The following is a 54,648-nucleotide window of genomic DNA, read 5'->3' as shown; positions in this document are numbered from 1 at the left end:
ATCAATTCCCCGGCGGTCCTATCAAGGGCACCTTTACGGCGCGCTATGGCCCAGACAGTGTTTTCCTCGACAGCTTTAGTTTGGACGCTGAAGGACCCGGGCAATTGCCCGAAATGCTGAGCGAAGCGGTTGATCGAATCGATCGTATCTATGAACAAGCGCTGGTCGATGGGAAACTAATGCCCGATCCCACCTTGCGGGTCGGCGGTTCGGGACAGGTGGACCCGGCGATTGCAAGGCTTATCCAGATTGGGCGAGCGATCGAAGCGCGCAACCGGGCGGAGGCTAACGCCGCTGCGACCACCGCCGCTCCAGATGCGGCCTTGCCGGGCACTGAAACGCCGGCGCCTGTGGCCGTAAATAGCTATGTCATTCAGTTCGCAACACCTGATCCGGCAACTTTCGACGCGAGTCTCTCGACAGTTCGCCAGGTCGCGGGCGTCCGCGGTGTTTCCGTGACCAGCACGGCAATGGGTGGCACGTCGGTGATGCAAGTGGGCTATGCGGGCGAGCTTTCTGCGCTTGCTGCGGAGCTTCGCGGACGTGGCTTTACCGTACGCGAAGGCGCGAATGCGCTCGCAATCAGCCGTTAGAGGCTGTGGGCGCGTATGCCAGAGACAAAAGAGCTTCCTTCTCAAATTGCCCTCCCGCTCTCGATTTCGGGAAGTGGTCAGTCTCAGCGCATTGTGGTTGGGAATGCGAATGCCAGCGTTATCGATGCGCTGCGTGCGCCTGAGGCCTGGCCATTTCGCACCGCTGTGCTGACCGGTCCTGCGCGTTCAGGAAAGTCGCTCTTAGGCCGCTGGGCACATTCACAGGGGATCGAAGTGATCGATGGTGCAGATGCCATGGATGAGGCGGAAGTGTTCCACCGGTGGAATTCGGTACAGGACGGTGGCTCCAATGCGGGCACTCCCCTTTTGCTGATCGCGGATAAAACGCCTTGGGAGGTTTCCCTGCCAGACTTGAAGTCGCGGCTTGGCGGATCGTTGCAACTGGCGATCGGTGAACCTGACGACGATATGGCAGCCCAATTGATCGAAGCTCATGCAGAGGCGCGTGCTCTCTCCTTGGCGGATGGCGCAGCTGAGTATCTTGTTACGCGTACAAGGCGGAGTTTTGTGGATATTGAGACACTTGTTGCGACGATCGATCGTATCAGTCTTGAACGCGCTGCCCCAGCCACCATGTCTGTCTGGCGCGCTGCGCTAGAAGCTATGCATGGTCCGCCCCAAGCAAAACTGCTTTAGGCAAATTTGCAATTGCGCCCGTTTGGTGGGAGAATCTGCTCATGTTCACAAAGCTCAAAGCCTATTTGGACTCAGTGAAAGCCCGCGATCCCGCGCCGCGCTCGCGCTGGGAGGTCATGCTTTATCCCGGTGTTTTGGCACTTGGGCTGCACCGAGTGGCGCATTGGTTGTTCAACGCAAAGCTGTTTTTCTTGGCGCGCTTTGTAAATCATTTCAGTCGTTTGCTGACTGCGATTGATATTCACCCCGGTGCTAAGATCGGGAAGAATTTCTTTATCGACCATGGCTTTACCGTCATCGGTGAAACCGCAGAGATCGGCGACAATGTCACGATCTACCAATGTGTAACCTTGGGCGGGACCAATCCCACCAATGGCAAGGGAGGGAAGCGTCATCCCACTGTCTGCGACAATGTGATTATTGGTTCAGGCGCGCAGGTTATTGGTCCCATCACAGTGGGGGAGCGTGCGCGGATCGGTGCCAATGCGGTGGTGATGGAGGAAGTGCCTGCGGGTGCCACAATGGTGGCGATCAAGGCGCGCTCAACTCTTGTCCCCGCAGAAGAATGGATGAAGGAGTTTATCCCTTATGGCACGCCTTTGGCGATGCAATGCGAAGATGAAGAGGGCAATAAGGTCGACTGCATTGAGAAGCTTCAGGGTGAGCTTGCCGAAATGAAGCAAGAAATTGCCTCTCTGAAAGCGGCCAGTGTCCCGGCAGAACCAGACACGATCCAAGCCAGCTTTGACCTTGGCAAGAGAAGCGGGACCGCTGATTGATGTCGGCAGGTTTGGGACCCGGTGGCACGGGAGAGATTGTCGCCTTTCCCGGCAAGACCGCGGCCAGCCCGGTTGGCTTTGATCGCGAGGAGCTAACGCGCATTCTCGACCTTTATGGCCGCATGGTCGCAGGCGGACAATGGCGCGATTATGCGATGGATTTTGACCGCCATGCCGCGACCTTTTCGGCCTTTCGTCGCGCTGCTGAACGGCCCAATGCGCGGATTGAGAAACGCCCGACTCTTCGCAATAAGCAAGGCATGTACACGCTGTTCGGTGAGCACGACCAAGTGTTAAAGCGGGGTAGCGAGCTGTCGAATGTCCTTGCGCCGATGGAACGGCGGCTTGTGAAGGTGGTCGAGGATTAGGCCGACCAGCCCACTTCTCATGGGAAAAGGGCCCCCCGCACGTTTCTGTACGAGGGCCCACTTTATAAGTTTGACAGCAGGATCAGCCGCGGGCGCTGCTCGGGCCGGTGCCGGTAACCTTTTGCATCGCTTTGAGGATCGCGCCTGACTGCTCAGAGCCCGATTGTGGTGCGATGAGGTTTGAGAAGTCGCTGATATCGCTCCAGCGGTCTGCGAAACCTTCGACAGTGCGCTCACCATCGGGCAGCCAAACGGCATCGTTCATCACAACCCATGAAGAGTGGAAGCCACCTGCGCCAGCGCCGACGATGGCGTTGGTTGGGGCGTCTTCGCTGACGAGGAAAAGAGCGGCAGGAACAACGTTCACCGGATCGAACAGTTTGAAGGCTTCTTCTGGGAAGAGGTCTTCGGTCATTCGCGTACCAGCAACAGGTGAAAGCGAGTTCACGCGGATGTTGTACTTCGCGCCTTCCAGCTGAAGCGTCTTCGTCAGGCCAGCAAGGCCGAGCTTGGCCGCGCCGTAGTTGGCTTGACCAAAGTTGCCGAAGAGGCCGGTTGATGATGCGGTCATCAGGATGCGACCATAACCTTGCTCACGGAAGGTTTCCCAGCATGCCTTGGTGACGAAAGCCGAACCTGTAAGGTGAACTTTGAGGACGAACTCGAAATCGTCCGGGGTCATTTTCGCGAAAGTCTTGTCGCGAAGAACGCCTGCATTGTTGATGAGGATGTCGACACGGCCCCATTTTGCTTTGGTATCCGCGACCATCTTTTCCATCTGGTCATACTCGGTGACCGAGCCGCCATTGGACATGGCTTCGCCGCCCATGGCTTCGATCTCTTCGACGACTTTAAGAGCCATGTCAGAGTGGCCAGTGCCGTCGCGCGAACCGCCGAGATCGTTGACAACAACCTTTGCGCCACGGCGTGCAAGCTCAAGCGCGTATTCGCGGCCCAGACCGCCCCCGGCACCGGTGACGATGGCTATTTTGTCTTTGAAGTCGATGCTCATGGGGAGTTGTCCTTTCCTTGGGGGGTCTTGTTATCGCTTTTACGAGTGCGAGGCGGCTTTACGCCCGCGTAAACTCAAAAGTGAGCGCTGCGTGGCAGGATTCTCGCTGCGTTGCAACAGGACGTTTGGCCTGGGCAAGCTGTCGTAGCGTCAGAAGGGCAGATTAGCGCGTTTCAAGCGCCTGAATGAGCTGATCCAGCGAATCAATGACCGCATCAGCGCCCAACTCATGCGGAGGTCTGTCGCAATAGCCATAGGCCGCGCCCACCACTGGCATTCTCGCAGCTTTTGCTGCCTTGACGTCATAGGTCGAGTCGCCGACGAAGGCGAAGGCACCGCCGCCGCACCTTTCGCGGGCTTCAAAGAGGGGTTCGGGATGCGGCTTGGCGAGGAATTGTCCATCGGGCCCCTTGCCCATCGTATTACCGCCGATGATGGCCTCGAACGGTTCGATGAAGTCGAGCTGGGTCAGGATAGACCGGGCAAACTCTTCAAACTTGTTGGTGACCACAGCCACGCGCACGCCGCGTTCCTTCAGTTCGGCGATCACGTCACGTGCATGTGGGTAGGGGTGGGAGTAGACTGCATTGTGCTCCGAATAATAGGCTAGCATCTTCTTGTAGAGCACTCTGAACTCATCTTCGGGAAGGTCGCCCTGCAACTCAACCGCACGCGCCAGCATGAGCTTGGCCCCGCCACCGATGAGGTCCTTGGAGCTATTAACCGCGACCGTCTCAAACCCGCCCAGTGTGAGCGCGTGATTGACCGCCTCGCCCAGATCGCGGTGCGTATCGAGAAGTGTGCCATCGAGGTCAAAACCCACGGCTTTGAAAGGAAAATCGGTCATAGAGCCCCCCGCGTGAAGGAACTGACTTCAATCTGCAAGCAATTGCTGGCAAGCGGTCCCCCAAGTGCCGCACAACGTGCTATAAGGTTTACGTAATGAAAGACTTTGCCGCCATCGTCCTTGCCGCGGGCAAGGGTACACGTATGAAGAGCGATCTGCACAAGGTGCTCCACCCGATTGCGGGTAAGCCCATGCTGATGCACTTGCTCGACACGTTTGTTCTATTGGGCATCAATCGAATTGTAGTGGTTTCCGGTGATCGGCGTGAGCAATTGGACAAGGCGCTTGAAGGACGAGACATTGCGACAGCCTTGCAGGACCCGCAGCTGGGCACGGCGCACGCTGCGCTTCAGGCGAAGGAGGCTCTAGAAGGCTTTTCCGGCAATATCATGGTCTGCTTCGGCGATGTTCCGATGGTTCGGAGTGAGACCGTCCAACACCTCAATGACGCGTTGGCGGAGGGTGCCAAAGTCGCGGTGCTCGGCTTTAGACCTGCCGATGCGCTCGCTTATGGTCGGATTATCGCCGATGATAACGGCACTGTGCGCAAGATGGTCGAGTTCAAAGACGCGACTGAGCGCGAAAAGAAGACACGCCTTTGCAATTCGGGCCTGATCGTAGCGCATTCGGACGATATGTGGCCGTTGCTGGAGGCGGTTGATAACGACAATGCGCAAGGCGAGTATTACCTCCCTGATGTCGCCACCGGAGCGATTGCACTCGGTGACAAGGTTGTGGTGATTGAATGCGAGCCCGATGAAGTCGCCGGGATCAACAGCCGCGCTGAGCTGGCAGAAGCTGAACAGCGCTGGCAGGCGGCTCGGCGTTTGCAGGCGATGGCTGATGGTGCGACGTTGAAGGCGCCTGACTCCGTGTTTTTCAGCCACGACACCAAGCTTGGACGTGACGTGACCATTGATCCGCATGTGGTCTTTGGCCCCGGTGTCACCGTTGCGGACGACGTTCATATCAAGGCCTACACGCACCTTGAAGGCGCGACCCTCGCAACTGGCGCTCAAGCGGGCCCATTTGCGCGCCTGCGCCCGGGCGCCGTGATGGAAGAGAACAGCTTTGTCGGCAATTTCGTCGAGATGAAGAAGGCAACCCTTGGCACAGGCGCAAAGGCCAGCCACCTATCCTACATCGGCGATGCAACCGTCGGCAAAGATGCCAATATCGGTGCAGGAACCATCACCTGCAATTACGACGGTTATTTCAAATATCAGACCGTGATCGGGGAGCGTGCATTTATCGGGTCGAACTCCGCACTCATCGCTCCCGTCACCATTGGCGATGATGCAATCGTGGCCGCTGGAAGTGCAGTTAGTCGCGATGTGGGCGCGGGCGACCTGCGCATGGTGCGCGCTGAACAGCTGGTGAAACAAGGCTGGGCTGACCGCTTCCACGACACGATGAAAAAGAAGAAGGCAGCGGCCAAGAAAGATAGGGCAAAGAAGAGGAAGTGAGGATGACACCAATCCTGTTCACTGCCACCACCCAGCCGGATAAGGCCCGGCAATTCTATACCGAGGTCATGGGTTTTACTCTCATCGACGACAGCCCTTTCTCGCTCGAATTCGATGCCGCAGGTACAATGCTGCGCGTCCAAAAGGTTCAGGAGTTGCACCCGCATCCCTTCACAGCAATCGGCTGGAAGGTCGACGATATTGCAGCCGAGCGCGACCGCCTTGCTTCGAGAGGCGCGACATCTTTAAGCTTTGAATTCATGGAGCAGGATGAACGCGATATCTGGAAGGCTCCTGACGGTGCAAAGGTGTGCTGGTTCAAGGACCCGGATGGGAACACGCTTTCTCTAACCGAGTGGCCGGCTTGAGCGACGATCCCGGCAGGTGCTGGCTGTGCGGGCGCCCTTTCGAGACTCTGATTGAGTGGCACCACCCTGTTCCCAAATCGAAGAAGGGCCGCGCGACGGTTCCGGTCCACCCGATCTGTCATAAGACGATCCATGCCAATTTCACCAATGCTGAGCTCGCCCGTATCGGTGATGATCCAGACGCGATCCGGGGAAAGCCAGCGATCGCCAAATTCGTCAAATGGGTGCAGCGAAAAGAGCCCGATTTCTACGCGCCGACACGGCGGTGAATGTGGGCAATCCGGGAACCAAACTGACGCGTAACTGCTGATAGCAATAGTGCTATCAAAGGAAAGCGTCATGGGTATAGGAAAATGGGTTGCAGCAGGGGCTGGCTTGGTCGCCGCTGGAGGTGCAGTCGCCTATGCGCAATACCGCGATATTGAGAAACCCGCCTACGAAGTCGTCATGGCTGATGAAGCCTTTGAACTTCGCCAATACGGCACCATGATCGTTGCCGAAGTGACCCACACCGGGTCGCGCCGAGGCACGAGTGGCAAAAGCTTTCGCCGCCTTGCCGCATACATCTTTGGTGATGATCGTCCCGACGGAGGCGAGCCAATTGCCATGACATCGCCAGTAATCTCAGAGCGTGTAAATCAGAATGAGGCTATCGCAATGACCTCTCCGGTCATGTCCGAAGAGCTGGGGGATGGTGAGTGGCGCATGCGATTTGTGATGCCGTCGAAGTACACCATGGAAACGCTGCCCACACCACCTTCAGCCGTTACGCTCACCGAAGTGCCTGGTCGGCGCATGGCGGCAGTGCAGTTCAGTGGCAATGCGCCCGAAGGTGACCTTGCCGAGATGGAAGCCCAGCTAAACAACTGGGTCGAGGATCAAGGGCTAACGCCCGTGGGTTCGATAGAATATGCCTTTTACGATGCGCCAATGGTTCCAGGACCACTGAGGCGCAACGAAGTGATGGTCGAGGTCGCCGCCCAATAGCACACCAGCGGGGGGGTATAGCTGGGGTACCGAAGACGCGTGCAGGCGACGACCTCTGGTGCTCAAACGCTTTCCAGTTCGGATGTCCGCATATCGGAACTTCCGCGGGAGAAATCGCGCTCCCATTCTTCAAACTCGCTGCGGCTCAAAAGATACCGTTCGCGAGCTTCGTGAAAGCTGATCGCTTGCTCATGCACAGCACGGACCACGCCGGCCTTGCGAGCGCGGGACCAATGCGCGCGGTGATTTTTGGGCAGGCCATATTGCTTGATCGCTTGGGCGATAGACATGTCGCTGGGGTATGCCATTTCATTAACTCCTTTGTGTCGCCCCTGATGAGACTAGAATTGGAGTTTGGCTTTAACCACGACCTACCAAACAAGGTTAATTTGGCGTTGATGAAGCGCCCCGTTGCTTCCGTGGGACGAACGGAGCCCAAAGTGTCGGCTTTATTTACAACAGCAAGAAAAAGGGCGACTTCCCATGAAGAAAGCCGCCCGTTTCCATTTTCGAATCTCAAGCTTTCGCTGATACTTATTCGTCCATTAACTGCTGCATCAGATAGATGTATTGCAGCGCTTGAAGCTTGGCGCGCTGTTCGTTGTCGACACCGCCGGAGTGGCCACCGGTCATATCTTCAAAGTAGTAGTAGGGGTGACCCTGTTCCTTAAGGCGCGCGGCCCCTTTGCGGGCATGCGCCGGATGGGTGCGGTCATCCGCCGTTGATGCCCAAAGGAAGGGGGTGGGGTAGTCCACGCCCTCTTTGATCATCTGATAAGGCGAATAGCCTTCGATCCATGCGCGTTGCTCTGGAATGCGCGGGTCGCCATATTCGCCGATCCATGACGCACCGCGCCCGATGACGTGATAGCGTAGCATGTCGAACAGCGGGATTTGTACAATCGCTGCCCCAAACAGGTCTGGGCGCTGGGTGAACGCCGTGCCGACAAGCAGGCCACCTTGTGAACCACCTTGGATGCCAAGGTGCTCGGGAGCGGTGAAGCCACGGTCCACCAAATCCTGACCTACGGCGATAAAGTCATCCCAGGTGCGCTGCTTGTTCTCACGGATAGCAGTCTGGTGCCAACCTGGACCAAATTCGCCGCCGCCGCGGAGGTTTGCGAGCACATAAGCGCCGCCGCGCTCGAGCCACATCTTGCCGGTAGAGCCAAGATAGGCGGGCAGGCGCGGAATCTGGAAGCCTCCATAGCCCGTCATTAAAACGGCTGTCTCGCCATTCAACTCCATTCCGGCAGGCTTGACGATGAAATAGGGGATCTTGGTGCCATCGGCGCTCGTGGCCGAGAATTGCTCAACTTCCATACCCGTCGGGTCGAAGCGTGCCGGCGAAGTCTTGAGCGGCTGAGGAGCGCCAGAACCATCGGTGTAGTAGAGCGTCGTCGGATTGAGGAAGTCGGTGACGGTGAACATGATCTGCTCGCTCTCATTCGAGCTTGCCGCAATGCCCACCGTTGCGTTGTCGGGCAGCGCCACCTCTTCGCTGACCCAGGCGCCGTCCTCGAAGTTGAACTTCAGCACCTTGCCGATCACGTTATCGAGGAGACCAACATAGAGTGCGCCTGCTGTAATCGCGCCGCCACGCTTGGTCTGGCGCTCACCAGGGGCCCAGACAAGCGTCTTGGTCGCCGCGTTGGGGTCAACCTTGAACTCTTCAAGATCAACCGCGATCAGGCTGTCCGCAGGAAAGGTTTGACCGTCGACTTCCCAATCAACATCGGTCGAGAACAGCATGTGCCCATCGACAATGCCATAGGGCGAGGCTTTCTTGGGAATATCGAGCTTGACCCAGTCGAACGCTGGATTGAGCCAGTAATACTCGCTCTCATGGAAGCTTACGCCGCGGAAAGCCGTGGTTGCGTGGATTTCGCCGCTTGCGTCGCGCACGAGGTTGGCACCGGCCCACACATCGCTCGCTTCGCCGCGGTAAAGCTCATTAGCATCGGCAATGTCTGTCCCACGCTTCCATACGCGGGTGGTGAAGGGATATTCACTGTCAGTCAGCGTGCCTTCGCCAAAATCGCGGCCGACAAAAAGTGTGTCTTCATCGAGCCATTGCACGCCGCCCTGGCTTTTTTCGGAAAGCTCAAAGCCGCCTTCAACGAACTCTTTGGTCGTCATGTTGAACTCGCGCATGATGGTGGCGTCTTCACCACCATCGCTGAGTGCAATCATGCACATTTCCATCTTGGGCGGGAGGCATGTTGAGCCTTTGTAGACCCATTCCTTACCTTCCGCTGCGGCCAAAGCATCCACGTCGAGCACGGTTTCCCATTCAGGGTTTTCGCTCTGATAGCTTTCAACGGAGGTACGGCGCAGGAGACCCTTGGGGTTCTCTTTGTCCTGCCAGAAGTTGTAGAGTCCGTCCGGGCGGAAGCTTACGAAGGGAATGCGGTCTTCGCTGTCAAAAATGGCGAGCGCTTCGGCCTTGAGTGTTTCGAACCGAGGGTCTTCTTCCAGTTCCCCGAGCGTGCGTTCGTTCTCGGCAGTGACCCAAGCGAGCGCTTCATCGCTACGGGCCTCTTCGAGCCAAATATAGGGATCTTCGTCGGGGCCGGGCACACCATCGGAGGATTGGCCTTGAGCATTTGCTGATGTCACTGCGCCGATTGTCATAACAGCGGCCATTGCGAGAGTTGATACAAGTTTCAAACCTTCTCTCCTTGAGGGATTTCAGAAGGACGGTGTGCCGTGTTGTCACGACCTTGTGAAGGGGGAAAAGCAGCTTTCGACACCGGGGAAGAAGGTGTAATAGTCGCGGTATTCCTGAGGTAGGGCGTAAGCCGCAAACGCGCCTCCGTAGCCGAGCACAAATATCACACCCACAATCGGACCAAGTGCGAATGCAGGACCATGCCAGCGCTGCGGCCTGCGAAAGTGTAGCGCTGCCAGAATGTGGCTCACCAAGGCTATCACCGCAAGCGTGTAATATACGGCGAAACCGTATCTGATCGGATCAATGATGAGTGTGCCGCCTGCCCAATAGAAATTGGTATCAAGGCCTACATACAGGCGGGTGATCAGCGCCGCAGCGGTATGCTGGACGATGAAGTAGGCAAGGTAGCACGCGCTCACAAACTGCACCCAATGCCAGCGGTCTTTGATTTTGCGGTTCCGGATCGCGGCGAGGAGTCTGAAGCCGAGTACAATTTGCAGGGCAAGGCCGGCCACCAAAGCCATCTCAATCAGAGGAAACTGATAAAGCAGGCGAGCCCAGCCCAAAGCCTCGGTGTGCACCTCCACTCCGCCAAGCGAGGAGAAATGCATCGTGAAATGCACCGCGATAAAGATCAACAGAAAGATCGCCACCCGCCCGTGTGCTTGCTTGGCTTGCCTTGCGCTGAGGCTCATGTCACTGCTCTCAAATCGGATATTTGATATCCGGATAAAATATATCCGATTAAGGAGTCAAGCATGAAATTGGGCAAAGGGGTGGAGTGGTGCACGCATATTTGCGGGATGCTTGCGCTTGTGCCTGAAGGCAAGGGGCTGAGTACCGACGCCTTGGCGGACTTCTTCGAGGTGCCTTCGGCTTACCTTGCCAAGCAAATGCAGTTGATGCGCCGTGCTGGAATCGTGGAAAGTGTCCGGGGGAAGGGGGGCGGCTATCGGCTCGCGCTCAGTGTGGATGCGATCACCTTGCTCGACATAGTGCAAGCAATTGAAGGCCCTAGTCCAGCCTTCCGTTGCACGGAAATCCGTCAAAACGGGCCATGTGGGTTAAAGCGCAAGGACTGCAAAAACCCCTGCGAAATCGCCAGCGCCTTTGCCGAGGCAGAAGAAGTTTACCGTGAAGCCCTGCGCGCCAAGACCATTGCCGTAATCAACGCAGAGGCCGCCGCAAATGGATCACCAGAGCACTTTATGGAAGTCGCCCAATGGGTGCAAAAGCAGGTGAGCTAAAACGAAAAAGGGCGACCCGTAAGGCCGCCCTCTTAATCTTTGTCGAGTGGTTAAGCAATTTAAGCCTCAACATGCTCCGCAAGGACAGTGATGCCGTTCTCGCTTACCTCGGCAAAACCGCCTTTGACGTTGATCAGCTCAGGCTCACCGCCCGCTGACTTGAATACTTGAACCGCGCCATCGTCGATTGTGCTCATGAAAGGCGCGTGGCCTTCGAGAACGCCGAATTCGCCCTCTGATCCGGGAACCACAACCATGTGGACTTCCTCAGAGCGGACCTGTTTGGCAGGGGTTACGAGTTCAAAATGGAGTGCCATTTGCTCTTATCCATCAACGCTGGCGTCAAAGTGACGCGTAGCTTTTTCAAATTTGTCACGGCAGCCGGGATTGCAAAACCCCACAACTTTGCCGTGATACACCGTTAGGCTGTCTGCCGAGACCGGATCGCCCGACCAAGGACAGGTCTCATTGACGCAGTCCTTGATGTCGAGCGTACCAGTCATCCGCGTTTAGCCTTCCTCAGCGAGCTTGGCGGCTTTCTCAACCACCATGTCGATGCCGCCAACCATGTAGAAGGCTGCTTCTGGAAGGTGATCGTATTCACCGTCCACAACCGCCTTGAACGAGGCCACCGTGTCTTCGACCTGTACGAACAGACCTGGGATGTTGGTGAAGACCTCTGCCACGTGGAATGGCTGGCTCAAGAACTTCTGGATCTTACGAGCGCGCGCAACGGTGAGCTTATCTTCTTCTGAAAGCTCGTCCATGCCCAGAATGGCGATGATGTCTTGCAGCGACTTGTACTTCTGCAGCGTCTCTTGAACGCGGCGAGCAGTGTCATAGTGCTCTTGGCCAACAACCGATGGTTCAAGAACGCGGCTGGTTGAATCGAGCGGGTCAACAGCTGGGTAAATACCAAGCTCAGAGATCGCGCGGTTCAGCGTGGTGGTCGCATCCAAGTGAGCAAACGATGTTGCAGGCGCAGGGTCGGTCAAGTCATCTGCGGGGACGTAGATGGCTTGCACCGAAGTGATCGAACCTTTGTTGGTCGAGGTAATACGCTCTTGCAGGTTACCCATGTCGGTCGACAGAGTTGGCTGATAGCCCACCGCCGAAGGAATACGGCCAAGAAGCGCGGACACTTCGGACCCTGCTTGCGTAAAGCGGAAGATGTTGTCGACGAAGAACAGAACGTCCTGACCTTCCACATCGCGGAAATATTCCGCCATGGTGAGGCCGGAAAGCGCCACACGGGCACGCGCGCCGGGAGGCTCGTTCATTTGACCAAAGACGAGGGCCACTTTTGAACCCTCTGGCGTTGCAACGCCGTTATCGTCTTTCTTGATCACCTCTGCGTCGAGGAATTCGTGGTAGAGATCGTTACCTTCGCGCGTACGCTCACCAACGCCGGCAAACACAGACACACCGCCGTGGCCTTTTGCGATGTTGTTGATGAGTTCCTGAATTAGAACCGTTTTACCAACGCCGGCACCGCCGAACAGACCAATCTTACCGCCTTTTGCGTAAGGCGCGAGAAGGTCGATCACTTTAATGCCGGTCACAAGAATAGCCGCTTCGGTGGACTGGTCCACAAAGGCAGGTGCTTCTGCGTGGATAGGCATGGCTTTGTCAGCGCCAACCGGGCCAAGCTCGTCAATTGGCTCACCAACGACGTTCATGATGCGGCCGAGTGTTTTCGGGCCAACAGGCACAGAAATCTGCGCGCCGGTGTTGATCACTTCAGCGCCGCGAACGAGACCTTCGGTTGCGTCCATAGCGATGGTGCGAACGGTGTTCTCACCAAGGTGCTGTGCAACTTCGAGAACGAGCGTTTTTCCGTCGTTCTTGGTTTCAAGCGCGGTGAGAATTGCGGGCAGTTCGCCGGGGAACTGCACGTCAACAACAGCGCCAATAATCTGACTGATCGTGCCATTGGTCGTTTGGTTAAGTGCGGGTGCGGTAGCCATGGTGTTTCCTTAGCCTTCGTTTACAGCGCTTCTGCGCCAGCAATAATTTCAATAAGTTCAGTCGTAATCGCGGCCTGACGGCTGCGGTTGTACTGGATGGTCAGCTTGTTGATGAGGTCGCCTGCGTTGCGGGTCGCATTGTCCATCGCGGTCATCGAAGCGCCTTGCTCTGATGCCTCACGCTCAAGCAGCGCGCCGAAAACTTGCGTCTTCACATAACGCGGCAGGAGAGCTTCGAGGATTTCCTCTTCGCCCGGCTCATATTCAACCACGGCGCCGCCGTCATCCGAAACCTCAGGTGAGGGGACAGGGATCAACTGATTGACCGTTGGGTTTTGCACCAGAGCCGACTGGAAAGTCGGGTAGATCAGGTGAGCAACGTCAAATTTGCCGTCTTCAAACATTTGGATGAGTTCAGCAGAAATCGCGTCGGCCTCTTCAAAGCCCGGCGTTTTCACCGCGCTGGTGTCAAAGCCGCCAGTGATCGCTTTTTCAAACTCGCGCTTGAGAGGCGCACGGCCCTTCTTGCCGACGAGGTAAAACTCGACCTGCTTGCCTTGGGCTTGAAGCTCCTGCGCCTTGGCTTTGGCAGCCTTGACGATGTTTGAGTTCAAACCGCCGCACAGGCCTTTGTCGGTGTTGACCACAACCAGAAGGTTGCGCTGGTCGCTACCGGAACCTGCGAGAAGCTTTGGCGCGCTGTCGCCGGACACTTTGCCAGCGAGCGAGGCCATAACGGCGCTCAAACGCACAGCATAAGGCCGTCCGGCTTCAGCAGAGGCCTGAGCACGGCGCAGCTTAGCCGCTGCGACCATCTGCTTGGCCTTGGTGATCTTCTGGGTCGACTTAACCGACCCGATCCGATCTTTTAGTTCCTTAAGACTTGGCATTGTGCCTCAATCTTCTCCAATTCGTCATCCCGGCGAAGGCCGGGATCCATTGCAACGGTTGTAACTGGACCCCGGCCTGCGCCGGGGTGACGGGTTAATCAATTACGCAAACTGCTTCGCAAACGCTTGCAATGCCGCAACCGTCGCATCCTTCGCGCCGTCGAACTTGCCGCTGTCACGGATCGTTTTCAGAACGTCAGCGTGCTCGCTGCGGAAGTAGGCGAGCATTTGCTCTTCATATTCGCCCACACGCTCAACAGCGACATCGTCGATATAGCCGTTGGTGCCAGCGAAGATCGAAACGGTTTGCTCTTCAAACGGCATTGGCGCGAATTGCTTTTGCTTAAGCAGCTCGGTCAAACGCGCGCCGCGGTTGAGGAGTTTTTGCGTGGACGCGTCAAGGTCCGACCCGAACTGAGCAAACGCTGCCATCTCGCGATATTGCGCAAGGTCGAGCTTCATCGAGCCCGAAACCTTCTTCATCGCTTTGGTTTGCGCGGCACCGCCCACACGAGACACCGACAGACCCACGTTAATCGCAGGACGGATGCCTTGGTAGAAGAGGTCGGTTTCAAGGAAGATTTGACCATCGGTGATCGAAATCACGTTGGTTGGAATGTAGGCGGACACGTCGCCAGCCTGCGTTTCAATGATCGGCAGAGCGGTCAATGAGCCGTGGCCTTCGCTTTCACTCATCTTCGCTGCACGCTCAAGAAGACGTGAGTGGAGATAGAAAACGTCACCCGGATACGCTTCACGGCCCGGAGGACGACGAAGCAGAAGCGACATCTGACGGTAAGCAACAGCTTGCTTGGAAAGATCGTCATACACGATGACGGCGTGCATGCCGTTGTCGCGGAAGAATTCACCCATCGCACAGCCGGTGTACGGTGCGAGATATTGCAGTGGCGCAGGCTCGGAAGCGGTTGCGGCGATAACGATGGAGTATTCCATCGCGCCGTTCTCTTCGAGTTGCTTCACGATTTGCGCAACGGTCGAACGCTTTTGGCCGACGGCTACATATACACAGTAGAGCTTCTTGCTCTCATCATCGCCTGCGTTGACGCCCTTCTGGTTGATGAAGGTGTCGATCGCGACAGCGGTTTTACCGGTTTGACGGTCACCAATGATAAGTTCGCGCTGACCACGGCCAACAGGGACCAGAGCGTCAACAGCTTTGAGGCCGGTTTGCACGGGCTCTGACACAGATTCGCGCGGGATAATTCCCGGCGCTTTCACTTCAACACGCTGACGGGTCACGTCAGTGATCGGGCCTTTGCCGTCGATGGGGTTGCCGAGCGCGTCGACAACGCGGCCAAGAAGGCCTTTGCCAACCGGAACGTCCACAATCGTCTCGGTCCGCTTAACCGTGTCGCCTTCTTTAATCTCAGCGTCAGAGCCGAAGATCACGACACCGACGTTGTCACTTTCAAGGTTCAGAGCCATGCCCTGAACGCCGTTAGCGAACTCGACCATCTCACCAGCCTGAACTTTGTCGAGGCCGTGGATACGGGCGATGCCGTCACCAACGCTAAGCACGGTGCCAACTTCGCTGACTTCAGCTTCAGTGCCGAAATTGGCGATCTGGTCTTTGATGACCTTTGAAATTTCTGCTGCGCGGATTTCCATGTTCAGTAGTCCTTTAAGCCTTCATGGCTTGCGATAGTGAATTCAAACGGGTGCGGATCGAAGCATCAATGCGCTCTGATCCAATGGTGACGACCAGACCGCCGAGCAGGTCGGCATCTGTGTCGGTTGTAAGCATAACGGTGCGGCCCACACGTGCGGTGAGCTTGTCTTTGAGCGTTTTGATTTGATCATCGCTCAATGGGTGCGCCGATGTGACATTGGCCGAAACTTCACCGCGTTGGTTCGCCGCGATAGTTTTAAAGGCTGCAATCATCTCTGGCAGTTTTGACAGGCGACGATTGCCAGCCAGAACGCCGAGGAAATTGGTGGTGAGGTCAGAAAGCTTCAGCTTCTTCGCAACCGCTCCGACCGCTGCGCCTTGTTCGGCGCGGGTGAGCTGAGGGTTGGTGATGGTGGCTGCGAGATCGTCCGATTCGCTCAGTGCGGCACTGAGTGTCTCGAGATCGGTTTCGACCGCAGTCACGGTGCCGTTCTCGCTGGCGAGATCGAAGAGAGCCGAGGCGTAACGCCCTTGAAGGCTAGCCTGAATACCGGCGGAAGTTTCCACGCGTTGAGTGTCCTCTTTGAGGAGTGAGAAAAAATGCACCGGCAAGGTGGGTGATGGCGCGCATCAGAATCCCTCCTGCCGAAGTTGGCGCGCGCCTAGCAAAGGGGTCTCTTGGATGCAAGCACAGTAAGACGGATTCTCTGGACAGGGGCCAAGGCTTGAGTCAGACTGATACCAACAAAGGCAAAAACGCCGGTCGGGAGAGACAAGATGGAATTCACACGAATGGCACCTGAATGCGGGGTTGAGGTCTCGGGCGTGTCGCTTGCCAATTGCAGCGACAGCGAGATGGAGTCCATCAAACAAGCCATTTACGAGCACGGTGTGGCGGTTTTTCGCGAGCAGGAATTCTCGCCTGAAGACCACATCAAATTCGGCCGCCGCTGGGGCGGGATTGATGTGAACAATTACTTCCCGTTGCAGGACGACTTCAACGAAATTGCAGTTGTGAAGAAGGACCCCGATCAACAGACCAATATTGGCGGGGCGTGGCACACCGACCATTCCTATGACCAAATCCCAGCGATGGGTTCGGTTTTGGTCGCACGCCACCTGCCTCCGCAAGGTGGCGATACTATGTGGGCGCATATGGGGGCTGCATATGATGCGCTGCCAGATGACATGAAGGCCCGTATTGATGAGTTGGAGGCTTTCCACACTGCGGACCACGTCTACAAAGAGGACGGTCTTTACGCTCAGACCGACATGGGCAAGAGCCTTCGTGGTCAGAACTTGAAGACCGGCGCTGTGCATCCGGTGGTGATCCGTCACCCCCATACTGGGCGCAAGCTGCTCTATGTGAACACTGCTTTTACGATCAACTTTGTCGGCCAGACGCGCGAGGAAAGCCTCCCTTTACTGACCGAACTTACCAACGCCGCATTGACCGAGACCAATCAATGCCGCCTGCAATGGAAGCCCGGTACAGTAGCGATCTGGGATAACCGGACCAGCTGGCACAATGCTATGAATGACTACCAAGGCCATTACCGCGAGATGCATCGGATTACGTTGAGTGGAGAAGCTCTGGCGGCTTAGTTTGCTCTCACGCTACTGCGGCTATTGCCGCATGCTCCAAGTGGGCGCGGCAAAAGCCGCTACGCGCAGCCGCGCTTGCCGACCGCTTCGGCAGACCACTTTCTTTGAGCAGTCTTACTCGCCAACCCCAAACTCTTCATCGAAAGCTGCGCCCAGAGTGCCGCCAACGCCTTTGCGCTTGCGTTCGCACGAATAAACGAGCCGCTCGTTCGGGCGGTCGGGCAGCATTGCGATCAGCGCTGATTGCTGCTCGCCCAAGAGCCGCGCCGCATCGGTGACGCCGCAGGCTGGAGGCGAGTACTCCGCGCGTGCTGCACGGGCAGCCTCCATGGCCTCGCGTCCCAATAGATAACGGTCAGTGCGATAGGTGCGGGTTTCGGGGTCGTAGCTGCTAACCGAAACCGCGGCCTCGCTCGATGGCACTAGCACACGGGTCCATTCGCCACTCACCATGCCATATTGAGTGCGCTCATTAACACAGCCATTGGCGGCCCAATCAAACTCGACATCGTCTGTCCGAGCGCCTGTGATCCGGCTGCGTTCGGGAACGAGCGTGCAGATGAGCGTCCCGTCACCAGCAAGATCGCCATCGGGATTGGGAGTGCCTGAGTCGGGATCTTCGCTGTCACCCATCAAAACAGCAACGCGTTCCTCAATATCCCCATAGCTTGGGCGCGTGATCCACACGAGCACTGCGCCAATCAAGGCGGCCCCCGCGACACCGGCTGCGATCATCGCGCGGCTTTGATTTTGTGGGTTCTGAGCTTGCGAGCTTCGCAGCTGCCCGGCGGTGTAGCCTGCGCCAATTCCGACCAACAACAGAACCATGGCCAGCGCCATGGCGTTGTCACGCGCATCAAGGATTTCGATTTGAGCCTGCAATTGCGCCGCTGCTCGTTTCTCGCGCATTTCCTCTGCACGCGCTTCAACTCGTGCTTGCGCTTGAGCGCGTTGCTGATCGAAGCGAGCACGTTCGGCGGCGTTCAACTCGTCGATGGACGTACAGGGTAGGGCATTCACGGATGGCTCAAGCCCATTCTCCCGAAGGAAGGGAAGAAGCTCGCGTAATGACACGGCGAAATAGAACTCGGCATCCGACCCGTTCGAATCTGCCCCGAAGCTGTTGACCCCAAGCACCCGGCCGCAGCCATCGAGCAAGGGCCCGCCCGAATTGCCCCGCGCAATGGGAGCGGTGTGGAGGATGGTGTCAAATTGGCGACTGGGTCGCTCGCCCGAGAGGAAACCCCGACTTTTCACCGGCGGCTGCGCGCGGAAGATATCGCGGATTTCCAGCCCCTGGGCCAAGTCCACATTCATGGGGTAGCCCACGGCCGAAACCTCTCCCATATTGGTGGTTCCGCCGCCCGAAAGTGTCAACGGGGGCAAGCGCAGCGCACCGTCGGTGATCTCAAGCAATGCCAGATCGTTGCGCGGGGAAACGGCAACCGGGGTTGCGAAGGTCCCAGAGTCGCCCTCGCTTGGCACGATTCCAATTTTCAGCGTGTCGTCGACCAGCGCCTCGCGGATCACATGGGCGTTGGTTACGATCATGCGCGGCCCCACTGCAAAACCACTGCCATGGGTAATGGGCGAAGGATCATCGCTGCTGTTGTCAATCAAAACCACGCGCACAACGCCGCGCGCCGCCGCGTCAATATCGGCGGGATCGGCGCTGGCGGGGGCTGGCACCAACGCAAACGCGATCAGGACAACGAAGAGGCGGGAAAAAACTGTCATTAGGTGGGTCTGTACAAGGGCTGCGACATTGACCGCAAGCTTCGGGATGCGCTTATGGTAATATGATTTCAAAATGGTTGGCATGATACATATTCACGAGATCGACGACGAGGCACGCTGGCTGGCAGTTCAGGCCAAAGACCGTCGGTATGATGGCAGCTTTGTGACCGGCGTCCATTCAACCGGCATCTATTGCCGTCCATCCTGCCCGGCGCGGCTTCCTTTGCGTAAGAATGTGAAGTTCTATGCGAAACCTGCAGATGCCGAGGAGGCTGGCCTGAGGGCGTGCAAAAGATGCTCCCCCAACACCCAAAGCGCAGAAGAAGCTTGTGTCTTGGCTGCAATTGCTGCCATCCAAAGTCAGGGCGCTATGACGCTGGATCAGCTGGCCGACCTCACGGGCTACTCACCAACCCATTTTCAGCGCCTCTTCAAGCGCACCGTGGGTCTTTCCCCCGCCTCATTTGCGCGGGCTCTCCGCGAGGAACGGGTGAAGGACGCGCTGAAGACCGGAGCAAGTGTTACCGAGGCGCTATACGAGGCGGGCTATTCCGCGCCCTCGCGCTTTTACGCGGACATAAAAGGAAGGCTGGGCATGCAAGCAAGCGATTGGGCCAATGGAGGCGAGGGGCGACGGGTGCATTGGAGTGTGATTGATACCAGTCTCGGGTCCATGCTGGTTGCCGCGACGGAGAAAGGTGTGTGCTGTCTATCCTTTGAAGAAGGCGAGGCAGAATTGCGAGCGCGTTTTCCCAAGGCGGATATTATTGAAGCAGGAGGGGACTTCAAGGCGCTGTTTGATCAAGTTGTCGCGGCTGTCGAAGAACCTTCTAGTGACAGTTCGCACATCCCTCTCGATGTCAAAGGCACCGCGTTCCAACAACGTTGTTGGAACGCGTTACGCGAAATCCCGGCGGGCGAGACGCGCAGCTACGGCGAGCAAGCGGCCATGCTCGGCAATCCCAAGGCAAGCCGCGCAGTGGGCAGCGCCAATGGCGCAAACAATATCGCTGTCCTCATCCCCTGCCACCGCGTTGTGCCGGCCAGTGGCGGGGTGGGCGGCTATGCCTATGGTCCGGAGATCAAGGCGGAGCTTTTGAAACGGGAAGGTGGAGGATTGCTATGACCAAGGGCGATTTTGCGCAGATGCATAAAGCGGGCGATCCGCTTGTTTTGTTCAATGTCTGGGACGCAGGGAGCGCACGGGCCGTCGCCGAAGCCGGCGCGAAGGCGATTGGAACCGGCAGTCATTCCGTCGCCGGGTCGCAGGGCTATGAGGATGGAGAACACATTCCATTCCGCAGATTGGTTGAAACTGCTCAGCAAATCTCTGATTCTGTCGAGTTGCCGATTACCGTTGATGTCGAGGCAGGCTACGCAACCAATCTGGCCGATCTGTCGGACAATGCTGATGCTCTTGCTCACGCGGGAGTGATCGGGTGCAATCTTGAAGACAGGTTGATCCGCGCAGGCGGTTTGCGTTCAATCGATGAACAATCTGAGCGGATCGAGGTGTTCGATCGAGCGGGTTTGTTTGTTAATGCGCGCACCGACGTATTCCTCGGACCGCTCATGGAAGGGCAAGACCCGAATCAGACGGAGCTCGTTTATGCCGCGATTGAACGCGCGAAAGCGTATGCCAGGGCAGGGGCGGGAAGCTTCTTCATCCCAGGGTTAAGCGATCCTGATCTCATCGCCCAGGTTTGCGACAAGGTTACGCTTCCGGTGAATGTGATGCGGCTTCCGCAGATGGTGAGCAATGCCGAACTTGCGCAGCTTGGTGTGGCGCGGATCAGCTATGGCGGCGCACCGTGGCATTCGGCGATGGCTGGGGTGACCGAAGCGGCAAAAGCGGCTATCTCGGGCTGATTAAGGCATTGTCGGGGACAATATTAAACCGGTGCGTTCACTATTTGCATTGACGCGGCTGTGCAGCAAACTAGTGAACCGCATCGATGACCGAATTCGCCCTCGATTCCGCAACCCAGCTTGAAAGCGTTTCTGATCGCCACCTGCGCTCGACGGGCGGGGAGATGTATTGGAATTTCCAATCAGCATTTGGTGGCTGGGCTCTCGCTTTGGGGTATTCGGCAATCCAACAAGCCGAGCCGCAAACCGCGATGCTTGCAAGCATTACAGCATCCTTCCTCAAGCCTTTGCCGAAGTCAGGTATTGATATCGACATGCGTGTCCTGCGGAAGGGTCGGCGCACTTCTTTTCTACGCACTGAATTCACAGGTGAAGACGCGCCAAGCGACCCTATCTTCACCGCCAACTACGTCTTTTCTGACATGAAAGAGAAGGCGCTCGACTACGCTTGCGAATTTCCGGATGTGAAATCTCCCGAGACCTCTCCCCGACTACCCGACGCGCCGGGCCCCAAATTCTTGAGCCGCTATGAACAGCGAGTGGCGCGGGGTAAGCCATTTTCCGCACAAGAACGCCCGCATTCGGCCTTTTGGGTGCGCGATGCGGAGGATCGGCCGTGGGATGCAAAGGCGCTTTTGGCAGTCTCAGACACGCCTATGCCGCGCACCTTCTTCCTCGATCCGACCCCGCGTTTCGGAGCGACGGTGCAGTATGACATGCACCTCTTCTGCACTCAGGCCGATCTCGATGCGCTTGCAGGCGGCTTCGTGCTTGTCGAGGCCACCAGCGACCGGGTGTTCAGCGGGCGTTTCTCACAGACAACGCGGATATGGTCTCAGGATCGCAAGCTTTTAGCGATTTCGAACCAGCTGGCGTTCTACTAGGCGTTCTTGATCGTGAGCCCGCCATCAACCGGTATCGCAACTCCGGTCACGAACTGCGCGGCTGGCAGTACGAGCGATAGCGTCATATGCGCGACTTCCTCAGGGATGCCATAACGGCGTAGGGGCACGCGGCGCTTGGCGTAGATTTCCTTGTGCTCGTCCGGGATTGCTTCGGTAATGCCGGTGCGGATCGGCCCCGGACAAATGCAATTTACCGTGATCCCATCGCGGCCAAGATCTACGGCGAGACCGCGGGTAAGGCCGATTACCCCGTGCTTGGCGGCGACATAGGGCGAATTGCCCGGCGTTGCGCCAAGCCCTTCGGTTGAGGCGATGTTGACGATGCGCGCAGCTGAGCTTTTTCGAAGATGCGGGATGGCGGCACGAATAATACGCTGATGAGCGGTCAGCATGGCGGCCACGCTCTTGTCCCAGACCCCTGGATAGCTCTCATCTTCAATCGTTGAATGGATCGCAAAACCCGCATTATTGACGATGATATCAAGCCCACCAAAACTCTCCGTGACCTCCTTGATACGTGCCTCAATCGCGGTTTCATCGGTAACATCAAGCGACAGCGGCAGGGCGCTGCCCGAATAACCTGCTTCCGCAATCTCTTTGGCGACCGCCTCACATTTGGCCTGATCCAGATCGGTCACAGCCACATGCGCGCCTTCGGAAGCAAACAGATGTGCTGTCGCGCGGCCCATACCGCTTGCGGCACCTGTGATGATGGCTCTGTGACCTGCGATGGAGCGGCTGAGGGGGTGGTAGGATTGCATGGCTGTCCTTCAATCGAGCTTCGGTGGGAAACCGGGCTCCGCTTTCGCCATGGCGCGTTGGTATGCGTCGCGTGCGCCGAAGCGTTTGAGGTAGGCTTGCAAATTGGGCATGCCCTCAATGCTCATGTCGTTGAATGCTCGCGCTGTGGTGAGGGAGAAGCCGAGCATGATGTCGGCGGTCGTGAAGTTCGCACCACCGAAATAATCGGCTTCACCCAAAGCCTTCTCAATATGAGCCCAGGCGTTGGTGATGCGTTTGGCTAGAGGGGGAGGCATCTGCGCACCCACCGCATTCACCGCAATGCTCATCATGCCATTGGTCATCAGCGTCGCATTGGCAAAGTGATACCAATAAAGGTGCCGCGCAAAATCGGGATCGTCTGCGCTGGGGACCAGATTGGTCTCGGACGCATACTTGCCCACGATGTAGTCCATGATCGCGCCACTTTCTCCCAGCACCAGATTGCCATCAGTAATCACGGGCGCAATCTCCATCGGGTGGAGTGATTTCAATTCAGGCGGGGCCAGCCGCGTTTCAGGATCGCGGTTGTAGAGCTTCAGATCGTATTCAATCCCCAGCTCCTCACACAGCCAGACAATGCGTTCCGATTGAGAGATCCGAAGGTGATGGATGGTGAGCATTGGGTTGGTTTCCTGTTCCAGTTTGCGACCCTGATTGCGCGATCAGGCAATGGGTGTCGAGAGAATTCACTAGGTAATGCCCTCAAGCCCATTGATTTGCGAACTATTCTCATTAAGTGGAGGCAATGGTCCAAGCTTTCTACAATCTCAAAGTTGCCTCATCGAAGCGGGTTTCGCCTTCGATGCACCAGATTACACTTGCCGGTGAAGCACTTCGTGATTTCCCTCAGGGGCAGGAGGGCGGTTACTTCAAACTGATCTTGGAGCCGGGAAGCGAAGGGAAAAAGGCGCTGATGCGCACCTACACCATCCGGCGTCAGCGCGAGACGGAGCTTGATGTTCTGTTCGCGCTCCACGGAGGTCAGGCGGCTGGTCCTGCGACGGGTTGGGCGCTCGAGGCTGATTTGGGTGATTCTATGACCATTCGCGGTCCTGGCCCTGCCAAGCCTCCGCCTGAGAATTGCGGTTTCTATTTGATCGCTGGTGATATGTCCGCGCTCCCAGCAGTTACGGCCAATCTGGAGGCGATGCACCGCGATGCGAAGGGCGTGGCCGCGCTTGAGATCCAGAACGAAGAGGACGCGATTGCGATCGATGCGCCTGATGGCATTGAACTGCGCTGGATCGTAAATCCAGAGCCAGGCCATCACCCAGAGCTTCTGGCCAATGCCCTGCGCGAGATTGAACTGCCCGATTGCGAGATAGCAGGCTGGGCGGCCTGCGAATTTGAAGGAATGAAGCTTCTGCGTGCTTATTTGCGCGATGAGCTGGGCTTGGCATCTCCCAATCTCTACATTTCAAGCTATTGGAAGCTTGGCCTCACTGAAACGCAGCATAAAGTGGTGAAGCGCGAGGACGCTGACGAGCAGGAAGTGCCGATTCAGTAATCCATCCTTTCCATCGTGGGCAGGGCGCATTAGCCTTGGTCCACATGGATATGATCACAATTGCAAGGCGCTTTTTCACCGCACTGGAAGTGGCCGATCTTGAGAGTGCGCGGGCCCTGTGTGCAGACACATTTCGCGGTAGCCAGAATGGCGGGCCAGCGATGGATGTCGACACATTGATGCAATTCACTACGGCTGTGCATGCCGTAGTGCCCGATTTCCGCTATGAGGATGCCATCCGCTGGCAGACTGATGGTGGCTTTGTCGAAGAACACAATGTGTGCGGCACGCTTCCCGATAAGAGCACGTTCAAGCTGACCGTTTGCGTTGTTGCTGAGGTCGAGGATGGCAAGATCACCACTTTGCGCGAATATGTTGATACCGGCGCGGCGGCTGGCCTGCTGAAGGCTTTGCAGCCCTCCTAATCGCGTGCCCAACCTGGTTTCGCTGGCTCCAGGCTTGCGAGAAAGCTCTCAGCGCTATCGAGGTATTCCTGCCGCTTGACCTCGTCCATGCGATCCCAGTTTGAATAGATGCGCCCGATGCGGTGATTGCTTTCCAGCCGCTCGCGGTGACGATCCATGAAATGCCAGTAAAGCGGGTTGAAGGGGCATGCGCCTTCGCCAGTTTTCTTGCTGACGCTGTAGGAGCATTTCTTGCAGTAGTCGGACATCTTGTTGATGTAGTTCCCGCTCGCGGCATAAGGCTTTGTCGCGAGCCTGCCTCCATCGGCATAAAGGATCATGCCCGAGACATTGGGAAGCTCCACCCACTCATAGGCATCGGCATAAACCGCCAAATACCAATCCTGTACATCCTTTGGATTGATCCCTGCGAGCAGGCAGAAATTTCCCAGCACCATCAAGCGCTGAATGTGGTGGGCGTGCGCGTTGTCATGGGTCGATCTGATGCAGTCTGAGACGCACCGCATATCGGTCTTACCGGTCCAGAAAAATTCAGGGAGCGCTCGCTGGGCATTCAACTCATTGTCGCTTTGAAGGTCAGGCATATGCAGCCAATAGAAGCCGCGAATATATTCACGCCAACCAATGATCTGACGAATGAAGCCTTCGACCGAGTTTATCGGCGCGCGGCCCTCCTCATATGCCTCCTCCGCTCGCTTACACAGCTCAAGCGGGTCGAGCAGGCCGCAATTGATGCTGGAGGAAAGCATGGAGTGATAGAGGTCATCTGAGCCATGGACCATAGCATCCTGATAGGGGCCAAACCTCTCAATCCGTTGGGCAAAGAAGGCATCTGCGGCCTTCTCCGCCTCCGCTGAGGTTACTGGCCAATTGAACGTCTCGAGATTACCAAAATGGTCGCCAAACCGTGTTTCGACCAGCTCCATGACCTCTCGTGTTATGGTATCAGGCTCAAACCTGGGGACCGGCGGCGGGTCCATGTCATCGTCTGGTGCCTCGCGGTTGTCCTTGTCGTAATTCCAGTCACCGCCCTTGGGTTTTGCGTCCTCGGTGATGAGTAATCCGGTCTTGCGCCGCATTTCGCGGTAGAAATGCTCCATCGTCAGGTGCTTGCGGCCTTCCGCCCAGTCTCGAAACTCCTGATGCGAGCACACAAAGCGATCATCGGGCAAGATTTCGACCTCGCAGGCGAATTTGTCGGGCCATTCCTCAAGCTGCTGTTGCACCCGCCACTCGCCTGCTTCGACCACGCGGATGCAGTCGGGATCGTGGCGCTCTATCGCCCGGGCGACTTCGCCGGTGAAATTCCCGGAATTGTTTGCGTCGTCGAGTTTGACATAATCAACGCTCCACCCCGCATCGCCCAACTCCTGCGCGAAGTGACGCATAGCTGAAAAGATCAGCGTGATCTTTTGCTTATGGTGTTTGACATAAGTTGCCTCGTCCCAGACCTCCATCATAAGGATGACGCGGCCCTCCTTTGGCTGGCCACGCAGGCTTGCAAGCGTGCGGGTCAGCTGGTCGCCGAGGATAGGAATGAGCATTTGGCAAGAGGTCATGCCCGGGTAACGCGCCAGCCGCGCAATGGTGCCGTGGTTTTACAGCGTACCTGGAACCGGCGCGAGATCGCGTGCGACTGTTACCCCTTGAGGGGCCGGCTCAAGCCCGAAGTCCACGTCGGTAAAGCCGGGAGGGGGCGTGAATTGAAAGCTCTGAGTACGCAGACCAACCAATTTCGAACCCGAGCAGCTCCGGCTTTGGCGAAGGTGGCCATCTGCCCGAAAGGCTTCCATGGCTTCTTCGGCGCTCTGGCGGAAATAGACCTCTGGGGGCTCATGCCCGGCCGGGGTGGTGAGCCAGCGATAGGGAATGGGCGCGCGCTCGCGCACAAACATCATCCACCATGCTGCGACTTCGTTCCCATGGGCTGAGCGTACTTCCGGCGGGCCGGTAACCTCAATAGGGTCAATTGTTGAAACTTTGTAGCGGTAGGTATCGCATCCAGCCGGACCGACGGCCTGATGGACCGCGATCATCACGTACCAAGTCTTGGGGGTCTGGCTATCCGATTGATCCCATGTCCAATTTGATTGCTCTTCGCTTCGATTATCCTGCGCAGATGCAGGTGAGGGCGATGCCGCGAGGGCAATCGCACATGCACAATTTGAAAGAGTGGTAAGCTTCGACATGGCGTAACTCTAGCAATCCTCGGGTTAGATCGTCGTTATCTGTGGCACGATAGAGTAAGGAATGGCTTAATCCGTTCAACTTGAGGCTACAGCACGTTTGGGGTCACACAAAACTGTATGGGTCCACATCGACTCCCACGCGTACTCCAGGGGGAAACTCCTGGGTCCCCAGCCAATCGCGTAGTGCACCTTGGAGATTGGCGCTTCGCCGAGCGTTAATGAGGAAGCGATAGCGGTAGCGGTTTCTGAGCAAGGCCATGGGGGCGGGGGCAGGGCCAAGAATCATCACGTCTTCCAAGTGCGGGCGTGCGTGCCCCATACGCGTTGCGCTGTCGCGCACTTCGCGTTCGTCCTCGCTCGACAGGATGATTGCTGCCCAGCGACCAAAGGGCGGCGCACCTGCTTCGCGACGTGCCTCGGTTTCGGCCTCATAAAAGCCATCGCGATCGCCATCGGCAAGCGCAGCAATCACCGTCGCCTCGGGGTGGCGGGTTTGGATCAGGACTTCGCCCGGTTTTGATCCGCGCCCAGCGCGTCCTGCGACCTGTGCGACTTGTTGGTAGGTGCGTTCTGCTGCTCGCAGGTCTCCGCCCTCCAACCCCAAGTCTGCATCAACCACGCCGACCAATGTGAGCTCTGGAAAGTGGAAACCTTTAGTCACCAACTGCGTGCCGACGATCACGTCAATTGCCTTCGCCTCTGCCTTGGCAATGAATTCTGCGGCGCGCTCGAGCGAGCCAAGCGTGTCCGAGGTCGCGACTGCGACCCGTGCGTCGGGGAAGAGTTCCGCAACCTCATCGGCAATGCGCTCTACGCCCGGACCACATGCAACCAAGCAATCCGCCTCACCGCATTCGGGGCAGCTTTCAGGGACGGGTCCCTCGAGCCCGCAGTGGTGGCAGGACAAGCGGCGAGACAGCCTATGTTCGACCAGCCAAGCGCTGCAATTGGGACATTGGAATCGGTGGCCGCAATTGCGGCACAGCGTTAGCGGAGCGTAGCCCCGACGGTTCAGGAAGAGCAGCGCTTGCTCGCCTGCGTCGAGCCGCGCTTCCAAACCTTCGATCAATGGCTGCGCGAGCCAGCGACCTGCACCCGGCTTATGAAGGGTGAGGTCTATCAGTTTGATTTCAGGGAGTTGTGCGCCACCAAATCGGCTGGGAAGTTCGAGCTTGGTATAAGTCCCGCTGTTCGCCATGTGGAGGCTTTCGAGTGCAGGTGTCGCGCTGGCCAGCACCACTGGTATCTTCTCAAATCGGGCACGCATTACGGAGACGTCGCGGGCATTGTAGCGCACGCCGTCATCCTGTTTGAAGCTGATCTCATGCGCTTCGTCGACGATGATTAGGCCAAGCTTCGCATAGGGTAAGAACAGCGCCGAACGTGCTCCAACGATCACCTGCGCGCTCCCCTCACTGATTGCCCGCCATGCGCGCCGTCGCTCGGTTGATTTGAGGGATGAGTGCCATTGGACGGGCGCTGCACCAAAGCGTTGTTCAAACCGACTGAGGAAGTTTTCGGTGAGCGCAATCTCGGGAAGCAGGACGAGCACCTGCCTGCCCATCCTCAAGGCTTCCGCGACGGGCTCGAAATAGGTCTCGGTCTTGCCCGAGCCGGTCACACCGTCGAGCAAGAAGGGTTCAAACTCGCGTTTTTCAACCGCTTTCACCAATGTCTTGGCAACGCGCATCTGATCATCGGAAAGGGCGGGTTGATGGAAATCCGCATCGCCTTGGGGGTAGGGTCGATCAATCACCACCGTAACCGGCTCGATCACACCTTGGTTAACAAGGCCGCGCAGGACTCCGGTGGAAACTCCTGAAATTTCTGCCAATTCACGCAAAATTCCTTGCTCACCTTTGAGAAGGTCAATCGCGGTCTCACGTTGCGGCGTCATGCGTTCTGGCGCGGCCCCTTCGACCAGCCGATATTCGATTGTCGTGGTCGGCCCACCCAGTGCGCCTCCGCTGGACAGCACCATACGCGCGACGCTTGCCAGGGGGGCACAGTAATACTCGGCGGTCCACTCGATAAGGCGGCGAAGAGCGGTCGAAACCGGAGGAACAGCCACCACTTCGCGAAGCGCGCGGAGCTTGCTTGCATCCACCTCGGCTCCAGGCAAACGGCCTTCATCCCAAACGATCCCGGTAACAGTCCGCGGGCCCAATGGCGCCACAACGACGCTGCCCGCTTCCACAGCCATTCCCTCAGCAAGCTTGTAATCAAGCGGCCCCAGTGCTGCATTAAGGACGAGAAGGCGAACGCGGTTCATCACATGCGATAACTATGCTGCGCGCCAATGATATGCCAGCCAGTGGAGAGGCAGATATGCACAAAGAAACGCAAACCCCGTTAGCACGCCGCCGAATCCTTGGGGGAGGACTAGCACTGTCTGCGGTGCTCACTCTGCCAGCCTGTGCTGGTGTTCCCGGTTTCAGCCTAACCGAAGCGGTGCGCCGATTGCTCTTGGTGTCGAGCGAGAACGCCTTTGCGCGCCTCACTGCGCCAGATGGCTTTTGGGATCAGGAAGTCGCTAAGCTTGGCCTTGGTGATATGCTCGGCTCGCGCGGTAACGTGTTGACGCGGCTCTTGACGTCCACGTTGGTAAAAGACCAGCTGGAAGATGCCTTCGCCGATCTGGCTGTCGATGCCTCGTTCAAAGCCGCCCCCATTGTTACCGAGGCAGTGCGCACTATCGGGTTTGCCAATGCAGCCGAACTTGTGCGCGGCGGCCCCAACGCGGCAACCGGATTCCTACGCGGAGAACTGGGCGGGCGTTTGGTCGATCAGCTTGTGCCCGAACTCGGCCAGGCCATCCGCATCACCTCAGATCCGGTGGTGAGCGAGCTGCTCCGGTCGGTGAGCGGCCGCGATATTGGTGCGATTGCTCAAGGCTTTGCGGGCAATATTGACGATGCAATCTGGAATGAGATAGGCAAAGAGGAGGCGCTAATCCGCTCCAATCCGCGTGGCACCAACGATCCGCTTTTGATCGGAGTGTTCGGTCTGGGTGGGGCGCTCTGATACTAGAATTCCACGAATTCCCACCGTCCATCTAGGCCCGTTGGTTGCGAATCTGTGTTGAGATAGGCAATCACCTCCGCAATCATTCTTCCCAAGAGGCACACCCATGAAATTCTTCGCCGACACCGCTGAGATTGATGCGATCAAAGACCTTGCTGCAACAGGCCTTTTGGATGGAGTTACGACCAACCCGTCGCTCATCCACAAGTCGGGTCGCGACTTTATGGAAGTGACAAAGGAGATCTGCGGGATCGTCGATGGCCCGGTCAGCGCCGAAGTCGTCGCGCTCGATCATGAAACCATGATGAAAGAGGCAGAGTTGCTGCGCAAAATCGCGGACAATGTCTGCATCAAAGTGCCGCTGACGGTGGACGGCCTCAAAACCTGTAAGGCGCTTACGGGTGAGGGTACGATGGTCAATGTGACGCTGTGCTTCTCCGCGAACCAAGCGCTTCTCGCAGCCAAAGCGGGCGCGACCTTTATCTCGCCATTTGTCGGTCGTCATGACGATAACGGTTTCGATGGCATGGATCTCATCGAAGACATCCGCCTGATCTACGATAACTACAACTTCAGCACTGAGATTCTCGTCGCCTCTGTTCGTCATGTCACCCACGTGCTTGAAAGCGCGAAGATTGGCGCCGACGTCATGACGGCTCCGCCCAAGGTCATCCACGCACTGTTCAACCATATCCTCACTGACAAGGGCATCGAAGGATTCTTGAAGGATTGGGAAGCGACCGGGCAAAGCATCGTTTGATCAGATACGCCTTCCGCCGGGGCGGATGAGTTGCTAACGGCGACCCGCAATGTCTGAAGAAACCCCCCTCGATCAGTTCAAACAAGCTCTAACCGGAGCTGCCCGTGCGATTTCGCGAGACGCTGAAGTCGAAGTTGCGTGGAGCGCCGATGTACCGGGCGCATCCGGCAATCGCTTCCGTGTGCCACTGCCGGGCCGCGATTTGCCAGCCGATCAGGTAAGTGAAGCGCGGGGCTTTGCGGACAGCTTTGCGCTCAAACTGCGCCACCACGATGCTGGCTTGCACGCCGTGAACGCACCGCCTGAACCTGTTGCGCGCGCGTGTTTCGATGCGATTGAGCAGGTTCGTTACGAGGCGCTTGGCGCGAACCGGTTCGACGGGATCAAGGCCAACCTCGACGACGCGACCGAGACGCGCCTGAACTCAGACGGCATCACCCGCGCGCAAAACGCTTCCGAAGTGCCGCTGCAGACCGCGCTTGCATTGATGGTGCGCGAGGAATTGACCGGAGAGCCTATCCCAGAGCGCGCTGTCACAGGTCTCAGCCTTGTGCGCGAGGCGATCGAGAAAGCGGTGGGCGATGACCTTTCCGCTCTTGCAGACAGCCTTGGCGACCAAGAGGTTTTTCAGAAGCTCGCGCTCGATATGCTGCGCGACCTCGATCTTACCCGTCCAACGGAGGATCAGGATCAAACCGATGAGGACGATTCTGACGAAGACGATGGTCAGGACGAAGAGGACCAAGGCGATGAGCAGCAAGAAGGCGAAGCCGATCCCGATGCCGCCGAAGCAGCCGGCGAAATGCAGGAAGGCGAGGCTGACGGCGAGACCGAAGCCGAGATGCAAGGCGATGAGGATTTCGAAGAAGGCGAACCGGGTGAAGACGGCGATGCCTCCAACGCCCCCACGCGCCCCAATCGCCCGCAAGCCGACATTCCAGAAGGCCTCGACTACAAGGCCTTTACTGAGCGGTTCGACGAGGAAATCGAAGCGCCCGAGCTTTGCGATGCAGAGGAACTCGACCGGCTGCGAGCCTATCTCGATAGCCAGCTGACCGGACTTCAAGGCGTGGTGACACGGCTCGCTAACCGCCTGCAACGCCGCCTGATGGCGCAGCAAAACCGCAGCTGGGATTTTGATCAGGAAGAGGGCGTTCTGGACGCAGCGCGCCTGTCCCGCGTGATCGTCTCGCCGGGGACGGCGCTATCCTACAAGGTTGAGCGCGATATTGAGTTCAAGGACACGATTGTGACCTTGCTGATCGACAATTCAGGCTCGATGCGTGGGCGTCCGATCAGCATTGCCGCGATCAGCGCCGATATCCTTGCGCGCACTTTGGAGCGCTGCGGGGTGAAGACCGAGATTTTGGGCTTTACCACCCGCGCGTGGAAGGGCGGCCAGTCGCGTGAGGCATGGCTGGCGGATGGCAAACCGCAGCAACCGGGGCGTCTCAACGATCTGCGCCACATCATCTACAAGCAAGCCGACGAGCCATGGCGCCGCGCGCGCCGGAATCTCGGCCTAATGATGCGCGAGGGTCTGCTCAAGGAAAACATCGACGGCGAAGCGCTCCTGTGGGCGCACTCAAGGCTCATCTATCGCCCCGAAGAACGCCGCATTCTGATGGTGATCTCCGACGGCGCGCCGGTGGATGATTCGACGCTTTCGGTGAACTCAGCCGGATACTTGGAAGCGCACCTTCGCGGTGTGATTGATTGGATCGAGAACGTCTCCCCCGTGCAACTCGTCGCCATCGGCATCGGCCACGATGTGACCCGCTACTACCGCCGCGCCGTGACGATCATGGACGTGGAACAACTCGGTGGCACGATCATGGAGCAGCTTGCGGAGCTCTTTGAAGATGAAAAGGGCGGACGTCGGTGAGCGACGCTGCGAAGACAATAGAAGTCGATGCGTCACGGTGGTCCAGCGAGAATGATTTCTATAATGGATTAGCCGAGGCTCTTGGGAGTGTCCCTTGGCATGGCAGAGGCTCCGAGGCATTTGCGGAGTCGATGATTTTCTACACTGAGATGAACAAAATTCGGCCTCCGTATCGATTGATCATTCGTAACTTGAGTCGCTTGCAATCAGGTTATGCGCAGGAGTTTGTGTCTTTAATCGCAGCCTATCGTCAGGACAGGATTGACGACCCAGAATGGGGCGATGACATCGGAGTAGAGGTGGTCATAGAATGAACGTAACTTAAGCCGTCACCAGCCGACGCTAGCTTTACTCACCTTGCACAGAAGATCACATATTCACCCTGCCAACAGGCGCGGTCTTCTTGGCTTCGGCGCACATCGAAGCGCTCGATGCCATAGGACTCGCTGTAAACCTCTAAAACGCCGACGCCATTGCCGACCACATCGAGGCCGATCTGCGTCACTCCCTCAGCGTAGGGGCCGCTCAGGCTGGTCGTCATAAAGTCTCCGCCAGAACCTGCACGGAAGGCACAAGCCCCATCATATTCGCCCAACGGCGTGCTGAAATAACACGCGACCCTTCGTCCGCCTGACTGGCCACTGCGGGGTGCCGCGGAGAGGTCTTGTGTCGGTGCTGGCTCGGGTTCGGGGGGAGCGGCAAAGTCCTCGATTTCTGGAACTGTATCTGGACCGGGTTCGGGCATTTCCACTTCTGCAAAGTCGGGCTCAAAATCCTCGTCAAACTCTGAGCCCAAGGAGCCCAGCATAAAGGCACCAACTGCTAAGATAGCCAGAGCCGCAATTCCAATCCCTGCAAACAGCGGCCATTTTGACGGAGCTGAGGCTTGCGCAACCGGCGCTGGTGGAGGCGGGGGTGGAGGCGGAGGAGGTGCTGGCGAAGGTGCGGGCGCGGCGGTCGTAGAGGCGGCAGCGGCCGCGCCGCCCCACTCGCGCTCCCCACAAAGCTCGGTAAGGCTCGCCATGACCTTGCGCCAGCCGGAATGGTCATCCTCTCCCTGCCAGTCACCAATGTCGGCAAACTGGATCTGATTGAAGGGAAGCGGCGGGATCAGATCGCCCAGCGCCGTTTGAATAAGCTTTTTCTGATTTCGCGCCACATCAGCCTCGGCACGGACCCACTCACTTGCGGCTGCCGTTTCAGACCAAACAACAATCGCCGCCTTGGCCGCGCCAATCTTCTCGGTGATCACATCGCCATAGCTTTTGTGCGGAGGCAGCTCGGCGTCCCACCACACGTCATACCCCTCGGCCTCGACCTTCTTGGCAAGACGAGCCACCGCCTCTTGATCGTGGCGCGAATAGGAGATGAATACGTCGGGCACCGGTTTCCCCCCAAGAGCACTGCGGCACCGATGATACGCTTGGATACCAAGCTGATGCAAGCGCCTTGCTCTTGGTCGCGGGCCCGGTTAGCACCGCGTTCATGAATGTAACTGAAGCTGTCACGTCGCGCCGCTCGGTGCGCGAATTCACCGACCAGCCGGTCGAATTGGAAACCATCCGCCGGGTGCTCGACACAGCGAGGTGGGCCGCATCGGGTTGTAATTATCAACCTTGGGAAGCCGCCGTTGTGACAGGAGATTCGCTCAAGGCGCTTCAGGAGAAGATCACTTCAACCCCGCCGCAGACGCTCGAATACGATTGGAATGCACCCCTTGCCGAAGACCATTACAAAGACCGGCTGCACGGGATTTCCAAGGGCATGTTTGAAGCGCTTGGCATTGCACGCGATGATGGCGAAGCGCGGATGAAGGCCATGGGCCGCAATGCAACCAGCTTCGATGCCCCTTGCGTCATGTTCACCTATTTCCCGCGATTTATGAAAGAGCCGCAGTGGTCCGACACTGGTATGTGGTTGCAAACCGTGGCGTTGCTCCTGCGCGAAGAAGGGCTCGACAGCTGTTTCCAGGAATTCATGGCGTATTACGCCAATGTCATCCGCGATCATCTTGGCCTCGATCACGATCGCTACATGCTGTTTTGCGGCATGGCGATTGGCCATCGCGATGCCGATGCTCCGGTGAACAGTTTTGAGCGCGAGCGTGTACCGCTGGACGAACATGTGACGTTCCACGGGTTTGAGTAGGCAACAATGGCCCGCATAGATCCTCCCAATGATGATCAACTGACCCCAGAGCAGAAACAGGGCTTTGCCATGGCCGAGGCCTTTATGGGATTTCTGCCCAATTCCTCTGTCACGATGGCGCATTGGCCAGAGTTGAGCGCGACTTTCGGGCCGTTTGCTGCCAACATCTTGGCAGGCGGTGAGCTTCCCACTTCGCTCAAAAACATGATCGCGGCCGTTGCGAGTAGCGCGGCCGGCTGTCGCTATTGTATGGCGCACACGACCCATCAGGCGCACCGTGCCGGCGGCGAGGCTGAGAAGATTGCGAAGGTTTGGGAGTATCAGACCAGCGATCTTTTCACCGATGCTGAACGCGCTGCGTTGGATCTGGCGTTTGCAGGTGGACAAGTGCCTAATGCAGCGACGCAAGCGCATTTCGATGAGCTCAAAAAGCACTACTCCAACAAGCAGATCGTTGAGATCGTTTCGGTGATCTCGCTGTTTGGTTTCCTCAATCGCTACAATGACACCATAGGCAGCGAGCTTGAGGAAGAGCCGCTGAACTTTGCCAAAGAAACATTCGCATCGCGCGATTGGGACGGTTGACCCGGGCGAGCCCTCGCATAAAAGCAGCGCCACTATGATGTCCTCAGCTTTTGGCCTTAAACTCTTCAACTCGCTGACCCGCGAGATCGAGCCTTTTACCCCCGTCCATGAAGGTGAGGCGCGGGTTTATTCGTGCGGGCCGACGGTCTATAACTATCAGCATATCGGTAATATGCGCGCTTATGTGTTTGCCGATACGCTTGGACGCACGCTGCAACACAGGGGGTTAAAGCTCACCCATGTGATCAACATCACGGACGTAGGTCACCTGACGTCTGATGCGGATGAGGGTGAAGACAAAATGGAAAAAATGGCGGCCACCCAAGGCAAGTCTGCCTGGGATATCGCCGCCTTTTATCAGGCCGATTTTGAAGCCGATCTGGCGCGCCTTAACGTGCAGCAAAAGCAGCACCCGCGTGCCACCGAATATGTCGAAGAGATGATCGCTTGGGGCAAGAGCATGGCAGATGAACACTGCTATGAGCTCGACAGCGGCCTCTATTTCGACATCTCCACCGTCGCCGACTACGGCAAACTCGCGCGCGCTGTCACCGAGGAAGGTGCCGAAGATTCTTGGGGGCGGATCAAGAAGCTTGAAGGCAAGCGCAACGCGGGCGACTTTGCGATTTGGCGCAAGACCCCAGAGGGCGAAACGCGCCAGATGGAATGGGACAGCCCATGGGGCAAAGGCGCGCCTGGCTGGCACTTGGAATGCTCGGTCATGGGCGAGAAGCTGCTGGGCTTCCCTTTCGACATCCATACCGGCGGGATCGACCACCGCGAGATTCACCACCCCAATGAAATTGCGCAGAATCAGGCGTTTTGTGGATGTGGAGGGCTGTCCGAAGCGCGCAATTCAGGCGCGAACATCTGGATGCACAACAACTTTCTGGTTGAGCGGTCCGGCAAAATGTCGAAGTCGTCTGGTGAATTCCTGCGGCTCCAATTGCTGCTCGACAAAGGCTATCACCCGCTCGCCTACCGCATGATGTGTTTGCAAGCGCATTATCGCTCTGAGCTTGAGTTCAGCTGGGAAGGGCTGGAGGCGGCTCTTACACGGTTAAAGCGGATGGTGATGGCGGCGAGAAAAGCCAGCGAGGCTCAATCGGGGTGGTACGAGCGACCAGCTGAGGAACAGCGCAAACTGTCTCTCAATACATCTCCAAAACTGGTTCCCTTGATGGAGCAATTCAACGAGGCAATAAACAATGACCTGAACACCCCAGAAGCATTACCAATCCTGGAGGCTGTGCTAGCGACCAAAAAAATTGATCCTATTGAGAGGGTCAATGTTGCTCAATGGATGGATGAAGTTCTTGGCCTAAATCTGTTTGGGCTGACCCGCGAAGACTTGCGCATTCGGCCCAAGTCGGCGGATATCACCGAAAGCGAAATCGAAGAGGCATTGGCTGCCCGTAAGGCTGCACGTGCGGAAAAGGACTTTGCGCGATCTGACACAATTCGAGACGAATTGGCGGCAAAGGGTGTCGACGTAATGGACGGCGATCCGCTGGGCTGGGAATGGAAGCTTGCGTGAAGTCTAGCGTTCCCCTCCCGCTTGCGGGAGGGGTTAGGGGTGGGCTAGGCAAAAGCAAACACCCGCTGGGAAGGCCCACCCCCGGCCCCTCCCGCAAGCGGGAGGGGAGAAGACTTCAATGACCACACTCGCAATCTCAGGCCTTATCCGCCCGCTGCTCGAATCCCAGTTGCCCTCTGGCTTGGATGTGCGCTGGTTTATGACTCATGAGGAAGCTCTCGAAGCGGTCAAAGGGGCGGAGATCGGCTGGTTCGATATGAATGAGAAAGAGGCGATGGCCGCTGCATTACACGCCGCGACTGACCTAAAATGGCTCAACTCGATTTACGCTGGTCTCGATTTTCTGCCGATGGATGTTTTGATTGATCGCGGGATCACTGTGACCAATGGCGTTGGGATCAACGCGATCACCATTGCGGAGTACACCGTCATGGGCATGCTCAATATCGCTAAGGGGTATCGCGATGTGGTGCGCGCGCAGGACCGCCGCGAGTGGTTGATGGATAGCCCGGGCAAGCGCGAATTGGCGGGCTCAAAGGCGTTGCTCTTGGGCTATGGCGCGATCGGCAAACTTATCAAACCACGCCTCGAAGCCTTTGATGTCGATGTGACCGTTGTGCGCCGATCAGGCGGGGCCGGTGTGCTAACTCCCGATCAATGGCGCGAGCAATTGGGCGAATTCGACTGGATCATCCTGGCGGTGCCATCAACCCCTGAGACCGAGAACATGATTGCTGCGAATGAGCTTGCATCAATGAAGTCTGACGCGATCCTAGTGAACATCGCGCGCGGGGAAGTGGTGGATCAGCCGGCGTTGATTGAAGCGCTCAAAGCTCGAAAAATCGGTGGGGCTTTCCTCGATGTGACCACTCCCGAGCCGCTTCCGGCTGACCACGAACTTTGGACGTTGGACAACGCGCATATCTCGATGCACCTCTCGGGCCGCGCGCAGAATATGATGTTTATCCGCAGCGCTGAGCGGTTCTTGGAGAACTTGCAGAGATACCTCGCCGGCGAGCCTGTTGCCCCGATCTTTGATCCAAAGTTGGGCTATTGATATTTCGAAATGTGCAACTTGCACTTGGAATCTGATAGATTCCTGCAATACATCGGGAGTACGCGGTCTCTATGACCGAACACATACGCGCGCAGGAGCAATGGACCTGCGCGCAAAATGGGGGGAATTGCAAGCATGACTGATACCAAGAAAGCATCCGACGTTTTTATCGAATGTCTGGAGGCAGAAGGCTGCGAGTACATCTTTGGTGTGCCGGGCGAAGAGAACCTCGATTTTCTTGATTCGCTGGGCCGGTCGGACAAGATTAAGCTGATCCTTACCCGCCACGAACAGGGCGCTGGCTTTATGGCTGCGACCTATGGCCGCCACACCGGCAAGACCGGCGTTTGTGTTGCCACGCTTGGCCCCGGCGCGACGAACTTTGTGACATCGGCCGCATATGCTCAACTCGGCGGTATGCCGGTTCTGATGATTACCGGGCAGAAGCCGATCAAGAAGTCGAAGCAAGGCCGGTTCCAGATCGTCGATATCGTCTCGTTGATGGAGCCGGTGACCAAATATTCGATCCAGATTGCGGCAGGCGACAACATCCCGAGCCGTGTGCGCGAAGCGTACCGCCTCGCCGAAGAGGAAAAGCCCGGTGCGACCCTGATCGAACTGCCCGAAGATATCGCTGAGGAGCCAACCGAAGATTGGAAGCCGCTTCCCAAGAGCGTCGCGCGCCGTCCTTCGGCGGAACCCAAGGCCGTTCGTGCTGCGGTCAAGGCAATCGAGGGGGCCAAGAACCCCGTTCTGGTGATCGGCGCTGGCGCCAACCGCAAGCTGTGCGGGCGAATGCTGGAACAGTTTGTCGAAAAGACCGGCATTCCCTTCCTGACCACACAGATGGGCAAGGGCGTTATTGATGAACGCCATCCCAAATTCCTGGGCTGCGCTGCATTGTCAGCAGGCGACTTCGTACACCGCGCGGTTGAGGCCTCGGATTGCATCATCAATGTTGGTCACGATGTGATTGAAAAACCGCCATTTTTCATGAAAGACAATGGCGTCACGGTGATCCACGTATCGACCCGGACGGCAGAGGTGGACCCTGTCTACTTCCCGCAGGTTGAAGTCATCGGCGATATCGCCAACGCTATCTGGCAGATCAAGGAAGACATCTCGCCCAATCGCGATTGGGATTTTGATCACATGCTTGCCTATCATCAGGCAGAGCTTGACCACACCAATGCTCTGGCCGGGGATACTCGCTTTCCAATCTTCCCGCCGCATCTGGTGCAGCAAGTCCGCGACAGCATGCCGCGCGATGGCATCATCTGCCTCGACAACGGGGTGTATAAGATCTGGTTTGCGCGCGGCTTCACTGCGTACCTTCCCAACACCGTTCTGCTCGACAATGCGCTGGCGACCATGGGCGCTGGCCTGCCATCGGCCATGATGAGCGCAATGCTTTACCCAGAGCGCAATGTAATGGCGATTTGCGGCGATGGCGGCTTCATGATGAACAGCCAGGAGATGGAAACCGCGGTGCGCCTCGGTCTCAACCTCACCGTGCTTATTCTGCGCGATGATGCTTATGGCATGATCCGTTGGAAGCAAGCGAATATGGGCTTTGACGACTTTGGCTTGACCTATGGCAATCCGGACTTTGTCGCCTATGCGGAAAGCTATGGCGCTAAGGGGCACCGTGTGGAAAGCTCTGAGCATTTGACTGAGCTGCTTGCGCATTGCCGTGATACGCCGGGTGTTCACCTGATCGATTGCCCAGTGGATTACACTGAGAACGATCAGATCCTGAACATCGACATTAAGGAACTGAGCGCAAAGCTCTGATCGCTCCTGACGAGAAGGACATAAGACCATGCATGAAGTGGTGAACCCGTTCGACCTCTCCGTCATCGGGAGCGTTCCGACGCATGATTGGGAGGCGGTGGATGCTTTCCTAGCGCGGGCGAAGGAGCTTGCCGAGGACCGTAACGCCTGGATGAAGCCGCATGAGCGTGCAGCCATCCTGCACCGCGCGGCGGAGATCATGCAGGAGCGGTTCGAGCATTTGGCCATGCAAGTGGCAGCGGAAGGCGGCAAACCGTTGATAGATGCGCGGGTGGAAGTCGCCCGCGCCATCAATGGGATAGAGCTGTGCATCCACGAGATCGGCGCGCTTAAGGGCACCGAGATTCCGATGGGCATTACCTCCGCCGGTGATGGACGGCTTGCTTGGACCTCGCGCGAGCCGATTGGGCCAGTGGTGGCGGTTTCTGCCTTCAACCACCCGCTCAATCTTATCGTGCACCAGGTCGCGCCAGCGGTTGCAACAGGTTGCCCTGTAATCGTGAAGCCAGCGGGCGACACGCCGCTTTCGGCGTTCGAGTTTATTGATATTCTGCACGAGGCGGGGCTTCCCAAGGAATGGGCAAAGGCTGTGGTGACCCCGCGCGATGTGTCATCCAAAATGGTGGCGGACCCTCGTGTCGCCTTCTTCAGCTTTATCGGCTCGGCCGGCGTCGGCTGGTCGCTGCGCTCGCAATTGGCTCCGGGAGCGCGGTGTGCGCTGGAGCATGGCGGAGTGGCCCCCGTTATTGTCGATGCCTCTGCTGACCTCGAAGCTGCCGTGCCTAGCCTTGTGAAAGGCGGTTTCTACCACTCAGGCCAGGTGTGTGTTTCGGTTCAGCGGATCTTTGCGCACTCTTCGATCATCGATGAACTGGCTGCAAAAATGGTTCCTGAAGTCGAGGCTCTCAAAGTTGGCAATGCAACGGCGGAGGACACCGAGTGCGGACCGTTGATTCGACCCAAGGAATGCGACCGTGTGGCCGAGTGGGTGGATGAGGCTGTGGCAGCCGGTGCCACCTTATTGTGTGGCGGTGAAAAGCTGTCGGATACGACCTACGCACCGACATTGCTGCTCAATCCACCGGCCGATGTCACAATCTCGCAAAACGAGGTGTTTGGGCCGGTGGTTTGCCTCTATTCATACGACGATGTGGATACTGCGATTGCGCAGGCCAACTCTCTCGACGTGTCGTTCCAAGCGGCGATCTACACCAACGATCTCGCAGGCGCGATGCACACCTATCGCCATATCAATGCCTCGGCGGTGATGGTGAACGATCACTCCGCCTTCCGGACCGATTGGATGCCTTTTGCAGGGCTTAAGCAATCTGGTCATGGCGTAGGGGGCATCCCCTACACCTGTCATGAGATGACCATCGAGAAGATGATTGTGATTAAGGCGTAGTCAGTTTTGCGCGGCCCCATCCGGGGCCGCATCCTCGCTAGACGTCCTCCGCTTGCGCTGCGGACCCGCTGCGGGCGCGTGGTCACGCTTGCAAGCCTGCGGCTCGTTCGGGCGCACCTTAACTCTCCTCCAACAATAGCAACACCGCCGTAATCACCAATCGCTCTTGCATGCCGAAACGGTGATCGACTTCGCGGATTGTCGCATCGGCGACCAGCTGGCCGGGGATGGTAAACTCATGCTCCGGCAGTTGCTCGATTAACTCTTCACCATGCGCCACCGCTTCCGATCCCTCAAAGCGCAGCGTAATCTCGTGCCGCGTGCCGGAAAAAGTGATCGAACTCCACGCTTTCTCTTCATGTTTGACACATGTGGCACACTGTCCAGAGAGCTTTATGAGAGCTTCGCGCAGACGGTCTCCGGTGGTGCGGCGAGCTCGCATGGGGTGGGGCCGGTTGAGAGCCGAATGACTGGCCGCATGATCGGCGGATTTGGTCTCGAGGCGATGGCGCGCAAACAGCGAGCCAAGTGTATTTCCAAACGATGCACGTCCCAGCATTTGCGGATCAAGCAGCATGGCGAAACCCTTTCACCTCGAGAGCATGACGACGATCCGAGTGTCCGTTTGTCTTGGGGCGGAAGGAGAGCGGACGCGCTTCGGTCCGACTGCCTGCTTCAAATTCTGCCATCCATTGAAGGGTGCGTTCTTCGGTCTTTTTGCGCGGGATTCGGCCCATTCGCAGGTCCAGCACAAAACGCGGATCGTGAGCAGCGAGACGGCCAAACTTAGTGGCCGCCATTTTGTGTGCTCGCAGGAAGTTCTCAACTTTTCGAATCAACATGGGTGCCCCCTTTGCGCTTGTTTTCAAATCGATCGAGGCGAAGGCCTGCACCGCGAATCGCTCAATGTTCTGCAAATGTTCCACTGCAATTCCTACTTGTCTAGGAAAAATCCTTCGTATAGGAAGGATTTGTGAAGGATATTCCTTTGGATTCGAGTGAAAGGGGCCTCGATATGAGTCGGTCAGATGCGCGTAAGCGCTTGGTGGAATTGTCAAAAGAGCGTGGGGCGAGCCTGGCGAGGCTGTCGGAGTTGCTCGGCAGAAACCCCTCATATCTGCAGCAATTTATTAAAAAGGGGAGCCCGCGAAAGCTTGAAGAGGGGGATCGCAAGACCCTGGCTGAGTTCTTTGGTGTGAATGAATCGGAGCTTGGTGGGCTGGAGGGTGTGGCGAAGGAAAAATCCTACATGACCCGCAGCTCGGTGCCTGAAGCGGGCTATATCGACGTGCCCAGGCTCAATATCGGCGCATCGGCTGGCCCTGGCGCATTGCCGGATAGCGAGGAGCCCTTTGATGCCTTTCATTTCTCCCGCAAGTGGCTGCGCGAACAGGGACTGGAAGGCTCAAAACTCTCCGCCATCACGGTCGAAGGTGACTCGATGGAGCCGCTTCTTAATGATGGCGATGAGATATTGATCGACACCGCGGCTCGGCCTTTCCGCGATGGCGTGCATGTTGTGCGCCTGGGCGATACGCTTATGGTCAAGCGTGTGGCGCAAGCCGGGGCAGGGCGGTTTTCGCTTCTTAGTCAGAATTTGGCATACCCGCCGGTAGATGTTGCAGCTGACGAGATGGAAGTAATTGGCCGCGTGGTTTGGAAAGGGGGGCGGATATGAGCGATGCACCGTATGGTGACGCTGCATTTATGCTTGGGCTAATGGTGGGTTTGCCATTCATTATCGCAAAGTTTGTGGTTGGAGCCACTTTGGTGCAGGTGCTTTTGGCCTTTCCGCTTTTCTGGGCGATCACATTCCTTGGCCTAGGTTTTGGGAACGTAAACCAAGAAGTTTTCGGCTGGACATTGATCGCACAGATTTTCGTTGCCTGGGTCGGTGTTCCCATTTGTGCCGGTCTGTTGAAGTGGCTTGAGATTCCCCAAAGGTGGTTATGACTTCACGGATTTTACCCCCGCCGCCGTTTGAGCCAATCCTTGTGCGTTGCCTCGGTTTGTCGCCAAGCGGCGAACACGGATAGATCCTTATCCGGTTTGCCCGTACGTCCGAGCGCGTAAATCTGGCCGTAGAACCAGAATTGGACCGCAAAACTCGCCGCTGCGCGCAGGGCTTTGATGCCAGTGAGGAACCGCAGGGGGGCCGGGAAAAGCGAGAGTTCGTCCTCGTAGCGGTAGAGGCTCTCATCTCCTTCCAGCAGGCGCTTTGGCCCATCGGGGTCGGCGCACAGGGGCCTACCCAAGCCGATCAAATCCGCCGCGCCGCTTTCCAAAGCCTGCTCCATTGCCGCCTTGCTGCGAAAGCCGCCGGTGACCATCAAAGGCACGTTGCACGCCTCTTTCATCGCCTTGGCGAAGTCGACGAAATAGGCCTCACGCGCAGCCGTTGAGGCTTTCACATTCTGATCTTCGGCTGGCTCCATGCCTTCAATGCCGAGGAGCTTGGGTTGTTCATAGGTCCCGCCCGATACCTCGATGAGGTCGACGCCGAGTTCTTCGAGCCAGCCGACGACGGTCACGCTGTCCTCAAACGCAAAGCCACCCTTTTGGAAGTCGGCGCTGTTGAGCTTGACCGTGATCGGGAAGTCAGGCCCCACGGCCTCGCGCGATTGGCGGATGACTTCGGTAAGGAGACGAGCGCGGTTCTCGAGGCTCCCGCCCCATTCGTCTGTGCGGATATTGGTGCGTGGGCTAAGGAACTGCGATATGAGATAGCCATGCGCGCCGTGGATTTGAACGCCACTGAAGCCGACCTCCTTGCAGATCCGAGCCGCGCGAACAAAGCCTCCAATGATGTCCTCGATCTCTTGGGCCTCAAGCGCGACAGGTTCTCCGAACTGTCCGCCCGGAATTCCGAGTTTGACGGCTGAAGGAGCCTTGGGATGCGGGTTCACGATTTTGAAACACTGGCGTCCGGCATGGCTAATCTGCGCCCAGAAGTGATTGCCGTTTGCGGTGCCTGCCGCAGTCCATTCGTGAAACTTGGCGCGCTCTTCATCGTTCAGTTCGCGGTCGATAATGACATTGCCGGGGCGTTCCAAGTGGTCGGCATCGATCTGGATATTGCCCGAGAGCAGCATTCCGGGACCGCCTTCAGACCAAATGCGATAAAGCCGCATGAGCTCCGGGGTTGGCAAACCTTGCGGGTCGGCCAGCCCTTCGGTCATCGCGGCTTTGGAAAGCCGATTGGGCAAAACCGCGCCGCAAGGTAGTGTAAGGGTGCTCGCCAAGGTCATGTCTTAAGGGTCTCCCAGTTTGTGCGTACCATAACGCGTGCGTTTCGTTGTGAAACCCAAATTTCTCCAGACGCAGCACCTGAGCTTGCATTTGCATAAGCGCCGCGCCATCTGCTTGACCCATGACTGACACGCCAAAACAGCCTCCCCAAAAAACACCTCCAATGAAAGCCGCGATTATTCCGGTGACACCTTTGCAACAGAACTGCTCGCTCATCTGGTGCACCAAGACGATGAAGGCGGCGCTGACCGATCCGGGTGGGGACTTGCACAAGCTAAAAGACGGCATCGCCAAAGCGGGCGTGACGCTTGAGAAAATCCTCGTCACTCACGGGCATCTCGACCATTGCGGTCAGGCGGGGATGCTGGCTGAGGAATTAGGTGTGCCTATCGAAGGCCCGCACAAGGATGATTTGTTCTGGATTGAGCAGCTGGACAGCGACGGCGCGCGCTATGGCATGGAAGCCAAGAGCTTTACCCCTGATCGCTGGTTGGAGCAGGGCGATACGGTGACGGTTGGCGAACTCACCCTCGATGTGATCCACTGCCCCGGCCATACGCCTGGCCACGTGGTTTTCGTTCACGGACCGAGCAAGTTTGCGATTGTCGGTGACGTACTTTTCCAGGGCTCGATAGGGCGCACCGACTTCCCGCGCGGCAATCATCAGGACCTGATCGATTCGATCACGCAGCGCCTGTGGCCTTTGGGAGAAGACATTACCTTTATCCCGGGCCACGGCCCTACCAGCACTTTTGGCCGGGAGCGTAAGACCAACGCGTTTGTCTCTGACTACGCGCTGAGTTGAGCCTGCGCGCAGCGGATGGCGCGTGCATCTCGTCTTACATTACTCCAGCAGCAATTAGCGTTGCGACAACGGCCAGGCCTAACAGGGTCAGCATCGACACAAGTGTACCAATCATGCGCCCGACCTGCAGCGAACCGCCGTCCATGCCGAAACCATGTGCGATGCGTCCAATGATGAAGAGCCCCGCGACCCACGCGAGCCAGGGTTCGCCGCGCCCTGATAGCTCGATTGCAGCGACAAGGATCAGCACAAACGGAGCGTTCTCAACAAAATTGGCCTGAGCGCGCATCCGGCGGATGAGATTTTCGTTGTCCTCGTCTCCTACCGAAATTTTCTCCGCCTGACGTACAGCGCCAATGCGCAGCATCAGCCAGATGTTAAGTATTGCTGCCGCAGCAGCCGTCGTCAGCGTAACCGGAAGAAGTTCCATCGAAGCGATCCCCTCGTTTTCTATCGTGTTCTTGTTTAGTTTTGATCCGCAACCAAACTAGAGCGGAAGAGCGTTGCTGACAACGTTTCTTGGCACTCTAGACTTGCGCGCGTTTCGCGAGGCTTGTGCTTGCAAGCTGAGAAATTTCCGCTATAGCGCGCGCCTTCCCGCCGCTTCTGGCCAGGACCCGCCCGCGTAGGTGTAATTGACCTTGTGCGCATGGCGGCCTTGCCGTAAGGGCGTCACCGAAACACTTGGGAAGCGCAGATTTTGGCGCTTTCTCGCGATTATTATTTGAGGAAATGGCTGAGCCATGGCTGTCCCTAAGAGAAAAGTATCCCCGCATCGCCGTGGCAACCGGCGCGCACACGATTCGCTGAAAGTTGAAGCTTTCACAGAATGTTCAAACTGTGGCGAACTCAAGCGTCCGCACACAATGTGCCACCACTGTGGTTATTACAACGGCCGTCTGGTGCTTGCCCCTAAGGGCATTTGAGCCGTCATTAAAAAAGGACATTGCGCATGACCCTCCCGCGTATCGCCATTGATGCGATGGGCGGCGATGAAGGCGTGCGCGTGATGATCGAAGGCGCTGCTCTCGCACGCCGCGAGCATGAAGGTTTCAACTTCCTGCTCGTCGGCGATCAGACTCGGATAGAGCGCGCGTTGCAAAGCCACCCGGGCATGGCGGGTGCTTCGGAAATCCTTCACTGCGATGATGTGATCAGCGGCGATGAGCAGCCATCGCGTGCCATTCGCCGGGCCAAGACCACCAGCATGGGCCTTGCCGTTAACGCGGTGAAAGAGGGCGCGGCTGGCGCTGCGGTTAGCGCAGGCAACACCGGCGCCCTTATGGCGATGAGCAAGATCGCGCTTCGCACGCTTCCTGGGATTGATCGCCCAGCTTTGGCTGCGCTGATGCCGACGCTAGAGCCGCATGATGTGGTTATGCTCGACCTTGGTGCCAACACCGAGGCAGATGCGCGCAACCTTGTGCAGTTCGCCGTGATGGGTGCAGCATATTCGCGCATTGTCAACGGGTTCGAACGCCCGAGTGTGCGCCTTCTCAACATCGGCACCGAAGAGATCAAGGGCACCGATGCCTTGCGCGATGCTGCGGCCCAGTTGACCGAAGCCACCGCGCGCGATGATGGTGGCCTTGCTCTCCAGTTTGATGGTTTTGTTGAAAGCGACAAGATCAACCGCGGCGAGACTCATGTGGTCGTCACCGATGGCTTCTCCGGCAATATTGCACTTAAAGCGATTGAGGGCTCGGCGCGCTTCGTGACCGATCTTTTGCGACAGGCCTTCACTAGCTCGTTGCGCTCCAAGATCGGCTTTCTGGTGTCGCGCCCCGCAACCGAATTGCTGCGCCACCATCTCGATCCTAACAATCACAATGGGGCGGTTTTCCTCGGCCTCAACGGGGTTGTTGTAAAAAGCCATGGCAGCGCGACTGCGAAGGGCGTTGCTCAGGCGGTGAATGTAGCGGCGCGCCTTTTGGAGGATCGCCTGATCAACAGGATTGCGGATGATCTTGGCAGATTGGGCGAAGAAGCCTTGAAACGTAACGGAAACGGGCCGAAAGCAGCTCCCAACGAAACGTGATGTAAACCAGCGGAGAGGGCTGTGTGACAGGATCAAGAGTGCCCAGTTCCCGAATCACGGGCTCGGGCTCGGCCCTGCCGAAGCGCGTCGTCACCAATGCCGAAATGGCCACGATGGTTGACACCTCAGATGAGTGGATTGTCGAGCGGACCGGCATTCGTCAGCGTTACATCGCAGGCGAAGGCGAAACCACGTCTACCCTGGCGATTGAAGCGGCGCGCAATGCGCTGGATGATGCGGGACTGACATCGGCCGACATCGATTTGATCGTGCTTGCAACCGCGACTCCTGACAACACCTTCCCCGCGACAGCCACAAAGGTTCAGCATGCTTTGGGATGCCATGGCGGAATCGCCTTTGATGTAGCGGCGGTGTGCTCGGGCTTTCTCTATGCGTTGACTACGGCCGACTCGTTGCTGACCACAGGTATGGCGAAGCGCGCATTAGTTATCGGCGCAGAGACATTTAGCCGCATCCTCGATTGGGAAGACCGCACCACATGCGTTCTTTTCGGCGACGGCGCGGGGGCTATTGTGCTGGAATCGCCGGATGTATCCAATCCAGCTCAAGAAGGCGGTCCGGGCGTTTTGGCGAGCCGTCTTCATGCCGACGGTGCACAGCATGATTTGCTCTATGTTGATGGCGGACCTTCGACCACGCAGACCGTTGGACATCTGCGGATGCGTGGGCCTGAAGTGTTCAAACATGCGGTGGTGAATCTCGCCAGTGTCCTCCATGAGGTCATTGAAGATGCTGGCATTTCTTCTGATCAGATTGACTGGATCGTTCCGCATCAAGCGAATAAACGCATCCTTGATGCCACCGCGCGCAAACTCAAGATCGGGCCAGAACGCGTGGTGGTGACTGTTGACCAGCATGCGAATACGTCTGCTGCTTCCGTGCCGCTTGCATTCGATACAGCTCGCAAGGATGGGCGGATCAAACCGGGTGATCTGGTGATGATGGAGGCCATGGGCGGTGGCTTCACCTGGGGGGCAAGTCTTATCCGAATGTGATCGAAGACAGCATGAAACTGCCACATTTGCATCGTAACAAAAGTTAATTTGCGCGCGCTCGAGAAAAGCCTTATACTGCCATGGTTTAATGGGATCGCGCCGGTTAAGGAGACCTCCATATGATGCGTTCGGTTGGCACATTGACCCGGGCTGATTTGGCCGAAACTATCAATCGCAAGATGGGCTTTAGCCGGGCGGAATCGCTCGACATGGTTGAGGCTATTCTCAACAAAATGTCTGATGCGCTTGCTGAAGGCGAGAATGTCAAAATCTCTGGATTTGGCAGTTTTGTCCTTCGCGACAAAAATGAGCGCGTGGGCCGCAACCCCAAAACCGGGGTCGAAGTTCCCATTACCCCGCGCCGTGTGCTCACCTTCCGGGCGAGCCAGCTCTTGAAAGAGAAGATCGCCGACGCGTCATAACGCGGGGGCGTTTTTCCAGAGATAGAAAGCGCGAACCATGGTTGATTTTGCAGACGGCAAGGCGAAGAGCGCCTTTCGCACTATTGGCGAGGTCAGCGAGGCGCTGAATATCAAGCCACATGTCCTGCGCTATTGGGAGCAGCAATTCTCTCTGCTCAAGCCGATGAAGCGCAGCGGCGGGAGACGGCTTTACCGTCCAACGGACATTGAAATGGTTGAGGCAATTGACCGGCTGGTCAACCAGGAGGGCTATACGCTCAAAGGCGCCGAAGCTGTCTTGCGCTCGCAAGGCGTGCCCGGCGGGGAACGCCGCAAGAGCGAACGTCGCGAGTATGACCGACGCGATGGTTCGGATTTTACCCCGGGAGAGGAAAAACCAGCCATGTCAGCGGGGTTAAGCGAGTCGCCCGCCATGGAAGAGAGTATCGCCAAGTTGAAAGAGATCAGAGCTCGGCTGGCGCAGGCTATCGAAGCTTAGAATCCAGCCAACTGCCAAATGTGGCAGTTACTCCGCTGCCATCAATTCGGCTTCACCCAGATCCACGCTCACAAGGCGCGAGACGCCTTTTTCGGCCATGGTTACCCCGAACAAGCGGTGCATTCGGCTCATCGTCACCGCATTGTGGGTGACGATGAGATAGCGTGTCTTGGTGGTGTTTACCATGGAATCAAGCAGGTCGCAGAAGCGTTCGACATTGGCATCATCAAGCGGCGCATCGACCTCATCAAGCACACAGATTGGCGCGGGGTTCGTAAGAAACAATCCGAAGATCAGTGCGGTCGCGGTCAAAGCCTGTTCACCACCAGAAAGAAGCGAGAGGCTTTGCAGCTTTTTGCCTGGAGGCTGAGCATAAATCTCAAGACCTGCTTCAAGAGGATCGTCGCTATCGACCAGCGCAAGATGCGCCTTTCCGCCCTGGAAAAGACGAGTGAACAGGACCCGGAAGTGGCCATCCACCTCTTCGAAAGCGGCCCGCAGACGTTGACGACCCTCGCGATTGAGATTGCCGATAGACGCTCGCAGGCGGCCCACCGCCTCGACGAGTTCAGCCTGCTCCGAGGCGCTTGTGCCGTGCTCTTCCTCTATCCGTGCCAGTTCGTCGGAAGCGACAAGATTGACCGGGCCAATCCGCTCACGGCTGGCAGTAAGCCGCTCCATTTCCTCGCTCTCGGTTGAAGCGGGCTTCACGTCCTTCTCATCGAATTCAAAGCGCTCGGTCAAAAGCGGGGGAGGGCATTGGAATTTCTCGCCCGAAATGCGCGCCATTTCAGCCTGGCGAGCCTCTTCATTCTCCGCGCGCGCGGCCAGTGTTGCCCTACCTTCGCGTGCTACGGTCAGAGCTTCTTGTGCGCTCGCAAGTTGGCGGTCGACTTCGGCAATGGCGGCTTGGCAGTCGTCCATCTCCCCCTGAGCCTTTTTCAGCTCTTCGGTCAGTCGCTTGGCGATGACATCGCCCTGTTCGATCTCGGCCATCAGGGAGGCGGGCTTTGCCGCGACTACATTGTGCTCTTGCTCAATCTCTTCGAGGCGATAGTTGGCCTCTGCCACGCGCTTGGTCGCTTCACCAGAGCGGGCTTGCCAATTGTTCTTGTCGGCTTCCTGCGCAGCGAGCCGTTCGCGCGCCACAGCGAGACCTTGGTCGTGTGCTGCCAATTCAGCCATCGCGGCCTGGACACCGGATTTCGCGGCTTCGTGCTTGGCTTGTGCAGCGTCCAGCGCTGCACGCCCAGTGTCGGGTGAGGGGAGTGCCGAACGTGCGTCTTCAGCCGCAGCGACTTCCTCCGTAGCCGAAGCGAGTTGCTCATCGAGGTCTGCACTCGATGCTGCGAGTTCCTCAAGCCGTTCAGCGTTGCGTTCGCGCGCAGCCTCTGCCTGGTCGAGTGAACGCAGGGCGGAGCGTTCCGCTTCAATTGCACCAGCAAGTTCGCGCTCCTGCGCCACCAGACCGGTCTGCAATGCGGACAGTTCGTCGCGGGCGGATGTTTCTTGCGCGCTTGCTCGCTCTACCGCTTTACGCAAAGGCGGAAGCTGGGTTTCTAGCTCGGCAAGGCGGTTTGCTGCTTCTAATCGTGCGGCTTCAGCTGAGCCTTCGCCGCGCGCAATAAAGCCGTCCCAACGGCGCAAGTGACCCGCTTTTGTGACCAACCATTCACCCGGATTGAGCGTGCGTCCATCGTCGCTGTCCGCCACATGGACGAGGGCCAGACGCGCGCGCAATTCTTTCGGGCAATCGGTGATGTGGTCAAGGAGACTGTCTGCCACCGGCGAAGGCCCGCCAATGCCGCCGGTCCAGAACCGGCCATCAGGATTGTTCTCAGGCAAGCCCAAAGGCGACTTCGCATCGCGCCCCAGCACTGCGGCAATTGCACGCTCATAGCCTTTGGCGATCCGCACTTTATCGAGCGCTGCTGGCAAGCCCTGGCGGCCCTTTTCGCGCTTGGCCCGTGCATCGCGGTCGCGGACCAAAGCGGTGTATTCGCGCTCAATCCCGGCCAGTTCTGCCTTGGCACTGGCAAGAGCTGTTGCTGCATCATCGCGTGCGGTCTGTAGCTCGCCCTTGCGAGACTGCTGCTCTTCGAGATGGGTGCGAAGACGAGCAACTTTGCTTGCCGCATCATCCGCCGCTTGGCGCGCTGCCACAACATCGGCCTCAACATCTGAGCCATCGGCAAGCTCTGCGCGCATCGCCGCGATTCGCTCACCCTCTCGCTCCAGCCGGTTAAGCCGTGTCTGCGCCTGCTCAATCGCCGCCTCAGCCACGCGCCATTCGGCCTCAACCCCGGCATGGTCCGCGGTCGCCTTGGCAAGCGAGAGCTCGGCGGTACGGCTGGCGCGTTCAGCATCTTCGCTGCGGTTTGCAAGGGATGGGCGCCCGGCCTCCGCCTTCGCCAGAGTATCGCGCGATGCCTCAACCTCGCGTTCGAGCCGGGTTAGGGCTTCTGCTGCATCCTTCGTGAGTCGGTCGGCATCCTGACGGTCTTCTTCGAGCCGCGTTCGTTGTCGTTCCAGATCTTTGAGTCGCGCCTCAGCCGCCTCAAGCTTCTCAGACAGAGCAGCCATGCGGTGGCCATGGGCGCTCGCATCGTCGCGTCGGTCGGCGAGTTCTTCGCGCGCGTCTGCCAAAGTCGCCGCCGCTTCTGCCTGTTGCTTCTGCGCTTCGGCAGCGGTTGCCTGAGCAAGAGTAACCTTGTCCTCTGCCCCTTGCGCGGCCGCGCGTGCCTCTTTTGCCGCATAGGCAGCGTCGCGCCACCTCGCAAAAACGACGCGCGCTTCGGCATGCTGAATCTGCTCGGTAAGCTTGGTGTAGCGCTCGGCCTGTTTCGCCTGACGCTTCAAGGATGCCATTTGCGAGTCGAGACCTGCCATCAGGTCTTCGAGACGCTCCAAGTTCTTCTCAGTCGAGCGCAGCTTGCTTTCAGCATCCTTACGCCGAACGTGAAGCCCCGCGATCCCGGCTGCCTCTTCAAGCATCATGCGCCGTTCAGCAGGCTTGGCCGCGATCACTTGAGCGATTTTGCCCTGGCTCACCAATGCAGGCGAATGCGCGCCTGTCGCGGCATCAGCAAAGGTCAGCGCGACATCCTTGGCCCGCACATCGCGGCCATTCACCCGATAGGCAGAGCCCGCCCCGCGCTCGATCCGGCGGGTGACAACTAGCTCTTCATTCTGATCGTCTGAGGCATGGAGGACCACTTCGGCAAAGGCACGTGCCGGACGCGAATCTGTGCCTGCGAAGATCACATCTTCCATTCCGCCCGAGCGCATCGACTTGGGCGAGTTCTCGCCCATGACCCAACGGATTGCCTCCAAAAGGTTGGATTTGCCGCAGCCATTGGGCCCGACAACCCCGGTCAGGCCGGGTTCAATGCGCAATTCAGCCGGTTCAACAAAGCTTTTAAAGCCTGAGAGTTTGAGCCGACTGATCTGCATAGGTGACTGGGTACTCTTCGCCTCTATTCCTGACGGGCCCCTGCGCGTTGCAGGGTCGCTTCAAGGTCTTCCCAGCCCAGCGCATCAAGCTTTCGATCATTCAGGATGAAAGTTGGGGTCTGGTTGATCTCAAGCTCTGCACCTTGCGCTGTGGAGTTGTCAGCGATGCTCTGGATTTTTTCAGCGTCCGTGAGACACGCGCGCTGCTGGTCGGCAGAGATGCCCCGTGCCGCGAAGAAATCATCGAGTCCGGTGATATCGGCGAAGGCTAGGAACTTCTCCTCAACAGGAAGTCTGTTCGCCGCATCCATCGCTTGCGGGTTGTTTTGTGCAGCGACGATCGGTGCTGCATAATCCTCCCATGCCATGTCTGAGAGAGTTTGCATGTTCTCTTTGGGGCCGCAGCGTACGAGAGTGGCAATCGTCAGATCGATCGGATCGCGCACCAGATTTCGTTGTTCAAAGCTGACCACGCCGGTTGCCACATATTCTTTGATGCCCGGCTTGGCCTGTGCCGCGAAACTCGCGCAGCCACCGCAGGTGTGCGAGGCGTATTCGACCAGCTTCAGTGGCGCATCAGGATTGCCGAGGATGTACCCATCGCTTTCACTGACGGTGACCGTTTCACCCCAATTGGTGCCAGCAGGTGCCTCAATCGGCGCAATAACATCGCCCTCGAGAGTGTCGCCATCGGCCTCGCCACCGCATGCCACAAGGGCAAGAGCGAGAGGGGCGGAGAAAGCTAGTTTCAATGATCTGCGAAACGCGGTCATGATGAGTAAGAATCCTCTGATCTAAGCAAAAAGACTATACGTATGGCCCCGGAGGCGGAAAGAGCTGTGGGCCATGCGCTTGTGCACAAATTGGGGGAATATGTGAATCTATATGAGATTTCACCCGGATTTCTTTGAGAAAAAGCGTTAATCTTACCGCTGTTGAGACGAATTCTGAGGTTTGAAGCGCTCTTCGATCACCGGATAGAGTGTTCCCCACGTGTGCACTTCGCTTAACAATTCGCCATCGAGCGCGAAGCTTGGTGTTGCCGCAACAGCAAATTCTTCACGGTCAGCTGCGCCGTTTTGCACCAAGGCAAGCGCTGCTTGGTCGTCGCCAAGGCATGTGTTGATGTCCATCCGTGACGCGCCGCGATTGGCGAGCATATCGTCCAGGTCGAGAGCGGCCGCCATGCTGATGCGTGAAGCCTTGCTGCCGCTTGCCCAGCTCGCCATCTGGCTTTGCGGAGCAGTTCGCGCTTTTTCGAGCCATTTGTCCTGCTGCAACAGATACATACGGTGACGATCTTTGAAGCCTTCTGCGCCGCCGCACTGAACGAGTAGCGATACGGTCAGGTCAATCGCATTGCGAATAACGGGTCGCACTTCGACACTCATATGACCGGGCGCCAATAGGGCCAAATCAAGCGCCGCTTCGCCCTCGCGCGCAAAATCGGCGCAGTGTCCACAGGTGTAGCTGATCCATTCAATAAGCGAGGCTTCCGCTTTCGGATTGCCAATCATAAAGCCGCGATCGGTCTCGACCACTTCGGCCTGCCAGGCAGAGCGGCGCTTATCGACCATAAATGCGCTGGGCGGGTCTGCGAGCTGGTTCTCGCTAGTGCCGGTTTCCTGCGCCGTTGCGCCGCCGGCCATCGCCAATCCAAGAGCGCTTACCGCTACAAGGGCTGCGCGTTTCAAATGTTTCATTTCTTCTCGTCTTTCCCTTCATCACCCAGGCTTCGCGCGAGCGATTCAAGCACGGTGCGCAGCTCTGGGTCCCCAATATCGCGCAGACTGTCCCCTAACTCCATTGGAATGGGCTTTAGCGACGGCGGCGGTTTGGGTCGTTCTTCAGCAGACGGAGGCTTAACCTCGCCTTGCCGGATTTTCGCGCGTGCCACCGCTTTGTAGCCAAAGAAGCGGTTCACCCGTTCGATGATTTCTGGGAGAACTTGCTGGATCAGTGGAGCATGCGCGGGCTTCACCACCAATTGGAGGATTCCCTCGGATTTCTCTCCTGGCGGAAAGCGTATTGCTTCGGGAGAACAGACCAGCGCGTGGGTAGGACCGACGATTTCGGGCCAACGAGTGACGACCGAGCTCTGCACAAAGCCAAACCGCCTGAATGCAGTGCGACCGATTTCTGGCATCAGGTCGCCGATCGCCTTGGCCCCTTGGCCGCGTGGGCGAGTGAAGTGCTTTCCAGCTTTCCTGCGCGGCTTTTTGGGGGTCTTGTTGTTGCTGTCGCTTCCCATCTCGACAGCGTCCATGCCATAGGCAGCGCGTGACCGCCACCATCTCTGACACGCTCCTCAACTGGTATGACAAGAACGCACGCACGCTGCCGTGGCGCAATCCGCCCGGAGCCGCGCGGCCCAGCGATGACGCGTGGCCTTACCGCGTGTGGCTTTCTGAAGTGATGCTGCAGCAAACAACCGTGGCAGCGGTGAAGCCTTACTTCGAGAAATTCACGAGGGTTTGGCCGACAGTC

60 protein-coding genes (2 of these 60 cut by a window edge) are annotated in these 54,648 nt (G+C 57.7%); 34 read left to right on the top strand and 26 right to left on the bottom strand.

Annotation, left to right across the window (positions count from 1 at the left end; translation table 11 throughout):
* The 4 genes in view from Q0778_RS04435 to Q0778_RS04420 are tightly spaced (at most 41 nt apart) and all read left to right on the top strand, a layout consistent with a single transcriptional unit that may run on beyond the window.
* Positions 1-593, top strand: the 3' portion of a protein-coding gene (locus Q0778_RS04435) for a heavy-metal-associated domain-containing protein (protein WP_298303916.1). 694 nt of this gene lie to the left of the window's left edge; the window shows 593 of its 1,287 coding nt (coding positions 695-1,287); its start codon lies off the left edge, out of view; it ends in the stop codon at positions 591-593.
* A 15-nt stretch (positions 594-608) separates the two neighbouring features.
* Positions 609-1,250: a DnaA/Hda family protein gene (locus Q0778_RS04430; RefSeq protein WP_298303918.1), complete on the top strand. Its 642-nt coding sequence runs from the start codon at positions 609-611 to the stop codon at positions 1,248-1,250.
* 41 nt (positions 1,251-1,291) lie between these two features.
* On the top strand, positions 1,292-2,029 hold the full coding sequence (gene epsC / locus Q0778_RS04425) for a serine O-acetyltransferase EpsC (RefSeq protein ID WP_298334304.1): 738 nt from the start codon (positions 1,292-1,294) through the stop codon (positions 2,027-2,029).
* The gene (locus Q0778_RS04420) at positions 2,029-2,397 is read left to right on the top strand and encodes a DUF2794 domain-containing protein (RefSeq protein ID WP_298334302.1); all 369 of its coding nucleotides are present in this window, start codon (positions 2,029-2,031) and stop codon (positions 2,395-2,397) included. Before epsC ends, Q0778_RS04420 begins: the two co-directional genes overlap by 1 nt.
* 82 nt (positions 2,398-2,479) lie before the next feature.
* Here the strand turns inward: Q0778_RS04420 and Q0778_RS04415 are convergent, their stop codons facing one another.
* Both Q0778_RS04415 and Q0778_RS04410 read right to left on the bottom strand, forming a co-directional pair.
* On the bottom strand, positions 2,480-3,409 hold the full coding sequence (locus Q0778_RS04415) for an SDR family NAD(P)-dependent oxidoreductase (RefSeq protein ID WP_298303925.1): 930 nt from the start codon (positions 3,407-3,409) through the stop codon (positions 2,480-2,482).
* 163 nt (positions 3,410-3,572) lie between these two features.
* Positions 3,573-4,256, bottom strand: coding sequence for an HAD-IA family hydrolase (locus tag Q0778_RS04410; protein WP_298334300.1), 684 nt, complete (start codon positions 4,254-4,256; stop codon positions 3,573-3,575).
* A 95-nt stretch (positions 4,257-4,351) separates the two neighbouring features.
* Between Q0778_RS04410 and glmU the strand changes: the two genes are divergently transcribed.
* The 4 genes from glmU (at position 4,352) to Q0778_RS04390 (ending at position 7,077) form a co-directional block, all read left to right on the top strand.
* Positions 4,352-5,722, top strand: coding sequence for a bifunctional UDP-N-acetylglucosamine diphosphorylase/glucosamine-1-phosphate N-acetyltransferase GlmU (gene glmU / locus Q0778_RS04405; protein ID WP_298334298.1), 1,371 nt, complete (start codon positions 4,352-4,354; stop codon positions 5,720-5,722).
* A 2-nt stretch (positions 5,723-5,724) separates the two neighbouring features.
* Entirely contained in the window at positions 5,725-6,090 is a 366-nt protein-coding gene (locus tag Q0778_RS04400) for a VOC family protein (RefSeq protein ID WP_298303930.1), read from the top strand.
* A complete protein-coding gene (locus Q0778_RS04395) occupies positions 6,078-6,359 on the top strand; it encodes an HNH endonuclease (protein WP_298303932.1) in 282 nt (93 codons plus the stop codon). The genes Q0778_RS04400 and Q0778_RS04395 overlap by 13 nt, the downstream gene beginning before the upstream one ends.
* A 70-nt stretch (positions 6,360-6,429) precedes the next feature.
* Positions 6,430-7,077 (top strand): heme-binding protein, encoded by a 648-nt coding sequence (locus Q0778_RS04390; protein WP_298334296.1) that lies wholly within the window; start codon positions 6,430-6,432, stop codon positions 7,075-7,077.
* A 62-nt stretch (positions 7,078-7,139) separates the two neighbouring features.
* On the opposite strand, the gene Q0778_RS04385 is transcribed toward Q0778_RS04390, so the two are convergent.
* From Q0778_RS04385 to Q0778_RS04375, 3 genes are all read right to left on the bottom strand, one after another.
* The gene (locus Q0778_RS04385) at positions 7,140-7,385 is read right to left on the bottom strand and encodes a DUF1153 domain-containing protein (protein WP_298334294.1); all 246 of its coding nucleotides are present in this window, start codon (positions 7,383-7,385) and stop codon (positions 7,140-7,142) included.
* Positions 7,386-7,611: 226 nt separating this feature from the next.
* Positions 7,612-9,747 (bottom strand): prolyl oligopeptidase family serine peptidase, encoded by a 2,136-nt coding sequence (locus Q0778_RS04380; protein WP_366519516.1) that lies wholly within the window; start codon positions 9,745-9,747, stop codon positions 7,612-7,614.
* Between the two features lie 45 nt (positions 9,748-9,792).
* Positions 9,793-10,446 (bottom strand): hypothetical protein, encoded by a 654-nt coding sequence (locus tag Q0778_RS04375; RefSeq protein ID WP_298334292.1) that lies wholly within the window; start codon positions 10,444-10,446, stop codon positions 9,793-9,795.
* Positions 10,447-10,509: 63 nt separating this feature from the next.
* Here Q0778_RS04375 and Q0778_RS04370 point away from each other — a divergent pair, with 63 nt between their 5' ends.
* Positions 10,510-10,998, top strand: a complete 489-nt coding sequence (locus tag Q0778_RS04370) for an Rrf2 family transcriptional regulator (protein ID WP_298334290.1) — start codon at positions 10,510-10,512, stop codon at positions 10,996-10,998.
* 59 nt (positions 10,999-11,057) lie between these two features.
* Here the strand turns inward: Q0778_RS04370 and Q0778_RS04365 are convergent, their stop codons facing one another.
* From Q0778_RS04365 to Q0778_RS04340, 6 genes are all read right to left on the bottom strand, one after another.
* Positions 11,058-11,315, bottom strand: coding sequence for an ATP synthase F1 subunit epsilon (locus Q0778_RS04365; RefSeq protein ID WP_298303941.1), 258 nt, complete (start codon positions 11,313-11,315; stop codon positions 11,058-11,060).
* A gap of 6 nt (positions 11,316-11,321) precedes the next feature.
* Positions 11,322-11,501: a glutathione S-transferase gene (locus Q0778_RS04360; RefSeq protein ID WP_298334288.1), complete on the bottom strand. Its 180-nt coding sequence runs from the start codon at positions 11,499-11,501 to the stop codon at positions 11,322-11,324.
* A gap of 6 nt (positions 11,502-11,507) precedes the next feature.
* A complete protein-coding gene (gene atpD, locus Q0778_RS04355) occupies positions 11,508-12,965 on the bottom strand; it encodes a F0F1 ATP synthase subunit beta (RefSeq protein ID WP_298303943.1) in 1,458 nt (485 codons plus the stop codon).
* A 20-nt stretch (positions 12,966-12,985) separates the two neighbouring features.
* Positions 12,986-13,855 (bottom strand): F0F1 ATP synthase subunit gamma, encoded by an 870-nt coding sequence (locus tag Q0778_RS04350; protein ID WP_298334286.1) that lies wholly within the window; start codon positions 13,853-13,855, stop codon positions 12,986-12,988.
* A 102-nt stretch (positions 13,856-13,957) separates the two neighbouring features.
* Positions 13,958-15,484 carry a F0F1 ATP synthase subunit alpha gene (gene atpA / locus Q0778_RS04345; protein ID WP_298334284.1) on the bottom strand — a complete coding sequence of 509 codons (1,527 nt, stop codon included), beginning with the start codon at positions 15,482-15,484 and terminating at the stop codon, positions 13,958-13,960.
* 13 nt (positions 15,485-15,497) lie between these two features.
* Positions 15,498-16,052, bottom strand: a complete 555-nt coding sequence (locus Q0778_RS04340) for a F0F1 ATP synthase subunit delta (RefSeq protein WP_298334282.1) — start codon at positions 16,050-16,052, stop codon at positions 15,498-15,500.
* 210 nt (positions 16,053-16,262) lie between these two features.
* On the opposite strand from Q0778_RS04340, the gene Q0778_RS04335 reads away from it, so the two are divergent.
* A complete protein-coding gene (locus Q0778_RS04335; RefSeq protein WP_298303952.1) occupies positions 16,263-17,090 on the top strand; it encodes a TauD/TfdA family dioxygenase in 828 nt (275 codons plus the stop codon).
* A 114-nt stretch (positions 17,091-17,204) separates the two neighbouring features.
* Here the strand turns inward: Q0778_RS04335 and Q0778_RS04330 are convergent, their stop codons facing one another.
* Positions 17,205-18,827, bottom strand: coding sequence for a trypsin-like peptidase domain-containing protein (locus Q0778_RS04330; RefSeq protein WP_298334280.1), 1,623 nt, complete (start codon positions 18,825-18,827; stop codon positions 17,205-17,207).
* Between the two features lie 82 nt (positions 18,828-18,909).
* On the opposite strand from Q0778_RS04330, the gene Q0778_RS04325 reads away from it, so the two are divergent.
* From Q0778_RS04325 to Q0778_RS04315, 3 genes are all read left to right on the top strand, one after another.
* Positions 18,910-19,953, top strand: a complete 1,044-nt coding sequence (locus Q0778_RS04325) for a methylated-DNA--[protein]-cysteine S-methyltransferase (protein WP_298334278.1) — start codon at positions 18,910-18,912, stop codon at positions 19,951-19,953.
* Positions 19,950-20,696: an isocitrate lyase/phosphoenolpyruvate mutase family protein gene (locus Q0778_RS04320; RefSeq protein WP_298303959.1), complete on the top strand. Its 747-nt coding sequence runs from the start codon at positions 19,950-19,952 to the stop codon at positions 20,694-20,696. Before Q0778_RS04325 ends, Q0778_RS04320 begins: the two co-directional genes overlap by 4 nt.
* Positions 20,697-20,782: 86 nt before the next feature.
* Positions 20,783-21,580 carry a thioesterase family protein gene (locus tag Q0778_RS04315; protein ID WP_298334276.1) on the top strand — a complete coding sequence of 266 codons (798 nt, stop codon included), beginning with the start codon at positions 20,783-20,785 and terminating at the stop codon, positions 21,578-21,580.
* Here the strand turns inward: Q0778_RS04315 and Q0778_RS04310 are convergent.
* Both Q0778_RS04310 and Q0778_RS04305 read right to left on the bottom strand, forming a co-directional pair.
* On the bottom strand, positions 21,577-22,362 hold the full coding sequence (locus Q0778_RS04310; RefSeq protein WP_298334274.1) for an SDR family NAD(P)-dependent oxidoreductase: 786 nt from the start codon (positions 22,360-22,362) through the stop codon (positions 21,577-21,579). The two genes, Q0778_RS04315 and Q0778_RS04310, sit on opposite strands and share 4 nt — an antisense overlap.
* Before the next feature lie 9 nt (positions 22,363-22,371).
* A complete protein-coding gene (locus tag Q0778_RS04305) occupies positions 22,372-23,004 on the bottom strand; it encodes a glutathione S-transferase family protein (protein WP_298334271.1) in 633 nt (210 codons plus the stop codon).
* Between the two features lie 125 nt (positions 23,005-23,129).
* On the opposite strand from Q0778_RS04305, the gene Q0778_RS04300 reads away from it, so the two are divergent.
* A complete protein-coding gene (locus Q0778_RS04300) occupies positions 23,130-23,891 on the top strand; it encodes a siderophore-interacting protein (protein ID WP_298334269.1) in 762 nt (253 codons plus the stop codon).
* Between the two features lie 44 nt (positions 23,892-23,935).
* Positions 23,936-24,316, top strand: coding sequence for a nuclear transport factor 2 family protein (locus Q0778_RS04295; protein ID WP_298303969.1), 381 nt, complete (start codon positions 23,936-23,938; stop codon positions 24,314-24,316).
* Here the strand turns inward: Q0778_RS04295 and Q0778_RS04290 are convergent.
* From Q0778_RS04290 to Q0778_RS04280, 3 genes are all read right to left on the bottom strand, one after another.
* Complete coding sequence (locus tag Q0778_RS04290; protein WP_298334267.1) at positions 24,313-25,875, bottom strand: cryptochrome/photolyase family protein; 1,563 nt, start codon at positions 25,873-25,875, stop codon at positions 24,313-24,315. The two genes, Q0778_RS04295 and Q0778_RS04290, sit on opposite strands and share 4 nt — an antisense overlap.
* 39 nt (positions 25,876-25,914) lie before the next feature.
* The gene (locus Q0778_RS04285) at positions 25,915-26,505 is read right to left on the bottom strand and encodes a hypothetical protein (protein ID WP_298303975.1); all 591 of its coding nucleotides are present in this window, start codon (positions 26,503-26,505) and stop codon (positions 25,915-25,917) included.
* Between the two features lie 103 nt (positions 26,506-26,608).
* A complete protein-coding gene (locus Q0778_RS04280) occupies positions 26,609-28,777 on the bottom strand; it encodes a primosomal protein N' (protein ID WP_298334265.1) in 2,169 nt (722 codons plus the stop codon).
* A gap of 56 nt (positions 28,778-28,833) precedes the next feature.
* Between Q0778_RS04280 and Q0778_RS04275 the strand changes: the two genes are divergently transcribed.
* From Q0778_RS04275 to Q0778_RS04260, 4 genes are all read left to right on the top strand, one after another.
* On the top strand, positions 28,834-29,529 hold the full coding sequence (locus Q0778_RS04275) for a DUF4197 domain-containing protein (RefSeq protein WP_298334263.1): 696 nt from the start codon (positions 28,834-28,836) through the stop codon (positions 29,527-29,529).
* A 106-nt stretch (positions 29,530-29,635) separates the two neighbouring features.
* The gene (gene fsa / locus Q0778_RS04270; RefSeq protein WP_298303983.1) at positions 29,636-30,289 is read left to right on the top strand and encodes a fructose-6-phosphate aldolase; all 654 of its coding nucleotides are present in this window, start codon (positions 29,636-29,638) and stop codon (positions 30,287-30,289) included.
* A 49-nt stretch (positions 30,290-30,338) separates the two neighbouring features.
* Complete coding sequence (cobT, locus tag Q0778_RS04265; RefSeq protein ID WP_298334261.1) at positions 30,339-32,174, top strand: cobaltochelatase subunit CobT; 1,836 nt, start codon at positions 30,339-30,341, stop codon at positions 32,172-32,174.
* Positions 32,171-32,488 (top strand): hypothetical protein, encoded by a 318-nt coding sequence (locus Q0778_RS04260; protein WP_298334259.1) that lies wholly within the window; start codon positions 32,171-32,173, stop codon positions 32,486-32,488. The genes cobT and Q0778_RS04260 overlap by 4 nt, the downstream gene beginning before the upstream one ends.
* A 38-nt stretch (positions 32,489-32,526) precedes the next feature.
* Here the strand turns inward: Q0778_RS04260 and Q0778_RS04255 are convergent, their stop codons facing one another.
* Positions 32,527-33,558 (bottom strand): toll/interleukin-1 receptor domain-containing protein, encoded by a 1,032-nt coding sequence (locus Q0778_RS04255; RefSeq protein ID WP_298334257.1) that lies wholly within the window; start codon positions 33,556-33,558, stop codon positions 32,527-32,529.
* A 101-nt stretch (positions 33,559-33,659) separates the two neighbouring features.
* Here Q0778_RS04255 and Q0778_RS04250 point away from each other — a divergent pair, with 101 nt between their 5' ends.
* The 6 genes from Q0778_RS04250 to Q0778_RS04225 all read left to right on the top strand — a co-directional run bounded on the left by Q0778_RS04250 (position 33,660) and on the right by Q0778_RS04225 (position 40,700).
* Entirely contained in the window at positions 33,660-34,322 is a 663-nt protein-coding gene (locus Q0778_RS04250; RefSeq protein ID WP_298334255.1) for a nitroreductase, read from the top strand.
* A gap of 6 nt (positions 34,323-34,328) precedes the next feature.
* Complete coding sequence (locus tag Q0778_RS04245) at positions 34,329-34,907, top strand: carboxymuconolactone decarboxylase family protein (RefSeq protein WP_298303993.1); 579 nt, start codon at positions 34,329-34,331, stop codon at positions 34,905-34,907.
* A gap of 37 nt (positions 34,908-34,944) precedes the next feature.
* A complete protein-coding gene (cysS, locus tag Q0778_RS04240) occupies positions 34,945-36,444 on the top strand; it encodes a cysteine--tRNA ligase (RefSeq protein WP_298334874.1) in 1,500 nt (499 codons plus the stop codon).
* A gap of 118 nt (positions 36,445-36,562) precedes the next feature.
* Positions 36,563-37,501: a D-2-hydroxyacid dehydrogenase gene (locus tag Q0778_RS04235; RefSeq protein WP_298334253.1), complete on the top strand. Its 939-nt coding sequence runs from the start codon at positions 36,563-36,565 to the stop codon at positions 37,499-37,501.
* 135 nt (positions 37,502-37,636) lie between these two features.
* Positions 37,637-39,295 (top strand): acetolactate synthase large subunit, encoded by a 1,659-nt coding sequence (locus Q0778_RS04230; protein ID WP_298334251.1) that lies wholly within the window; start codon positions 37,637-37,639, stop codon positions 39,293-39,295.
* A gap of 28 nt (positions 39,296-39,323) precedes the next feature.
* Positions 39,324-40,700, top strand: coding sequence for an aldehyde dehydrogenase family protein (locus Q0778_RS04225; protein ID WP_298334249.1), 1,377 nt, complete (start codon positions 39,324-39,326; stop codon positions 40,698-40,700).
* A 118-nt stretch (positions 40,701-40,818) separates the two neighbouring features.
* On the opposite strand, the gene Q0778_RS04220 is transcribed toward Q0778_RS04225, so the two are convergent.
* Together Q0778_RS04220 and Q0778_RS04215 are read right to left on the bottom strand one after the other, a co-directional pair.
* A complete protein-coding gene (locus Q0778_RS04220; protein WP_298334247.1) occupies positions 40,819-41,277 on the bottom strand; it encodes a hypothetical protein in 459 nt (152 codons plus the stop codon).
* Positions 41,267-41,542, bottom strand: coding sequence for a hypothetical protein (locus tag Q0778_RS04215; protein ID WP_298334245.1), 276 nt, complete (start codon positions 41,540-41,542; stop codon positions 41,267-41,269). The genes Q0778_RS04220 and Q0778_RS04215 overlap by 11 nt, the downstream gene beginning before the upstream one ends.
* A gap of 173 nt (positions 41,543-41,715) precedes the next feature.
* Between Q0778_RS04215 and Q0778_RS04210 the strand changes: the two genes are divergently transcribed.
* On the top strand, positions 41,716-42,378 hold the full coding sequence (locus Q0778_RS04210; RefSeq protein ID WP_298304011.1) for a LexA family transcriptional regulator: 663 nt from the start codon (positions 41,716-41,718) through the stop codon (positions 42,376-42,378).
* The gene (locus tag Q0778_RS04205) at positions 42,375-42,653 is read left to right on the top strand and encodes a hypothetical protein (RefSeq protein ID WP_298304013.1); all 279 of its coding nucleotides are present in this window, start codon (positions 42,375-42,377) and stop codon (positions 42,651-42,653) included. The genes Q0778_RS04210 and Q0778_RS04205 overlap by 4 nt, the downstream gene beginning before the upstream one ends.
* Before the next feature lie 11 nt (positions 42,654-42,664).
* Here Q0778_RS04205 and Q0778_RS04200 read toward each other — a convergent pair whose 3' ends face one another.
* On the bottom strand, positions 42,665-43,948 hold the full coding sequence (locus Q0778_RS04200; protein ID WP_298334243.1) for an NADH:flavin oxidoreductase/NADH oxidase family protein: 1,284 nt from the start codon (positions 43,946-43,948) through the stop codon (positions 42,665-42,667).
* A 164-nt stretch (positions 43,949-44,112) separates the two neighbouring features.
* Here Q0778_RS04200 and Q0778_RS04195 point away from each other — a divergent pair, with 164 nt between their 5' ends.
* Positions 44,113-44,754, top strand: coding sequence for an MBL fold metallo-hydrolase (locus Q0778_RS04195; protein ID WP_298334872.1), 642 nt, complete (start codon positions 44,113-44,115; stop codon positions 44,752-44,754).
* A gap of 34 nt (positions 44,755-44,788) precedes the next feature.
* Here the strand turns inward: Q0778_RS04195 and Q0778_RS04190 are convergent, their stop codons facing one another.
* The gene (locus Q0778_RS04190; protein ID WP_298304019.1) at positions 44,789-45,184 is read right to left on the bottom strand and encodes an MAPEG family protein; all 396 of its coding nucleotides are present in this window, start codon (positions 45,182-45,184) and stop codon (positions 44,789-44,791) included.
* Positions 45,185-45,497: 313 nt separating this feature from the next.
* On the opposite strand from Q0778_RS04190, the gene rpmF reads away from it, so the two are divergent.
* The 5 genes from rpmF to Q0778_RS04165 all read left to right on the top strand — a co-directional run bounded on the left by rpmF (position 45,498) and on the right by Q0778_RS04165 (position 48,708).
* On the top strand, positions 45,498-45,680 hold the full coding sequence (gene rpmF / locus Q0778_RS04185; protein WP_298304020.1) for a 50S ribosomal protein L32: 183 nt from the start codon (positions 45,498-45,500) through the stop codon (positions 45,678-45,680).
* Between the two features lie 26 nt (positions 45,681-45,706).
* Entirely contained in the window at positions 45,707-46,792 is a 1,086-nt protein-coding gene (plsX, locus tag Q0778_RS04180; RefSeq protein WP_298304022.1) for a phosphate acyltransferase PlsX, read from the top strand.
* A 38-nt stretch (positions 46,793-46,830) separates the two neighbouring features.
* Positions 46,831-47,808: a beta-ketoacyl-ACP synthase III gene (locus Q0778_RS04175; protein ID WP_298304024.1), complete on the top strand. Its 978-nt coding sequence runs from the start codon at positions 46,831-46,833 to the stop codon at positions 47,806-47,808.
* 119 nt (positions 47,809-47,927) lie between these two features.
* Positions 47,928-48,230, top strand: a complete 303-nt coding sequence (locus Q0778_RS04170) for an integration host factor subunit alpha (protein ID WP_298334241.1) — start codon at positions 47,928-47,930, stop codon at positions 48,228-48,230.
* A gap of 37 nt (positions 48,231-48,267) precedes the next feature.
* Positions 48,268-48,708 (top strand): MerR family transcriptional regulator, encoded by a 441-nt coding sequence (locus Q0778_RS04165; protein ID WP_298304028.1) that lies wholly within the window; start codon positions 48,268-48,270, stop codon positions 48,706-48,708.
* A 27-nt stretch (positions 48,709-48,735) separates the two neighbouring features.
* Here the strand turns inward: Q0778_RS04165 and Q0778_RS04160 are convergent, their stop codons facing one another.
* The 4 genes from Q0778_RS04160 to Q0778_RS04145 all read right to left on the bottom strand — a co-directional run bounded on the left by Q0778_RS04160 (position 48,736) and on the right by Q0778_RS04145 (position 54,412).
* Entirely contained in the window at positions 48,736-52,161 is a 3,426-nt protein-coding gene (locus Q0778_RS04160) for an AAA family ATPase (RefSeq protein WP_298334239.1), read from the bottom strand.
* Positions 52,162-52,184: 23 nt separating this feature from the next.
* Entirely contained in the window at positions 52,185-52,934 is a 750-nt protein-coding gene (locus Q0778_RS04155; RefSeq protein ID WP_298334236.1) for a thioredoxin domain-containing protein, read from the bottom strand.
* 153 nt (positions 52,935-53,087) lie between these two features.
* On the bottom strand, positions 53,088-53,864 hold the full coding sequence (locus tag Q0778_RS04150) for a thioredoxin domain-containing protein (protein ID WP_298334234.1): 777 nt from the start codon (positions 53,862-53,864) through the stop codon (positions 53,088-53,090).
* Positions 53,861-54,412, bottom strand: coding sequence for a DciA family protein (locus tag Q0778_RS04145; protein WP_298334870.1), 552 nt, complete (start codon positions 54,410-54,412; stop codon positions 53,861-53,863). The genes Q0778_RS04150 and Q0778_RS04145 overlap by 4 nt, the downstream gene beginning before the upstream one ends.
* Positions 54,413-54,441: 29 nt before the next feature.
* Between Q0778_RS04145 and Q0778_RS04140 the strand changes: the two genes are divergently transcribed.
* A protein-coding gene (locus Q0778_RS04140; protein WP_298334232.1) for an A/G-specific adenine glycosylase crosses the window boundary here: on the top strand, positions 54,442-54,648 show its start. The gene runs 831 nt beyond the window's last position; only the first 207 of its 1,038 coding nucleotides appear in the window; its start codon is at positions 54,442-54,444; its stop codon lies off the right edge, out of view.

Source organism: uncultured Erythrobacter sp., assembly GCF_947502395.1.
Lineage (GTDB): Bacteria > Pseudomonadota > Alphaproteobacteria > Sphingomonadales > Sphingomonadaceae > Erythrobacter.
This window is presented reverse-complemented; position numbering and strand designations above follow the sequence as displayed.

Excerpts from the sequence above, each read along its gene's own strand:
- Q0778_RS04430 (WP_298303918.1), top strand. The coding sequence starts at position 609 with ATGCCAGAGACAAAAGAGCTTCCTTCTCAAATTGCCCTCCCGCTCTCG.
- epsC (WP_298334304.1), top strand. The coding sequence starts at position 1,292 with ATGTTCACAAAGCTCAAAGCCTATTTGGACTCAGTGAAAGCCCGCGAT.
- Q0778_RS04420 (WP_298334302.1), top strand. The coding sequence starts at position 2,029 with ATGTCGGCAGGTTTGGGACCCGGTGGCACGGGAGAGATTGTCGCCTTT.
- Q0778_RS04415 (WP_298303925.1), bottom strand. The coding sequence starts at position 3,409 with ATGAGCATCGACTTCAAAGACAAAATAGCCATCGTCACCGGTGCCGGG.
- Q0778_RS04410 (WP_298334300.1), bottom strand. The coding sequence starts at position 4,256 with ATGACCGATTTTCCTTTCAAAGCCGTGGGTTTTGACCTCGATGGCACA.
- glmU (WP_298334298.1), top strand. The coding sequence starts at position 4,352 with ATGAAAGACTTTGCCGCCATCGTCCTTGCCGCGGGCAAGGGTACACGT.
- Q0778_RS04400 (WP_298303930.1), top strand. The coding sequence starts at position 5,725 with ATGACACCAATCCTGTTCACTGCCACCACCCAGCCGGATAAGGCCCGG.
- Q0778_RS04390 (WP_298334296.1), top strand. The coding sequence starts at position 6,430 with ATGGGTATAGGAAAATGGGTTGCAGCAGGGGCTGGCTTGGTCGCCGCT.
- Q0778_RS04385 (WP_298334294.1), bottom strand. The coding sequence starts at position 7,385 with ATGGCATACCCCAGCGACATGTCTATCGCCCAAGCGATCAAGCAATAT.
- Q0778_RS04375 (WP_298334292.1), bottom strand. The coding sequence starts at position 10,446 with ATGAGCCTCAGCGCAAGGCAAGCCAAGCAAGCACACGGGCGGGTGGCG.
- Q0778_RS04370 (WP_298334290.1), top strand. The coding sequence starts at position 10,510 with ATGAAATTGGGCAAAGGGGTGGAGTGGTGCACGCATATTTGCGGGATG.
- Q0778_RS04365 (WP_298303941.1), bottom strand. The coding sequence starts at position 11,315 with ATGGCACTCCATTTTGAACTCGTAACCCCTGCCAAACAGGTCCGCTCT.
- Q0778_RS04360 (WP_298334288.1), bottom strand. The coding sequence starts at position 11,501 with ATGACTGGTACGCTCGACATCAAGGACTGCGTCAATGAGACCTGTCCT.
- atpD (WP_298303943.1), bottom strand. The coding sequence starts at position 12,965 with ATGGCTACCGCACCCGCACTTAACCAAACGACCAATGGCACGATCAGT.
- Q0778_RS04350 (WP_298334286.1), bottom strand. The coding sequence starts at position 13,855 with ATGCCAAGTCTTAAGGAACTAAAAGATCGGATCGGGTCGGTTAAGTCG.
- atpA (WP_298334284.1), bottom strand. The coding sequence starts at position 15,484 with ATGGAAATCCGCGCAGCAGAAATTTCAAAGGTCATCAAAGACCAGATC.
- Q0778_RS04335 (WP_298303952.1), top strand. The coding sequence starts at position 16,263 with ATGGAATTCACACGAATGGCACCTGAATGCGGGGTTGAGGTCTCGGGC.
- Q0778_RS04330 (WP_298334280.1), bottom strand. The coding sequence starts at position 18,827 with ATGACAGTTTTTTCCCGCCTCTTCGTTGTCCTGATCGCGTTTGCGTTG.
- Q0778_RS04325 (WP_298334278.1), top strand. The coding sequence starts at position 18,910 with ATGATACATATTCACGAGATCGACGACGAGGCACGCTGGCTGGCAGTT.
- Q0778_RS04320 (WP_298303959.1), top strand. The coding sequence starts at position 19,950 with ATGACCAAGGGCGATTTTGCGCAGATGCATAAAGCGGGCGATCCGCTT.
- Q0778_RS04315 (WP_298334276.1), top strand. The coding sequence starts at position 20,783 with ATGACCGAATTCGCCCTCGATTCCGCAACCCAGCTTGAAAGCGTTTCT.
- Q0778_RS04310 (WP_298334274.1), bottom strand. The coding sequence starts at position 22,362 with ATGCAATCCTACCACCCCCTCAGCCGCTCCATCGCAGGTCACAGAGCC.
- Q0778_RS04305 (WP_298334271.1), bottom strand. The coding sequence starts at position 23,004 with ATGCTCACCATCCATCACCTTCGGATCTCTCAATCGGAACGCATTGTC.
- Q0778_RS04300 (WP_298334269.1), top strand. The coding sequence starts at position 23,130 with ATGGTCCAAGCTTTCTACAATCTCAAAGTTGCCTCATCGAAGCGGGTT.
- Q0778_RS04295 (WP_298303969.1), top strand. The coding sequence starts at position 23,936 with ATGGATATGATCACAATTGCAAGGCGCTTTTTCACCGCACTGGAAGTG.
- Q0778_RS04290 (WP_298334267.1), bottom strand. The coding sequence starts at position 25,875 with ATGACCTCTTGCCAAATGCTCATTCCTATCCTCGGCGACCAGCTGACC.
- Q0778_RS04285 (WP_298303975.1), bottom strand. The coding sequence starts at position 26,505 with ATGTCGAAGCTTACCACTCTTTCAAATTGTGCATGTGCGATTGCCCTC.
- Q0778_RS04280 (WP_298334265.1), bottom strand. The coding sequence starts at position 28,777 with ATGAACCGCGTTCGCCTTCTCGTCCTTAATGCAGCACTGGGGCCGCTT.
- Q0778_RS04275 (WP_298334263.1), top strand. The coding sequence starts at position 28,834 with ATGCACAAAGAAACGCAAACCCCGTTAGCACGCCGCCGAATCCTTGGG.
- fsa (WP_298303983.1), top strand. The coding sequence starts at position 29,636 with ATGAAATTCTTCGCCGACACCGCTGAGATTGATGCGATCAAAGACCTT.
- cobT (WP_298334261.1), top strand. The coding sequence starts at position 30,339 with ATGTCTGAAGAAACCCCCCTCGATCAGTTCAAACAAGCTCTAACCGGA.
- Q0778_RS04250 (WP_298334255.1), top strand. The coding sequence starts at position 33,660 with ATGAATGTAACTGAAGCTGTCACGTCGCGCCGCTCGGTGCGCGAATTC.
- Q0778_RS04245 (WP_298303993.1), top strand. The coding sequence starts at position 34,329 with ATGGCCCGCATAGATCCTCCCAATGATGATCAACTGACCCCAGAGCAG.
- cysS (WP_298334874.1), top strand. The coding sequence starts at position 34,945 with ATGTCCTCAGCTTTTGGCCTTAAACTCTTCAACTCGCTGACCCGCGAG.
- Q0778_RS04235 (WP_298334253.1), top strand. The coding sequence starts at position 36,563 with ATGACCACACTCGCAATCTCAGGCCTTATCCGCCCGCTGCTCGAATCC.
- Q0778_RS04230 (WP_298334251.1), top strand. The coding sequence starts at position 37,637 with ATGACTGATACCAAGAAAGCATCCGACGTTTTTATCGAATGTCTGGAG.
- Q0778_RS04225 (WP_298334249.1), top strand. The coding sequence starts at position 39,324 with ATGCATGAAGTGGTGAACCCGTTCGACCTCTCCGTCATCGGGAGCGTT.
- Q0778_RS04220 (WP_298334247.1), bottom strand. The coding sequence starts at position 41,277 with ATGCTGCTTGATCCGCAAATGCTGGGACGTGCATCGTTTGGAAATACA.
- Q0778_RS04215 (WP_298334245.1), bottom strand. The coding sequence starts at position 41,542 with ATGTTGATTCGAAAAGTTGAGAACTTCCTGCGAGCACACAAAATGGCG.
- Q0778_RS04210 (WP_298304011.1), top strand. The coding sequence starts at position 41,716 with ATGAGTCGGTCAGATGCGCGTAAGCGCTTGGTGGAATTGTCAAAAGAG.
- Q0778_RS04205 (WP_298304013.1), top strand. The coding sequence starts at position 42,375 with ATGAGCGATGCACCGTATGGTGACGCTGCATTTATGCTTGGGCTAATG.
- Q0778_RS04200 (WP_298334243.1), bottom strand. The coding sequence starts at position 43,948 with ATGACCTTGGCGAGCACCCTTACACTACCTTGCGGCGCGGTTTTGCCC.
- Q0778_RS04195 (WP_298334872.1), top strand. The coding sequence starts at position 44,113 with ATGAAAGCCGCGATTATTCCGGTGACACCTTTGCAACAGAACTGCTCG.
- Q0778_RS04190 (WP_298304019.1), bottom strand. The coding sequence starts at position 45,184 with ATGGAACTTCTTCCGGTTACGCTGACGACGGCTGCTGCGGCAGCAATA.
- rpmF (WP_298304020.1), top strand. The coding sequence starts at position 45,498 with ATGGCTGTCCCTAAGAGAAAAGTATCCCCGCATCGCCGTGGCAACCGG.
- plsX (WP_298304022.1), top strand. The coding sequence starts at position 45,707 with ATGACCCTCCCGCGTATCGCCATTGATGCGATGGGCGGCGATGAAGGC.
- Q0778_RS04170 (WP_298334241.1), top strand. The coding sequence starts at position 47,928 with ATGATGCGTTCGGTTGGCACATTGACCCGGGCTGATTTGGCCGAAACT.
- Q0778_RS04165 (WP_298304028.1), top strand. The coding sequence starts at position 48,268 with ATGGTTGATTTTGCAGACGGCAAGGCGAAGAGCGCCTTTCGCACTATT.
- Q0778_RS04160 (WP_298334239.1), bottom strand. The coding sequence starts at position 52,161 with ATGCAGATCAGTCGGCTCAAACTCTCAGGCTTTAAAAGCTTTGTTGAA.
- Q0778_RS04155 (WP_298334236.1), bottom strand. The coding sequence starts at position 52,934 with ATGACCGCGTTTCGCAGATCATTGAAACTAGCTTTCTCCGCCCCTCTC.
- Q0778_RS04150 (WP_298334234.1), bottom strand. The coding sequence starts at position 53,864 with ATGAAACATTTGAAACGCGCAGCCCTTGTAGCGGTAAGCGCTCTTGGA.
- Q0778_RS04145 (WP_298334870.1), bottom strand. The coding sequence starts at position 54,412 with ATGGGAAGCGACAGCAACAACAAGACCCCCAAAAAGCCGCGCAGGAAA.